The sequence below is a fragment of the Synechococcus sp. R5-15 genome, assembly GCF_047462035.1.
Classification (GTDB): Bacteria; Cyanobacteriota; Cyanobacteriia; order Thermostichales; family Thermostichaceae; genus Thermostichus.
The window spans coordinates 1-57,671 of the sequence record NZ_JANSIK010000099.1; the positions used below are offsets into that span (position 1 = coordinate 1).

General features: G+C 59.4%; 46 protein-coding genes, 2 tRNA genes and 1 pseudogene (1 of these 49 running past the window's edge). 25 read left to right on the plus strand and 24 right to left on the minus strand.

What is annotated here, in order from left to right; all coding sequences use genetic code 11:
* Positions 1–66: 66 nt before the first annotated feature.
* The 5 genes from NW839_RS09160 to NW839_RS09180 all read right to left on the minus strand — a co-directional run bounded on the left by NW839_RS09160 (position 67) and on the right by NW839_RS09180 (position 5,197).
* Complete coding sequence (locus NW839_RS09160) at positions 67–1,491, minus strand: 1-acyl-sn-glycerol-3-phosphate acyltransferase (protein ID WP_414329878.1); 1,425 nt, start codon at positions 1,489–1,491, stop codon at positions 67–69.
* A 340-nt stretch (positions 1,492–1,831) separates the two neighbouring features.
* Positions 1,832–3,424 (minus strand): Hsp70 family protein, encoded by a 1,593-nt coding sequence (locus NW839_RS09165; RefSeq protein WP_414351909.1) that lies wholly within the window; start codon positions 3,422–3,424, stop codon positions 1,832–1,834.
* Positions 3,424–3,987: a hypothetical protein gene (locus NW839_RS09170; RefSeq protein WP_414351907.1), complete on the minus strand. Its 564-nt coding sequence runs from the start codon at positions 3,985–3,987 to the stop codon at positions 3,424–3,426. Before NW839_RS09170 ends, NW839_RS09165 begins: the two co-directional genes overlap by 1 nt.
* Positions 3,988–4,035: 48 nt before the next feature.
* A complete protein-coding gene (locus tag NW839_RS09175; protein ID WP_414351906.1) occupies positions 4,036–4,578 on the minus strand; it encodes a hypothetical protein in 543 nt (180 codons plus the stop codon).
* Positions 4,579–4,837: 259 nt separating this feature from the next.
* Positions 4,838–5,197, minus strand: a complete 360-nt coding sequence (locus NW839_RS09180; RefSeq protein WP_011433121.1) for a hypothetical protein — start codon at positions 5,195–5,197, stop codon at positions 4,838–4,840.
* 180 nt (positions 5,198–5,377) lie between these two features.
* Between NW839_RS09180 and trpB the strand changes: the two genes are divergently transcribed.
* The 7 genes from trpB (at position 5,378) to lysS (ending at position 13,595) form a co-directional block, all read left to right on the plus strand.
* Positions 5,378–6,631 (plus strand): tryptophan synthase subunit beta, encoded by a 1,254-nt coding sequence (trpB, locus tag NW839_RS09185; protein ID WP_414351912.1) that lies wholly within the window; start codon positions 5,378–5,380, stop codon positions 6,629–6,631.
* Between the two features lie 37 nt (positions 6,632–6,668).
* On the plus strand, positions 6,669–7,451 hold the full coding sequence (locus NW839_RS09190) for an AMMECR1 domain-containing protein (RefSeq protein ID WP_414351904.1): 783 nt from the start codon (positions 6,669–6,671) through the stop codon (positions 7,449–7,451).
* Positions 7,441–8,205: a pantothenate kinase gene (locus NW839_RS09195; RefSeq protein ID WP_414351903.1), complete on the plus strand. Its 765-nt coding sequence runs from the start codon at positions 7,441–7,443 to the stop codon at positions 8,203–8,205. Before NW839_RS09190 ends, NW839_RS09195 begins: the two co-directional genes overlap by 11 nt.
* A 53-nt stretch (positions 8,206–8,258) precedes the next feature.
* Entirely contained in the window at positions 8,259–9,395 is a 1,137-nt protein-coding gene (gene aroC / locus NW839_RS09200; RefSeq protein ID WP_414351901.1) for a chorismate synthase, read from the plus strand.
* A 12-nt stretch (positions 9,396–9,407) separates the two neighbouring features.
* Positions 9,408–10,802 (plus strand): DNA repair protein RadA, encoded by a 1,395-nt coding sequence (gene radA / locus NW839_RS09205; RefSeq protein WP_414351899.1) that lies wholly within the window; start codon positions 9,408–9,410, stop codon positions 10,800–10,802.
* 290 nt (positions 10,803–11,092) lie between these two features.
* Entirely contained in the window at positions 11,093–12,025 is a 933-nt protein-coding gene (locus NW839_RS09210) for a Uma2 family endonuclease (RefSeq protein WP_414351898.1), read from the plus strand.
* Positions 12,026–12,059: 34 nt separating this feature from the next.
* Positions 12,060–13,595: a lysine--tRNA ligase gene (gene lysS / locus NW839_RS09215; RefSeq protein ID WP_414351896.1), complete on the plus strand. Its 1,536-nt coding sequence runs from the start codon at positions 12,060–12,062 to the stop codon at positions 13,593–13,595.
* Positions 13,596–13,688: 93 nt separating this feature from the next.
* Here the strand turns inward: lysS and NW839_RS09220 are convergent, their stop codons facing one another.
* The 5 genes from NW839_RS09220 to NW839_RS09240 all read right to left on the minus strand — a co-directional run bounded on the left by NW839_RS09220 (position 13,689) and on the right by NW839_RS09240 (position 20,661).
* The gene (locus NW839_RS09220; RefSeq protein ID WP_414351895.1) at positions 13,689–17,588 is read right to left on the minus strand and encodes a tetratricopeptide repeat protein; all 3,900 of its coding nucleotides are present in this window, start codon (positions 17,586–17,588) and stop codon (positions 13,689–13,691) included.
* 74 nt (positions 17,589–17,662) lie between these two features.
* On the minus strand, positions 17,663–19,306 hold the full coding sequence (locus NW839_RS09225; RefSeq protein ID WP_414351893.1) for a copper resistance CopC/CopD family protein: 1,644 nt from the start codon (positions 19,304–19,306) through the stop codon (positions 17,663–17,665).
* Between the two features lie 17 nt (positions 19,307–19,323).
* On the minus strand, positions 19,324–19,917 hold the full coding sequence (locus NW839_RS09230; RefSeq protein ID WP_414351892.1) for a YcnI family protein: 594 nt from the start codon (positions 19,915–19,917) through the stop codon (positions 19,324–19,326).
* Between the two features lie 55 nt (positions 19,918–19,972).
* Complete coding sequence (locus NW839_RS09235) at positions 19,973–20,272, minus strand: hypothetical protein (RefSeq protein ID WP_414351890.1); 300 nt, start codon at positions 20,270–20,272, stop codon at positions 19,973–19,975.
* A 47-nt stretch (positions 20,273–20,319) separates the two neighbouring features.
* Positions 20,320–20,661 carry a c-type cytochrome gene (locus NW839_RS09240; protein WP_011433133.1) on the minus strand — a complete coding sequence of 114 codons (342 nt, stop codon included), beginning with the start codon at positions 20,659–20,661 and terminating at the stop codon, positions 20,320–20,322.
* 135 nt (positions 20,662–20,796) lie between these two features.
* On the opposite strand from NW839_RS09240, the gene dnaG reads away from it, so the two are divergent.
* Positions 20,797–22,737, plus strand: a complete 1,941-nt coding sequence (gene dnaG, locus NW839_RS09245; protein WP_414351889.1) for a DNA primase — start codon at positions 20,797–20,799, stop codon at positions 22,735–22,737.
* A gap of 156 nt (positions 22,738–22,893) precedes the next feature.
* Here the strand turns inward: dnaG and alaS are convergent, their stop codons facing one another.
* Entirely contained in the window at positions 22,894–25,548 is a 2,655-nt protein-coding gene (gene alaS / locus NW839_RS09250) for an alanine--tRNA ligase (RefSeq protein WP_414351887.1), read from the minus strand.
* Positions 25,549–25,832: 284 nt separating this feature from the next.
* Between alaS and NW839_RS09255 the strand changes: the two genes are divergently transcribed.
* A complete protein-coding gene (locus NW839_RS09255) occupies positions 25,833–27,494 on the plus strand; it encodes a protein kinase domain-containing protein (RefSeq protein ID WP_414351885.1) in 1,662 nt (553 codons plus the stop codon).
* A gap of 255 nt (positions 27,495–27,749) precedes the next feature.
* Here the strand turns inward: NW839_RS09255 and NW839_RS09260 are convergent, their stop codons facing one another.
* Positions 27,750–28,253 carry a hypothetical protein gene (locus tag NW839_RS09260; protein ID WP_414342275.1) on the minus strand — a complete coding sequence of 168 codons (504 nt, stop codon included), beginning with the start codon at positions 28,251–28,253 and terminating at the stop codon, positions 27,750–27,752.
* A gap of 49 nt (positions 28,254–28,302) precedes the next feature.
* Here NW839_RS09260 and NW839_RS09265 point away from each other — a divergent pair.
* The 4 genes from NW839_RS09265 to NW839_RS09280 all read left to right on the plus strand — a co-directional run bounded on the left by NW839_RS09265 (position 28,303) and on the right by NW839_RS09280 (position 30,371).
* A tRNA-Asp gene (locus NW839_RS09265) sits at positions 28,303–28,376 on the plus strand.
* 158 nt (positions 28,377–28,534) lie between these two features.
* A complete protein-coding gene (locus tag NW839_RS09270) occupies positions 28,535–29,716 on the plus strand; it encodes an aldo/keto reductase (RefSeq protein WP_414351883.1) in 1,182 nt (393 codons plus the stop codon).
* A 134-nt stretch (positions 29,717–29,850) separates the two neighbouring features.
* Positions 29,851–30,120 (plus strand): DUF4258 domain-containing protein, encoded by a 270-nt coding sequence (locus tag NW839_RS09275; protein WP_011433139.1) that lies wholly within the window; start codon positions 29,851–29,853, stop codon positions 30,118–30,120.
* Positions 30,117–30,371 carry a DUF2283 domain-containing protein gene (locus NW839_RS09280; RefSeq protein WP_011433140.1) on the plus strand — a complete coding sequence of 85 codons (255 nt, stop codon included), beginning with the start codon at positions 30,117–30,119 and terminating at the stop codon, positions 30,369–30,371. The genes NW839_RS09275 and NW839_RS09280 overlap by 4 nt, the downstream gene beginning before the upstream one ends.
* Positions 30,372–30,669: 298 nt before the next feature.
* On the opposite strand, the gene NW839_RS09285 is transcribed toward NW839_RS09280, so the two are convergent.
* Entirely contained in the window at positions 30,670–31,128 is a 459-nt protein-coding gene (locus NW839_RS09285; protein WP_414342279.1) for a gamma-glutamylcyclotransferase family protein, read from the minus strand.
* A gap of 89 nt (positions 31,129–31,217) precedes the next feature.
* On the opposite strand from NW839_RS09285, the gene NW839_RS09290 reads away from it, so the two are divergent.
* Entirely contained in the window at positions 31,218–33,566 is a 2,349-nt protein-coding gene (locus NW839_RS09290) for an AAA family ATPase (protein ID WP_414351881.1), read from the plus strand.
* 227 nt (positions 33,567–33,793) lie between these two features.
* Here the strand turns inward: NW839_RS09290 and NW839_RS09295 are convergent.
* Positions 33,794–33,867, minus strand: a tRNA-Pro gene (locus NW839_RS09295).
* 290 nt (positions 33,868–34,157) lie between these two features.
* Between NW839_RS09295 and rpsB the strand changes: the two genes are divergently transcribed.
* The 5 genes and pseudogenes from rpsB (at position 34,158) to NW839_RS09320 (ending at position 38,760) form a co-directional block, all read left to right on the plus strand.
* Positions 34,158–34,952 (plus strand): 30S ribosomal protein S2, encoded by a 795-nt coding sequence (gene rpsB, locus NW839_RS09300; protein WP_414351880.1) that lies wholly within the window; start codon positions 34,158–34,160, stop codon positions 34,950–34,952.
* A gap of 159 nt (positions 34,953–35,111) precedes the next feature.
* A pseudogene (gene tsf, locus NW839_RS09305) lies at positions 35,112–35,756 on the plus strand (translation elongation factor Ts); the annotation flags it as partial.
* A 354-nt stretch (positions 35,757–36,110) separates the two neighbouring features.
* The gene (locus tag NW839_RS09310) at positions 36,111–37,526 is read left to right on the plus strand and encodes an amidohydrolase (protein WP_414351878.1); all 1,416 of its coding nucleotides are present in this window, start codon (positions 36,111–36,113) and stop codon (positions 37,524–37,526) included.
* A gap of 2 nt (positions 37,527–37,528) precedes the next feature.
* A complete protein-coding gene (gene queG, locus NW839_RS09315) occupies positions 37,529–38,542 on the plus strand; it encodes a tRNA epoxyqueuosine(34) reductase QueG (protein WP_414351876.1) in 1,014 nt (337 codons plus the stop codon).
* Positions 38,543–38,568: 26 nt separating this feature from the next.
* Positions 38,569–38,760 carry a hypothetical protein gene (locus tag NW839_RS09320; RefSeq protein ID WP_414380595.1) on the plus strand — a complete coding sequence of 64 codons (192 nt, stop codon included), beginning with the start codon at positions 38,569–38,571 and terminating at the stop codon, positions 38,758–38,760.
* A gap of 219 nt (positions 38,761–38,979) precedes the next feature.
* Here NW839_RS09320 and dnaN read toward each other — a convergent pair whose 3' ends face one another.
* The 4 genes from dnaN to pyk all read right to left on the minus strand — a co-directional run bounded on the left by dnaN (position 38,980) and on the right by pyk (position 45,759).
* Positions 38,980–40,380 (minus strand): DNA polymerase III subunit beta, encoded by a 1,401-nt coding sequence (gene dnaN, locus NW839_RS09325; RefSeq protein WP_414351874.1) that lies wholly within the window; start codon positions 40,378–40,380, stop codon positions 38,980–38,982.
* A 716-nt stretch (positions 40,381–41,096) separates the two neighbouring features.
* A complete protein-coding gene (locus NW839_RS09330; protein WP_414351872.1) occupies positions 41,097–43,379 on the minus strand; it encodes a RelA/SpoT family protein in 2,283 nt (760 codons plus the stop codon).
* A 151-nt stretch (positions 43,380–43,530) separates the two neighbouring features.
* Entirely contained in the window at positions 43,531–43,761 is a 231-nt protein-coding gene (locus NW839_RS09335; RefSeq protein WP_414342658.1) for a DUF4327 family protein, read from the minus strand.
* Between the two features lie 138 nt (positions 43,762–43,899).
* The gene (pyk, locus tag NW839_RS09340; protein ID WP_414342660.1) at positions 43,900–45,759 is read right to left on the minus strand and encodes a pyruvate kinase; all 1,860 of its coding nucleotides are present in this window, start codon (positions 45,757–45,759) and stop codon (positions 43,900–43,902) included.
* 170 nt (positions 45,760–45,929) lie between these two features.
* On the opposite strand from pyk, the gene NW839_RS09345 reads away from it, so the two are divergent.
* Complete coding sequence (locus tag NW839_RS09345; protein ID WP_414351871.1) at positions 45,930–46,172, plus strand: hypothetical protein; 243 nt, start codon at positions 45,930–45,932, stop codon at positions 46,170–46,172.
* An 88-nt stretch (positions 46,173–46,260) separates the two neighbouring features.
* On the opposite strand, the gene NW839_RS09350 is transcribed toward NW839_RS09345, so the two are convergent.
* From NW839_RS09350 to NW839_RS09360, 3 genes are all read right to left on the minus strand, one after another.
* A complete protein-coding gene (locus NW839_RS09350) occupies positions 46,261–46,923 on the minus strand; it encodes a hypothetical protein (RefSeq protein ID WP_414351869.1) in 663 nt (220 codons plus the stop codon).
* A 143-nt stretch (positions 46,924–47,066) separates the two neighbouring features.
* Positions 47,067–47,813 (minus strand): GvpL/GvpF family gas vesicle protein, encoded by a 747-nt coding sequence (locus tag NW839_RS09355; RefSeq protein ID WP_414342665.1) that lies wholly within the window; start codon positions 47,811–47,813, stop codon positions 47,067–47,069.
* Positions 47,791–48,912, minus strand: a complete 1,122-nt coding sequence (locus NW839_RS09360; RefSeq protein ID WP_414329069.1) for a sugar phosphate nucleotidyltransferase — start codon at positions 48,910–48,912, stop codon at positions 47,791–47,793. The genes NW839_RS09355 and NW839_RS09360 overlap by 23 nt, the downstream gene beginning before the upstream one ends.
* 322 nt (positions 48,913–49,234) lie before the next feature.
* On the opposite strand from NW839_RS09360, the gene hisG reads away from it, so the two are divergent.
* From hisG to NW839_RS09380, 4 genes are all read left to right on the plus strand, one after another.
* Positions 49,235–49,942: an ATP phosphoribosyltransferase gene (hisG, locus tag NW839_RS09365; protein ID WP_011433162.1), complete on the plus strand. Its 708-nt coding sequence runs from the start codon at positions 49,235–49,237 to the stop codon at positions 49,940–49,942.
* Positions 49,943–50,050: 108 nt separating this feature from the next.
* Positions 50,051–50,845: a photosystem II manganese-stabilizing polypeptide gene (locus NW839_RS09370; protein ID WP_414351867.1), complete on the plus strand. Its 795-nt coding sequence runs from the start codon at positions 50,051–50,053 to the stop codon at positions 50,843–50,845.
* A 371-nt stretch (positions 50,846–51,216) separates the two neighbouring features.
* Positions 51,217–52,401: an NAD(P)/FAD-dependent oxidoreductase gene (locus NW839_RS09375; RefSeq protein WP_414351866.1), complete on the plus strand. Its 1,185-nt coding sequence runs from the start codon at positions 51,217–51,219 to the stop codon at positions 52,399–52,401.
* 97 nt (positions 52,402–52,498) lie between these two features.
* Entirely contained in the window at positions 52,499–53,470 is a 972-nt protein-coding gene (locus tag NW839_RS09380) for a GDP-L-fucose synthase family protein (RefSeq protein ID WP_041436472.1), read from the plus strand.
* Here the strand turns inward: NW839_RS09380 and NW839_RS09385 are convergent.
* From NW839_RS09385 to NW839_RS09395, 3 genes are all read right to left on the minus strand, one after another.
* A complete protein-coding gene (locus NW839_RS09385; protein WP_414351864.1) occupies positions 53,467–54,204 on the minus strand; it encodes a DevA family ABC transporter ATP-binding protein in 738 nt (245 codons plus the stop codon). The two genes, NW839_RS09380 and NW839_RS09385, sit on opposite strands and share 4 nt — an antisense overlap.
* Positions 54,205–54,429: 225 nt before the next feature.
* Positions 54,430–55,614: an ABC transporter permease DevC gene (gene devC, locus NW839_RS09390; RefSeq protein WP_011433169.1), complete on the minus strand. Its 1,185-nt coding sequence runs from the start codon at positions 55,612–55,614 to the stop codon at positions 54,430–54,432.
* A gap of 9 nt (positions 55,615–55,623) precedes the next feature.
* Positions 55,624–56,775 carry an ABC exporter membrane fusion protein gene (locus tag NW839_RS09395; protein ID WP_414329074.1) on the minus strand — a complete coding sequence of 384 codons (1,152 nt, stop codon included), beginning with the start codon at positions 56,773–56,775 and terminating at the stop codon, positions 55,624–55,626.
* Positions 56,776–57,108: 333 nt separating this feature from the next.
* On the opposite strand from NW839_RS09395, the gene murC reads away from it, so the two are divergent.
* Positions 57,109–57,671: the start of a UDP-N-acetylmuramate--L-alanine ligase gene (murC, locus tag NW839_RS09400; RefSeq protein ID WP_414351911.1), read on the plus strand. Its footprint extends 874 nt past the window's final position; 563 of the gene's 1,437 nt are visible here — the first part of the coding sequence; the start codon lies at positions 57,109–57,111; its stop codon lies off the right edge, out of view.

Below are 57,671 nucleotides of genomic sequence, written 5' to 3' on the forward strand. Positions count from 1 at the left end.
GAACTTCTTGAGTTTTCTCTATCTCGTCAGTGCTCTCTTTTGGCTCAAATGAAAGATCAACACAACCTAGAAATTGGAAAAAGAAAGAAATTGGAAAGAAAAAACATCCTGAGTTAGCTCGGTCACCGCCTGTTTGGCTTCCTGGCGGCCTCGGCAATACCGCTCTAACCGCTCGCTAACGGAGATGGGATCCCCGACGGTCACGTGAACCCCCCGCCAGCCTAGGCGAGGGCGGGCTGGGTAGGATTCCCCTCGAAGGCGGGCCAGCACATCAAATAGAATGAGGGCAGTTTCTGCCAGCCGCTCAAAAGAGGGTTTGCTCAGCAAATACTCTTCCTGGACGGCTACACAGCTTTCCACCAAGCGCATGTGCTGCAGGTAGAGCGTTGCCTGGTGGGCTTTCCAGTCGAGCAACCCCCGCTGCAGGGGAGACAGGGATCCAGGATGCCGCAATTCTTCTCGGTAAATCTGGATCCAGGCGACTTCTTCAATGCGGCGGCAGCGGCTGTTCCAATCCCCCTGGGGAGATAGGCCAAAGTAGGTCTCTGCGGTTTCCAGGGCTCTGTGGAGCAGCCGCTCCAGGCGAGCGTTAAAGTGGCCAGGGGCTAGCCTCTGCTCTATCCGTGGTTCTTCTTCATCTCTCCCAGAGATGAAGGGAGGTAGGTCGTAGAAAGCTTCCAGTTGTCCCAGGAGATGCTGGGCTAGGCGGCAGATCCGCTGGGTGTAGCGAAGGTTGGGGCTCCTGGAGGATCTTGGCTCTGGCTTCGGAGGCGTCAACCCACTCAGGTGCTCAAGGCGCGCCAGCAGGCGCTCCAGCTTCGTCCAGGAGGGATCCGTGTAGTAGTACCGAATGCCAATGGGCAGCAAAATGACGGTCTCTGAGCGACCAGCTTTGGCCAGGTCCTCGGCGCACCAAAAGCACAGCTGAGCCATTCCCGGTTCCAGGGGATTGATCCGTTCGCTGTGGCCGTTGGTGGCTCCTTCTGGGGCGATTGCAAAGGGAAATTGCCCATCCAGGAGCAGTTGCCGGGCCGCCTTTAGCGCCACCCGATCCACCCTCCGACCGCGGCGTATAGGGATCCCGCCCAGGCGAGACAACAGCCACCCCAGCCATTCCCCTCCCCAGAGGGGCATGCCCCGGTCGTAGAGAAAATGGGCGTGAAGGGGTTCTCGAAGGCGGATCCCTTGTCGACGGGCGGCTTCGGGCACCAGGCGAGATAGAACGTACAGGCCCACCAGCGGGTCATCCACCTCCACATGTCGGAAAGCCAGGACTAGGCGAATTTGACCCTCCTGGAACTGGTGGTAGAGCCGCGCCAAGATCTCCGCCCCTGTGGCCTCGATTTTGGCAATGCCGGAAGGAAGCCAGCGCCGCACCCTCACCCGCAAGAGCAGGGGCAGGATCCCGTGGACGAGCCGTAGCACCCAGGCGCTATAGGCGGGCGGAATAAAGTCGAGGGGAGGACGGGCAAAATGGGGCGGTGGTGACAAGAGCAAGATTTGTTCCCAAGGTAGCTCAAGAGAAGAAGTGTAGTTAAACGCAAATCAGATTCATATCCCATCGCTCAGATTATTCATCAAGTCGCTACAGAGATCACTGGATATGCAGCCATTCTCAATCAATAATCAATATCAACAATATCAATGATTGAGATCCTTCCCCTGAGACCCCACGCCGTCGGCGCAACCGCTCTCTACTCTCCTCAAGCCCCCGACCCCTCTCTCACAAGGGGAGATGAGAGTTGGGAATCGTGGCCATGTCGTGCCCTTTACATTGCTTTCTTTGTCTTCCGTTGCAGTGAAGACGCTCTCTTCTCTCTACTTTCGTCTCTTAACTCAAGGTGGCTACAGGCTGGGCCTCTGCCAAGAGCGCCTGAGTTTGCAGGTCGGTGATGGTGACCAACAAGCGCCGCGAGCTATCAATGGCAAATTCGACGCGAAGGCGATCCTCTCCCACGCGGCCAGGGGGCTGCAAACGGGCCAGACAAACCGGTAAGGACTCCGTCTCGCTGAGGCGAATGGGCAGGGATCCAAGAGGAGCTAGGGATCGGAAATCGGTTTGCCGGGTGAGCTGCCGGCTGCTCATCCGCCCCAGCTCGTCGTAAACCACTTCCGACTGGACTACCTGGGCCACTTCTCCCACCTCTAGGCGAATCTCCGTTTGTCCGTCGTTGGCCACTTGCAGGATCAAGGGCTCAGCCCGTCGGCAGGGATAGGGGCTGCCCTGTTCGAAGAGGGGGTAGTAGATGTAGCTTTTCTGCAAGGGATCCCAGAGGCGGAGGGCATAGCTGTGGTGCAGGCGATCCTCCAGCTTCACCTGGCGGCCCACCTGCAGGGCGCCCAGGGCCACAGCATCGAAGGGGCGTTCGCAGCGCACTTTCTTTTTGCCGAAGTAGGAGCGCAGCAGCTCTTGAACTGCTGGCAGTTGGGAGCTGCCTCCTACCAAGAGCACCTGCTCAATTTGGTTCTTGCCCAATCCCCTCGCCTGGGCGGTGAGGAGAACGTCGTCTAGGCACTGGCGGATTTGATCCAAAAGCTGACGAGCTTCCAGGATCTCTTCCAGCTCCTGCCGGCTTAACTTCAACTCATGGGCAGTGAGGGCTTCGTCGTCAAACCAACTGCCCACCGCTTCCATCTGAGTGGAAAGGGCGATCTTGAGCTGTTCCGCCTGCTCCAGGAGGTTGAGCCAGCCCAGAGCTCCAATTTGCTGTCGGCTTAGCCCCAGTTGCTGCAGTAGGTAGTCGGCAATCCAAATGTCGATGTCCACCCCGCCCACATAGGCATCGGCCTTGGCGATCACCTCCGCTTTGAGGACAGGGCTACCCGCTTGGGGAGCGAGGGTGCGCACCAAGCTGAGATCCAAGGTACCGCCGCCGAAATCCACCACCAGCACTAGGGATCCCGGCTGGCCAACCGCATAGCCCAGGGCTGCTGCCGTGGCTTCATCGACAATTTGAACGGGATCCCAGCCACAGGCACTGGCCACTCCCCGCAACCAATTGAGGTAGCGCTCAAAAGAGCCGACAGGGGCGGTGAACACCAGCTGTTGCGGCTGCAGGTGTTCTTTCGGGACAGCTTCTATCACCGTCTGCAAAAAAGCTTGGGCCACCCTCTCGGCGTCGTAGCGCTCTCCATCTAGAACTCGCGGCGGAGGGACAAACTCCGCCACCAAGTCCCGCTTAAACCCCTGAAACAGCCGTTGCGGATCCACTGCCCCCCACCGACCGGCGCGCACGGTTTCCCCCACCAGGAGCTGGCCTTTTCCCTTCACGTAGACCAAGCTGGGAATAGCCGAGTGGTCTGGGCGAGAGAGGCCGGGAAGAGTGAGGAGACGGGGCACTGCTTGGGCGGGATCCCAAACTGCCACCACCGTGTTGCTGGTGCCAAAATCAATGGCTAGGGTCGCTTTGGGGGCAGGTGCCATCAGCTCAATCCTCCAGGCAGGGAACGGCTGACTTTGGCTGGGCAGAGGATGTGGTCACCGCGGCGGTAGCCGACAAAGCGAATGTAAACGGGATCCCCCTTTTGAATATCCAGCTGATCCGGTTGATGCAGTTGCGGATCAAAGGGGACGGACTCCAGGGGGTTGCCGATGGGCTCATACCCCCAGCGCTGCAGCAGAGCGTCTAAGGAGCGAAACAGAGCTGTCACGTTTTGGGCCGGCCAATCGGGCTTGCGCTGGGCAATCTGGCGGACAGTGGGGTAGCTGGTCAGCAGCGGCTGCAGCAGAGAGAAGAGGACTTCTGATGAATCGGTGGATTCCATTTTGTCATTCCCGTTGAGGCGCAGCAGGGATCCCAAGTCCCACTGCAGGGCGGCAGCCAGCTTTTGGAGCTGCTCCAGGCGCAGGGATCCCCACTTCCCTCGGCGCACCTGATCAAGGGCGCGGCGGCTGATCCCGGCCTGGGCCTGTAAAGCCCGCCAAGAAGACAGGCCAACAACCCGCATGCGTTCCTGCAGCCAACTATCCAGCGGTCTCTCGGCCATTGGGTTTTGCCAGGGATCCCTACGATCATGCCCCAACTTGGGTCTAGCTCAGGGATCGGCAAGGCGCAGGGAACGGGCTATAGCTTCCACATCTCGGTCATAGCGCTCGCGCCGGCTGGCCGGGTACACGAACTCAAAGCCAGCTTGCAGCGAAGGGCGGACAACTGTTTTGAGATAGAAAATCCGCTGGCCAAAGGGCTCCGCACCGCTGACACGAACGGGCTCGTAGCCGGAGACCACAAAGAAATCCCGGCCAACAGCTTGGTAAGTAACCTGGCGCTGGTTTTCCCGGCTGCGGCGAAGTTCTTCCTGCAGGGCGCTGGCGGGCGTTGCTTGAAAAATGTTGTACCCACCCCAAACGCGCAGCTCAGCCCCGTCTTGACCGAGAAACACTTGGCCATCGCCGTTGTCCGATTCCCCTTGCGGAATGAAGTCTGCCGGGTAGTCGATGCGGTAGCCGAAACGGGCATTGAGATAGGGCCGGAAACCGGCTTGGGCAACGGGAAGGGCAGGGGCGGGAGCAATGACGGGGATCCCCGCTCCTAGGATCAGTCCGGCAAGCAGACAAGCTAGGCGAGCAGCAGACTTCATGGTTTTGATTGCTCTAATCTGTAGCTATCCTAAGCTCTCTCACCTCCAGCCCCTCTCCTAGGGGGACAGAATTTGGTTTGTCCAAGCTCTTTCCCAAAAGACAAAGGGAATAGGAATCCAAGTTTCACTGCCGTTGAGAATGGGTCGGTTGCGCCGCTTGTATCTGGGTGCCACTTGAAATAGTAGGTATAGCATCTTTTTCGAGAGTTTGAAATAAAATACCGATTTTTGGGCCACTATTTTGTTTTGTCGACCAAGTTTAAGTTTGCCGATCAACATCAGGGTTTTGGCCGGAGCGCAGCCGTTCAATTTCTTCTCTTGCCCGCTGGATAGCGCTGCAATTGTCTACCGCTGCCCAGGTGGAGGCCAGAAACAGTCCGGGTAGGGAAACCTCTCCCTCGTCGTCGCTAAACAACACGCCAAGGAAGAAACACCAGCCCAGAAAAACCATCAAAGCTTTCCACCGCCGCGTGTAGAGGTAGGCTCCGAAGGCAAGCAGAATAGACAGAAGGATCACCATCCCCTCGGACTTTTGAGAAAGGGCATAGGTGCGCCGCACCTCTTCATCTCTGCGCTTTTGATCTTCTTGCTGGAGCAACTCTTGCAGATGCTTGTCCATAAGGCCGCCTCAAAATCGGACGGCCTTATCTTAAAAATCCTGGGAAGACCCTTGTTCAAAACAACTTTTCGGGATCCCACGGCAGAAGAAGAGAGGCGAGACTGGTCATCGCCCCTTCCTTCTGTAGAATGGGAAAGCCTCTCTCTAGTTGCAGGCTACAAGGCCCGGACGGACTCTGCCATGACCTCAGCTTCTTTTGCTTTTTCCCCTCGTGTTTTGGATCCCCTTGACCCGCAGGTGCGTCCGGATCCCCAGGGGCGGTTTGGGCCGTTTGGGGGTCGGTTTGTGCCGGAAACCCTGATGAGCGCCCTAACGGAGCTGGAGGAAGCCTTTGAGCATCACTGGCGGGATCCCGACTTTCGCGCCGAGTTTCACAACCTGTTGCGGGATTTTGTTGGGCGGCCCAGCCCCCTCTACTTTGCCCAGCGGCTAACCGAATACTACGGCGGCCCGCAGATCTACCTCAAACGGGAAGATCTCAACCACACCGGCGCCCACAAGATCAACAACGCCCTTGGCCAAGTGCTGCTGGCGGTGCGCATGGGCAAGCGGCGGATCATTGCCGAGACTGGCGCCGGCCAACATGGGGTGGCCACGGCAACCGTGTGCGCCCGCTTTGGCCTAGAATGCGTCATCTACATGGGGGCGCTGGATATGGAGCGGCAGGCCCCCAATGTGCAGCGGATGCGCCTTTTGGGCGCTGAGGTGCGGGGAGTGGAATCGGGCACGCGCACCCTCAAAGACGCCCTCTCCGAGGCCATCCGCGACTGGGTAACCAACGTGGAGACCACCCACTACATCATCGGCACGGTGGCGGGGCCCCACCCTTACCCGAAGCTGGTGCGGGCCTTTCACGATGTCATTGGCCAGGAGACGCGGCAGCAGTGCCAGGAAAAATGGGGAGGGCTGCCGGATGTGTTGCTGGCCTGTGTGGGGGGTGGATCCAACGCGCTGGGGCTGTTCAACGAGTTTGTCCGGGATCCCCAGGTGCGGCTGATCGGCATTGAAGCTGCCGGAGAAGGGCTGCACACGCCCCGCCACGCCGCTACCCTCAACCGCGGTCGCATCGGGGTCTTGCACGGGGCGATGAGCTACCTGCTGCAGGATGAAGAAGGTCAGGTGCAGGAGGCCCACTCCATCAGCGCTGGCTTGGATTATCCTGGCGTGGGGCCAGAGCACAGCTACCTAAAAGAAATCGGGCGGGCCGAGTACTACGCGGTTACTGACGACGAAGCGGTGGAAGCGCTGCTGCTGCTGTCGCGCCTGGAGGGGATCATCCCCGCGCTGGAGACGGCCCATGCGCTGGCCTACCTGAAAACTTTGGCCCCACAGCTCGGATCCCAGCAACGGGTAGTGGTCAACTGTTCTGGGCGCGGCGACAAGGATTTGAACACCGTTTTCAAGTATTTGCAGCAGAGAGGGCGTAGCTTTTAGAGTACGGTTGTTGTGACCACCAACGGGATTCTCTTGGGTGTTCACCTGCCGAGTTCACTTCACGGTTCGATTGCTGGGTCTTCAAGGACTCCGTCCCGCTAACGCGATCGGCCTGCTCCTGGCTGCGGGGCTGGGCTTGTGGACGGGATCCCTGCCGCAGCCTTCTGAGACAACTGCCCCTGTTCCTCCGCCGGAGTCCATGGGTGCCTCGCACCGCTTACGGGATCGCACTGGCGGGACGGAGTCCGATTCAGAAGGGATCCCCTCTCCCAGCCGGCGACAACCTCTCCCTGACACCCTGCCGGCGCTGGCGCGTCAGGCCATTGCCTACTACTTCGCCACCGGCCAGGTGCTGCCACCTCCAGAGGAGATCCCGCCCCACTGGCGGCGCTCTGCGGGGGTTTTTGTAACGGTGAGTACAGAGGGTCGGCCCCGTGGCTGCTGGGGCAGCTTGGATCCCAGCGGCGAGGACCTGGTCAGGGCCACCATCCGGGCGGCGGTGGGGGCAGTCACCCGCGATTGGCGCTACGTACCTCTGCAACCCGGGGAGCTGGAGTCGGCCTCCATTCAGGTAGCCATTGTGCGGCGGGTGGTGCCCATTGCGTCGGCGGGACGGAGTCCTTTTGCCGCTGTGGAGCAGGTGGATCCCACCCGCATGGGCCTATTTGTCCGCTCTGGAACCCGGGGAGCGGTGTTGCTGCCGGGAGAGGCTTTGACGACAGAATGGCAGCTTGCTACCGCTAAGAGGTTGGCCGGGATCCCTGCCGACCAGCCGGTGGAGCTGTTTCGCGTGGAGGCAGAGCTGTTGCATGAGTTTTGAGGAGGGGGCAGATCTCAACGCTTCGCACTGTTGTCGTGAGTGGCTGGCAGCCGTGCTGGGCAACACTCACGTGCGCTGGGGTTGGTTTGTGGAGGAGACCCTGGTGAAGGTGGAGCGGTTTCCTGCTCACCAGCCCTTGTCCTGGCCGCAGCAGACAGAGCTGTGGCTGGCTCCTGTGGGCTCTGCCCCCCTGCCGCCAGCATCGCCCTGGGTGCATCAGTTGGAGCTGTCGCAGGTGCCGCTGCGGGATCCCTACCCGGGGTTGGGGCTGGATCGGGCTTTGGCCCTGTGGGCTGCTGGGATCCACTACGGCTGGCCCTGTTTGGTCATCGACGCGGGTACTGCCCTGACCCTCACAGGAGCTGACTCTGAAGGATCCCTGGTGGGAGGGGCCATCTTGCCCGGCCTGGGGTTGCAGGCGCAGGCGTTGGCTGATCACACAGCCCTGCTGCCCAAAGTGCAGTGGGATCCGCAGGATCCCTTGCCCCCTCGCTGGGCCAACGACACCGTGGCTGCCATCTGCAGCGGCATCCTCCACACCCTCTTGGCTGGCTTGCGCGAGTTCATTGCCGACTGGCGTCGCCGCTTTCCCCAAGGCCCCCTGCTGCTGACCGGCGGGGATGGGAAGTGGCTCCACCCTCACTTGGGCCCGCTTGACCCAGAGCTGCGCTGGGATCCCCACCTGGTGTTGCGGGGAATTGCCGGCTGCCGCCAGCTGCACCGCACTGCCCGCCACTCCCCTAGTGCAGAATAGAAAACAGTCTCTCCCAGCCGCCTGCGAGTAACGGCTTCTTGCTTGGGGATCCCATGGCCAACGGCAACTCCTTCGGTGTCCTGTTTTGCGTGACCACCTATGGCGAGTCCCACGGGGGGGCGGTGGGGGTGGTGGTGGATGGCTGCCCGCCGCGGCTGCCCTTGAGCGAGGCCGACATTCAGGCAGAGCTGGATCGGCGGCGTCCTGGCCAGAGCCCCATCACGACGCCCCGCCAGGAAGCGGATCGCTGCCAGATCCTCTCCGGGGTTTTTCAGGGCTTTACGCTGGGCACCCCCATCCACATCCTGGTGCGCAACCAGGATGCCCGCCCCCAGGACTACCAGGAGATGGCCACCACCTTCCGCCCTTCCCATGCCGATGCCACCTACCAGGCCAAGTACGGCATCCGCAACTGGCAGGGGGGCGGACGGGCCTCAGCGCGAGAAACCATTGGCCGGGTGGCTGCCGGGGCCATTGCCAAGAAGATCCTGCGCCTAGCGGCAGGGGTGGAGATCCTGGCCTACGTGCAGCGGGTAAAAGACGTGGAAGCCCAGGTGGATCCCAGCTCGGTAACTGCAGAGCAGGTGGAGGCCAACATCGTCCGCTGCCCCGATCCCCAGGCGGCGGCGGCCATGATCCAAAAAATTGAGGAGGCGGCGCGGGAAGGGGATTCGCTGGGGGGAGTGGTGGAGTGTGTAGCCCGCCGGGTGCCGCGCGGGCTGGGATCCCCGGTGTTCGACAAGCTGGAGGCCGACTTGGCCAAGGCGGTGATGTCCCTGCCGGCCAGCAAGGGGTTTGAGATTGGCTCTGGGTTTGCCGGCACCTACCTGACGGGCAAGCAGCACAACGACGAGTTTTACATGACCCCCGGCGGCTGGCGCACCCGCAGCAACCGCTCCGGCGGCATCCAGGGGGGCATCAGCAACGGCGAAGACATCGTCCTGCGGGTAGCCTTTAAGCCCACTGCCACCATTCGCCAGCCTCAAAACACCGTCACCCTCAATGGGCAAGAGACGGTTTTGGCGGCGCGGGGACGCCACGATCCCTGTGTCTTGCCGCGGGCAGTGCCGATGGTGGAGGCGATGGTGGCCCTGGTCCTCTGCGACCATCTGCTGCGCCACCACGCCCAGTGCGGATCCCTGGTCTTGCCGGAGGTGCCCCTCCCTGTCGCCGCTGCTCCCCAGGCCTAGGAGTCCCCGGCTATGGCCAAGGCCAAAACCGTCTGGGAGTGCAGCCAGTGCGGCGAGCGCTATGCCAAGTTTTTGGGCCGCTGCGACCATTGCGGCGCCTGGAACACCCTGACGGAAGTGGTCGTCGCCCCAGCGGCCAAGTCCCCACGGGCCCAAGCCCTCGCTCCTAGGTCCAACCGCGCCAATGGGATCCCCCGGTCGGCCCTCCCCCTCTCCCAGGTCTCCTCAGATCGCCACCCTCGCCTCTCCTCCGGCTATGGCGAGTTTGACCGGGTGTTGGGAGGTGGCATTGTGCCGGGATCCCTGGTGTTGATTGGCGGGGATCCGGGCATTGGCAAGAGCACCCTGCTGCTGCAGAGCGCTGCCCACCTGGCCAAGAGCGGGCCCATCTTATACGTGTCGGGGGAAGAATCAGCCCAGCAGATCAAGCTACGCGCCGAGCGGCTGGGGGTGGAAAGCGAGCAGCTCTACCTCTTGGCCGAGACCGACCTGGAGGCCATCGTGGCGGAGATCCAGGCTCTGCAACCGCAGGTGGCGGTGATCGACAGCATTCAAGCCATCTTCTGGGGGCAACTCACCTCGGCGCCGGGATCCGTTTCCCAGGTGCGGGAATGCACCGGCCTGTTAATGCGGCTGGCCAAAAAACTGGGGGTGGCTCTGCTCATTGTGGGCCATGTCACCAAAGATGGATCCCTGGCCGGGCCGAAGGTGCTGGAGCATTTGGTGGACACGGTCTTGTACTTTGAGGGGGATCGCTTCCAAAGCCACCGCCTATTGCGCGCCGTCAAAAATCGCTTTGGGGCCGCTCAGGAAATTGGGGTTTTCGAGATGGCCGCATCCGGCTTGGTGGAGGTGGAGAACCCCTCGCAGCTTTTCTTGAGCAGCCGGGATCAGGCCATGCCCGGAACGGCCACCATCGTCGCCTGTGAGGGCACCCGTCCTCTGGTGGTGGAAGTGCAGGCCCTGGTCAGCCCCACCAGCTACAGCTCCCCCCGCCGCACCTCCACCGGCATTGAAATCAACCGCTTTTTGCAGATCTTGGCTGTGCTGGAAAAACGGGTGGGGATCCCGCTTTCCAAATACGATGCTTACATCGCCTCTGCCGGCGGCATTCAGGTAGCCGAGCCAGCTGCCGACTTGGGGGTAGCAGTGGCCGTGGCCGCCAGCTTCCGGGATCGCCAAGTGGATCCTTTTACAGTCCTGATTGGCGAGGTGGGACTGGGGGGGCAGGTGCGCCCGGTGGCCCAGTTGGAGCAGCGCTTGAAAGAAGCCAGCAAACTGGGGTTTCGCCACGCCATCATCCCCAACAGCCCTGTGTTGTCGGATCACGGCCTGCGCCTGAGTCGGGTGCAGCGGGTGTTGGAAGCCCTGCTGGTGGCTGTGCCCGGTTCCCAGAGCGCAGAGTGAACATCCCCTTGCCTTCCACCCGTCGCCGGCTGCTGGGCTCTGCTGCGCCTATCTCCAAAGGCCAAGCAAGGACTCCGTCCCGCTAACGCGATTGGACTCCGTCCCGCTAACGCGATTGGACTCCGTCCCGCTAACGCGATCGGCATCCGCTGCTTCGGTGGCATGTCCATCATGTTCCCGAAAACTTTTGTTACCCTCGAAAAAGGCTACGCCTGCTGGGCAAACAGCTCAGCAGCCTTAGCTGAGCCCTAGTCCGTAGTTAGCAACACCAGCAAGGGATCCCGGTGAGCATGGTTTCCGCACCCTCCAGCCCAGTCCAGCCCTCGATGCCAGAGACGGCATTTCCTCCGCCACCGGATAAAGGCTACACCCGCTGCGCGAACAGCGACCTGGTCATCGAGGATGATGAGCCCGCAGACAGCATTCTCTCCAAAAAGCTGCAGCGCCTGCTCACCAGCGCTCTCTACGCCTCCTTCCAGCCCAAGGCCGAAGACACGGGGGAGCTGATCCCCTTTTTGGCCACAGCCAATATTGGCCTGTTCTCTGCCCTCAAACTGCCCCCCCTGATGCCCGATGTGACGCTCAGCCTGGAGGTGGCTCCCCCCGCCAGCTTTGAGCGCAAGGAAGATCGCACCTACCTGGTCTGGGAGATGGGTAAGCCGCCGGATGTGGTCATTGAGATTGTCTCCAAGCGCAAAGGGGAAGAGCTGGGCCGCAAACGCAAAGACTATGCCCGCGCCGGCGTCAGCTACTACGCGGTCTACGATCGCACAGCGGGCGTAGCCTCTCCCTTGCGGCAACTAAGGGAACTGCAGGGATCCCCTCTGGCCCTTTTTCAGCGGCGGGGGGGTGAGTTTGTCCCCTTCGCGTCCACCTGGCTGGAGGACAAAGGACTCCGTCCCGCTAACGCGAAAAGACTCCGTCCCGCTAACGCGAAAAGACTCCGTCCCGCTAACGCGATCGGGCTGGGCTTAACCCTCTGGCAGCGATCCTTTGAGGTCGTGAATACCGAATGGCTACGCTGGCCGAATGGCTACGCTGGTGTGATCGGGAGGGGCAGGTTTTGCCCACCGGCGAAGAAAAGGCTGCTCTGGAACAACAGCGCGCTGAGGCAGAACGCCAACGGGCCGAAGCCCTTTTGGAGCTGCTGGGTTCCCACGGCAAAGGACTCCGTCCCGCTAACGCGATCGCACCGCCGGCAGCCTGAAAAATCCCGTCCCTAACGGGGCTTCCATTGTCCATTGCCTATCCACCGCCATGTCTACCCTCCCCAGCAGCAGCGAAGCCGCCCAACGGGCCGCCCGCCTGGAAAAAGCCCAACACCTGCGGGAACAAGGGATCCCGCCCTATGCATATTCTTTTCCTGTTACCCATCTGGCTGCCGAGCTGCAGGAGCAATTTGCCGACCTAGAGCCCGGCGGCGAGCGGGAGGATGTGCAGGTGGCGGTGGCCGGGCGGATCCGGGCGCGGCGGGTCATGGGCAAGCTGGCTTTCTTTACCCTTCAGGATCGCTCCGGCACCATCCAGCTTTACCTGGAGAAGCAACGGCTGACGGAGCATATGGGGGAGTTGGCCTTCAAGAACTTGGACAAGCTCATCGACGTGGGCGATTGGCTGGGGGCCAAGGGCTGCCTCAAGCGCACCGAAAAAGGGGAATTGTCGGTGCGGGTGGACGAGTACCAGGTGCTAACCAAGGCGCTGTTGCCGCTGCCGGACAAGTGGCACGGCCTGCGGGATGTGGAGAAACGCTACCGCCAGCGCTACGTCGATCTCATCGTCAACCCTGAGGTCAAGCAGACCTTGCTCGACCGCGCCCAGATCATCCGCTCCCTGCGGCAGACTCTGGAAGAGCGAGGTTTTGTGGAAATTGAGACGCCAGTGTTGCAGGTGATCCCCGGCGGGGCGGAGGCGCGGCCTTTTGTTACCCACCACAACGCCCTGGATCTGGATCTCTACTTGCGCATTGCCACCGAGCTGCACCTGAAGCGGCTGGTGGTGGGCGGGATCGAGCGAGTCTATGAAATTGGGCGGGTCTTTCGCAACGAAGGCATCTCCACCCGCCACAACCCGGAGTTCACCTCTCTAGAGGCCTATCAAGCCTTCGCCGACTACCACACCATGATGGAGCTGACGGAAACCCTGGTCTGCAACGCCGCCCTGGCGGTGCGGGGATCCCTGCAGTTGACTTATCAGGGGGAAACCATTGACCTCACGCCCCCCTGGCGGCGGGTGACCCTGCAGGAGTTGGTGGAGGAGACAACCGGGATCTCCATCGATGTGGAAACGGGATCCACCGCCGAGCTGTTGCCCGCCTTGGCAGAACGGGGGATCCCCGATCTCTCCCCCCAGGACTCCCCCGGCCAGTTGCTGGTCAAAGCCTTTGAGCACTGCTGCGAGAGCCGCCTGCGCCAGCCCACCTTTGTTCTGGACTACCCCCTGGATGTGTGTCCCCTCACCAAGCCCCACCGCAGCAAACCGGGGTTGGCCGAGCGCTTCGAGCTGTTCATCGTTGGGCGGGAGACGGCCAACGCCTACTCCGAGCTCACCGATCCGGTGGATCAGCGGCAGCGGCTGGAGGCCCAGGCAGCCCTGAAGGCAGCCGGAGATGAGGAGGCCCACTTTCTGGATGAAGACTTCCTCACGGCCTTGGAATATGGCCTGCCCCCCACCGGCGGCCTGGGCGTGGGGATCGACCGCTTGACAATGCTGCTGTGTGATGTCCCCAGCATTCGCGATGTCATTGCCTTTCCGCTGCTGCGGCCCGAGACGGGAGAAGTGGCGGAGGAGGCTTGAGCCGATCCCTCTAACTGTCCATTCAAATCCCATCGATTTCTAAGAGAGGTTGGAGGTGGCCGCGGCGACGGCGCGGAGCCTTTGGGAAGTGTCTCAACCTATTTTGAAATAACTAGCGATAACGTCTTCCAAAAGCCGACCTTCGTACCCTTGCATCTGGAGGGCAGCCTGGAAATCCTGGCAGGCTCTCTGCCAATCCCCAAGGGCAGTCCGGGCCAGGGCGCGGTTGAGGTGGGCCTTGAGGTGGCAGGGATCCCCCTCCTTCGCGTCAGCAGTGCAGAGTGTTATGGCTTGGTCGTAGTCGCGGATGGCCGCCGAAAAATCCCCCTGTTGGGCGTAGGCCCAGCCGCGGTTGTTCAAAACCCAGACCCGCTCCTGGGGATCCAGCTCCAGTTGCAGCAGTCGGGTGTAGTCTTCTATCGCTTTGTCCGTCTGTCCCGCGCGATCCCACAAGAGAGCTCGGCAGAGCAAAGCAGGGCGCTCCTGAGGGTTCAAGGCTAGGGCCCGCGTGTAGTCGGCAATGGCCAGCTCAGGGCGATTGGCCTGCCGGTGCAGATCCCCCCGTTGACGGTAGGCCAGGGCAGCATCGGCCACCCCCCAGTTCTGGTCGAGGCTCAGAGCTTGGTTGAGATCCGCCAGTGCCATCTCTTGATCCCCCGAAGCCAGATGCACCGTTGCCCGCAAGGCAAAAGCCTGAGAAGCCTGCGGTTGCTGCTGGATCAGCGCCGTGAAATCGGCCAACGCCCCAGCCAGATCCCCCCTCTCTTGGCGACACAAGCCCCGATACAACAGGGCTTCGGTGACCAGCACTTCTGGATCCCCTGGGCTGGCCAGCTCCAAGACCCGATCCCAATCGGCTATTGCCCCCTCCAGGTTGTGGCGCAGGCGGCGGACTTGGGCCCGCTTCAGGTGGGCCTCCAGATAGAGCTGCCGGGACTGTTCCCCGTCTTGGGCCTCTTCCTGGATGACTTGGTCGAAGTCGGATTCAGCCTGCGCGTAGTACCCCAGCTCTAAGGACTCCGTCCCGCTGACGCGATCCTGCTCCGCACGGTTGGTAGGGCCATCGGTGCCGCGCACCGCCAACGCCAACAACAGAGAGCCGCGGGCCAAGCGGGCCATCCTGTGTTGGGGATCCTGCTGCAGCAAGCGGTTGAGATCTTGCAAGGCCGCTAAGGACTCCCTCCCGCTTTCGCCAACGGTCTGGCCCAACTGTTGCAGGGCCTGTGCGCGGTGCCACAGCGCTTCCCTGTGGTCAGGATCCTGCTGCAAAACCCGGCTGAGATCCTGAATGGCGGAATCCCAGTTGCCCACCTGTCCATGGGCCATGCCCCGTCCCAGCCAAGCCGTCCAGTCCTGAGGATCCTGCCGCAACACCTCGTCGTAGTCGGCAATGGCCTCTGGCCACCGGCCCAGCTGTCGGCACAACTCAGCTCGCTCTTGGCGCAGATCCCGCCGTTCCGGCTGCAAGCGCACCGCCTCGTTCAACTGCTCCAAGGCCGCCTGCAGATCTCCCGTCTGGATTTGGGCCCGCGCCAGATCTCGGCGGATATCCGCCTCGGCCACTGCCACCCCCAGCGCCAAAGCCTGGTGGTAATCCTGGATGGCCCCCAGCCCATCTCCCAGAGCAGCCCGCACTTGGCCGCGATGGAAATAAGCCAAGCCCGACTGAGGATCCCCTTGCAGAGCTTGGTCGAAATCGGCCAACGCCCCCTGCCAATCCCCCAGCCGTTGCCGTGCCATGCCACGGCATAGATGGGCATTCAACAGCAGCTCCGGCCCGCGTGGGATCCCAGGCCTCGCCGCCCACTGCAACACCTGCGAGAAGTCCTCACAGGCTGCCGGCCAATCTTCCCGCTCAACATGGAGTTGGCCGCGGTTGAGGTAAAGCTGAGGGTTCTGCGGATCCCGCTCCAGGGCAGCTGTATAATCCCGCAGAGCCGCTAGGGGATCCCCCAACAGCCAATGGATTCGCCCGCGGCTGCTGTAGGCACTGGCATCTTGGGGATCCAGAGCGATGGCCTGGCTCAAGTCCGACAAAGCCGCTTCGATGTTGCCCAAGTCCAGGTGGGCAATGCCTCGGTTGAGGTAGGCTTTGGCCATTTGGGGATCCAGCTCCAGGGCGCGGTTGAAGTCTGCCAGAGCGCCGCCGGGATCCCCCAGCCCCTGGCGAGCCAAGCCCCGGCAGAGATAGGCCCGCGACAGCTTAGGATCCAGGCGGAGAGCCTGTTCACAATCGGCCAGCGCCGACTCCAGGGCGTTGCTGCTCAGGTAGGCCATGGCCCGCTGCAAGTAGAGATCCGCCTGGGCTGCCGCCTCTGCCTCAGGTAGCTCAGTGGCCTCAGCAGACCGTAGGGATAGGGCCTGAGAAAAATCTTCAACGGCCCCTTGGGGATCCCCCAACGCTTGTCGGGCCAGGCCCCGGTGGTAATAGGCTTTGCCGTGGCGAGGATCCAACTGCAGCGCTTGGGTGTAGTCCTCGACGGCCCCTTGCAAATCTGACAACTGGACCCGCGCCACTCCCCGGTTGAAGTAGGCTTCCCCGTCCTGAGGGTCCCGCTTGATCACCTCGGAAAAATCGGCTGCTGCCCCCTGCGCATCTCCCAGATGGCCGCGCACCACGCCGCGGTTGAAATAGGCCCGCACATCTTCCGGGTTGAGCTCAATGGCCCGCGAATAGTCTTCGATGGCCTGCTGCTGCTGATTGAGTTGCCGGTAAGCATTGCCACGGTTGTAGTAGGCCACCGCCCATTGTGGGTTGAGGCCGAGAGCCTGGGTGTAGTCGGCAACAGCTCCCTCGTAGTCCTCCAGCCGGTAGCGGGCAATGCCGCGGTTGAAATAGGCGCGGGCGTCCCCTGCCAGTTGAATGACTTGGGTGTAATCTGCGATGGCCCCTGCCAAGTCCCCACTTTTGTAGCGGGCGCTGCCCCGCTGGCTGTAGGCGCGGCTATTTTGGGGATCCAATTGGATGGCCAACGTACAGTCGGCAATCGCCCCCTGGAAATCCCCTTGGCGGGCTTTCTCCTGTCCGCGGGCCAACAGGCGCGTCACCAAAACCTGATCCACCGAAACATCGCCGAGCGTCGCCTCTTGGGGAAAAGGCAACAGGGGCCGCAGCGCCTCCAACACTTCAGCAGCGGACTGGAAGCGCTCTTGCCAGTGGGGGCAGATCAGGCGATCCAAAATCTCGGCCAGCTCCTCGCTGACCTGAACCAAATCCCGCCAGAGCAGTTGGCCGGTGCGGGGATCATCCCGGATCTTATGGGGAGGACGACCGGTGAGGGCTTGGATGGCCAGCACCCCTACGGAGTACAGGTCGCTGCAGGGCTGGGGCTTGCCGTTGAGCTGTTCGGGCGCCATGTAGCCAACCGAGCCAATCACCGTCGCCAACTGAGTTTGGCCGGGGGCATGGCTGACCAACCGCCCCACTTCCTTGACTGCCCCAAAGTCGATCAACACCAACTTGCCATCGGCATCGCGGCGCATCAGGTTGGCCGGCTTGATATCCCGATGGACGATCTGGTGGGCGTGTACATGGCGCAGGATCTCCAAAATATCCCACAACAGTTTCAAAACCTCGGCCTCGCTCAGCAGCTTGCCCGGGATCAGCTCCTGGCTGAGATCATGCCCGGCAACAAACTCTTGCACCAAGTAAAAATCCTGATCCTGCTCGAAGTGGGCCAAAAGGCGGGGCACTTGGTCGAAGTGGTTGAGCCGGTTGAGAACCTTGGCTTCCCGTTCAAAGAGCTTGCGAGCCGTGGCCAACGTATAGGGATCCGTGGAGAGGGGGCGAAGGCGCTTGACGACGCAAGGGCTATCGAAGGTGTCTTGATCCACCGCCTTGTAGGTTACGCCAAACCCTCCTTCCCCGAGGGGATGGAGAATGCGATAGCGTCCCCTGAGCACACTTCCCGCTCTGATCTTGTCTTCCATAGCCAAGCCAGTCGCCTGAGCGGCGCAGCCTTTTGCCACTGCAAGCTGGCTCGATTCTGCCACAGGCGGACGCCCTTGGGCGGAGCAACCCACAGCTCCTATCCAGGGTCTTTTTCAGCTTTTTCTGTTGGCGATCTTCAATGACTTGAACGATTGGGTCGGAGAGAAACTGCAATCTGACCTCGCCGCTCTGCAAAATCGCTGATCAGCAGTCTCACCTCGATCTGCCATTCCCCCGCCAGGGCCAGAGGCACATTTTCCACCACAAATTGGCCAGGCCCATCCGGCGCTACAGTGCGGCGTAGAGGGGGGATCCCCTGTTCTGGCAGGGAAAACCCAAGGGTCAATTCCTGAGCCGGGACTCCCTTCACCTCAGCCCGAATTTGATTTTCCCCAGGACGACAGGGCAGAATCTTCAGGTGCAGGCTGCCTTCCGGCCAGTTCAAGCGCTCTTCACAACTGGTCTGCAAGCCCGACTCCAGTGGGGCTCCCATGCCGTGCCTTCCATTACTGGGAGGAGCCTGGGCCACCAGGAAGCTGGTCAAGGCCAGCACCAGAATCAGCCCCACCAACTCCAGGCGGACGATCCGGCGCAGCGACCGGCCCACCGTCTGCCCACCCTGTTGCAATGCCGGCACCAGCCGAAACTTGTTGTGGGCGCCCAGCCCCACCATCATCAGCACCAGCAGCAGCTTGGCCCAGAGATACTGCCCATACGGATGATCCCAGTCCCAGCCGCGGTGGATCCCACCCATTCCCACCCCTGCCAGGATCAGTCCGGGCACTGCCCAGGTGGCCACGTCAGAAAACCGTTGGATGATGCCTACAGATGGGTAGGGAGCAGATTCCTTGCCCAGCAGGCGCTCCAGCCCCCACAACCCTCCCAACCAGAAAGCTGAACCGGCCAGATGCAGCCCCAGCAGCGCCATTGTCCCCATCGGATGCTCACTGGTGAGAGCATGGCCAATGGGCAAAAAGGAGCCGAGCACCAACACCGACCCCATACCGCTGGCCCAGACGGCACCTCCCTCACAGGCCCAGATCAGGATCCCCAGCCCCACCAGCCGCAGCCCTGTACCCCAACCATAGGGAGAGAGCACCACACCCAGCAGCTCTCGCCCATTGAAGTGGGGGTAAAGCTGGGCCAAATGCAAACCGAAGGCCACCGCGGTCAAGCTGAGGGTGATCCAAGCTGTCGCAAAAGCCCAAGATAAGGGCTCCGCCCCGCTGACGCGATCAGAATCGGCGAAACTGCTCCGCTGCCCCCGCAACAGTCGCCACCAGCCCAGCACCCCCACCACAAAAAGGCTGCCCAAGTAGATCCCCCAGCGTACCCCCACCAGCGGCCAGTACAAGGGATCCCTTCCTTGAAGCTGGGTCGCCCTCACCGTCTGAACTCGCTCCGGATCCGCTCCCACCAGGAAAACAAACGAACCGCTTACCGGATGAGAATCGGCAGAAATGGCCCGCCAACTGACGATGTAAACTCCCTCGGGGATCCCCTGCGGCAAATCCCCCTGCGGTGCCTCACCCCTGGTCACCCGATTTTCCAAGGGCAGAGCTCGTCCGTTGCTGTCTAAAACCTGGAGCTGTGTGATCTGCACCGGCTCATTGAAAACAAGCCGCACCTGGGCCGGAGCTTCCTGCAACACTGCCCCATCCTCCGGGAAGGTGGATAGCAAGCTGGCATGGGCAAAAACGGGCTGGATCCCGGCCACCCACAGCAAGGCGCAGAGGATCCCAGACCAAATCCAAGCAAAACCCCTTTTGGGATGAAACATGCTCCTAAGCAGACCGCTTAGCGGGTACCGTGACCATGCCCATGTCCATGCCCGTGGCCGTGCCCATGTCCACTGTCTCCACCTGTCAGCTTCAGCAGCGGAGCCGGCTCCGGCAAACTGTTGGGATCCTCGCCAGGCTGAGCCACCTGAATCCAGCGGTACATGCCCTGCTCGCACTCCTGAATCACTGGGATGGGGATGACCTCACCGGGGCGATTCGGCAGCTTGAGGCTGATGCTGAACTCATCCATGAACTCATCGGGCAGCGAGCCGCCGCTCCAGATCACCTCGGCAACCGTTTCGGTAATCATCTTCCCATGCGACTCATAAGGGGTCTGCAGCGGCCTTTTCACCGTCTCGATTTTCCACAGGGGATGCACCATCGGCTTCACAGAGACGAATCCCTCTGGGATCTGCACCCGCAGGCGAACGGTCGGGGATCCATCACATCCATGGGGCACGCGAAAGGTGAGCTTAGCATAGCTGCCCGCCGGGGCTTCTTTGGGATGGACGGTGACATGAGCCCAAGCGGAAGAAAGAGGCAAAAAGCTCATGCCCAAAGCCAGCAGAGATTTCTTGGCCAGGGTCAAGTAACTTTGCAGACTGAACATTGCCAATGCTCCTTACAAAACTGTGCAGAAAATGCAGAGCCATTCGCCAAGACCTCTAAGGATGGCGATGGGATCCGTGGGATTCCGTTAGGCTCATGCTGTGCTGTCCCCAACTGGAGAGGCCCATCGATACCAGGCCGGCGCTGGCCAAGCCCATCGATACCAGCCCGAACGAGAGCGCTCCCATAGCCACCAGGCCAATGGAGAGGATGCCGTGAGTCACCACGCCGATGGCCACCACCCCATGGGCGGAAATGCCCACCGCCACCAAGCCATGTGCTCCCACGCCAACCGACAAGATTTTGCGGCGGGATCCCTGTCCTTCACATCCCTGCTCGTGAGGCAGCCGCTCCACTGGTCTCCCCTGGAGCAGGGCTGGATCTTGAGTCCTCTCTTTGGACACTAGCCTCTACTCCAGTTGTGCTCAGCGCGATCCAAAACGTAGGCCGCCACTGCCTCGATCTCCTCCGGCTTGAGGATCTTGGCAAAAGCCGGCATGGCTCCTTTGCCGTTTCTCACCTGGGCCTGGATCAGCTCAGGGGTATCCACGTGGTACTCATGAAGAGCCGCCAGAGAAAGGTTTTTCGCTGCCACCAAAGTGTTGCGCCCGTTCAAGTGACAACCCACACATTTGGCCTGAAAGACCTTGGCTCCCAAGGCCAAATCAGGCTCAGCAGAAGCCATTTGCGGGCCTAAAAAGAGGGCAAATACTGCCACCAAAAGCCCGATAAAAAGGTTGATCATTCGCATTTTCATCTCAGGGACTGACCGAAAACTAGCCTTTAAGGCCCGCCCATTATCCCAAGCCCGTTGGGCCAGGTCAAAAGACAGCCTGTCGAGCTTCCCCCGGCTACCATAAGGTCAGGATCCCCCGAAGCCATGAGCGGTCTGCCCCCCGATTTCATTCAGTTGGTGCGCCAAAAGGCCGACCTCGTGGAAGTGGTGGCCGAAAAAGTGGTGCTGCGCAAGCAGGGAAAGAATTTCGTTGGGCTCTGCCCTTTCCACAACGACCACAAACCCAGTTTTCAGGTCAGCCCCAGCAAGCAGATCTACAAGTGCTTCTCCTGCGGGGCAGGGGGAGATGTGCTGCGCTTTGTCATGCAGACCGAGCATCTCTCCTTTGCTGAGGCCGTGCGCCACTTGGCGCGGCGATACCACATCCCTCTGCCCACTCGCCACACCGAGACACAGCCCTTGGGATCCCTTGATGAGCGGGAGCTCTCCCACCGGGAAAAGCTGCTGGAGATTTTGGCCATGGCTGCCGATTTTTATCGGCATGCCCTCCGATCCCAGCTAGGATCCGCCGCCCGCCAGTACCTGCACAGCCGCCACCTGAGCGAAGAAACTTTGCAAAAATTTCAAATCGGCTTTGCTCCCCCCGGCTGGCAATCTCTCTACGAATACTTGGTCAACCACAAGCGCCAACCGGTCAAACTTTTAGAAGAGGCTGGATTGCTGGTTCCCCGCCAGCAGGGATCCGGCCACTACGACCGCTTTCGCAACCGGATCATGCTGCCCATTTTCGATGTGCAGGGGCGGGTGATCGGGTTTGCCGGCAGAGCCTTGGGGGAGTCAGGACAGCCCAAGTACCTCAACTCTCCAGAAACAGAGCTCTTCAACAAAAGCCAGGTGGTCTATGGCCTCAACTTTGCCCGCGATGCCATTGCCAAGGCCGATCAAGTCTTGGTGGTGGAAGGCTATTTCGATGTCATCGCCCTGCATCAGGCGGGGGTTGCCTATGCCGTAGCCGCTATGGGCACCGCTTTGACGCCCCACCAGGTGAAGATCCTGCTGCGCTACACCCAATCGAAGCGACTGATTCTCAATTTTGATGCGGATCGGGCCGGTTTGAACGCCGCCAACCGAGCCATTGAAGCCGTTGAAGAACAAGCGCGGCGCGGAGAAATTGAGCTGCGCATTCTCACCCTTCCTGAGGGCAAAGATGCCGACGAGTTTTTGCGGGAGTACAAGAGCTCGGCCCCGCCGACGCGAGCGGTTTCTGAACTGCAAACCCTGATCGAGCAAGCTCCCCTGTGGCTGGATTGGCGAATTGAACAGGTGTTGGCCGGTCGGGATCTGAGCCGGGCCACCGATTTTCAGCAGGCCCGTCAAGCCCTTGTGCAACTGCTGGCCGGTTTGGGTGGACAATGGCGCTCTTTGTATTTGCACAAAGTGGCAGAATTGCTCAGCCGCGGCAACGGTCGCCTCAGTCGAGATTTGGAAGAAGACCTGCGCCGAGCCGTGCGGCAGTACCGCTGGGCCAAACCCCGGCAACCTTCCCTCAATAAGGGAGCCAAACTCTTGCAATCTGAGTCCCATCTTTTGCAGATCTTTCTGCATTTTGGCGAGTATCGCCGCGAAATTCGGCAAACTTTGCTGGAGCGGGAGCTGCAATTTAGCTTTCGCCCCCACCGCGAGTTGTGGCAGCGGATCTTGGAGCTGATCTCGGCTCAGCCGGAGCTGGAAGAGCAAGAAGAGACGTTGCTGACGGCTTTGCGCACCCTCTGTGCCCAAGATGAGCAGCTCAACGAGCGCCTCAGCCATCTGCTTTGGCTGGACGAAAACACCCGCGTAGCTCTGATGCGTCCGCAGATGGTGGTGCGGGCCGCCATTGCCAACATGGAGCTGGAAATTCGCCAGAAACGCTACCGCTATTGGACCCAACTGTGGGATCAAGCCTTTTCCGAGGGCAACACCGCCCTGGCTGCCCAGTACCAGGCCAGCATCCAGCAGGAATACCAGGCGATTCAGGCGCTGCAGCGGCAGGTGCAACTGAGCTTGGAAGACCTGTCGGAAACTGCACTGGCCGAAGATCTATAGTCATTTCGATTTAAACCTAAACCCATAACCCAATACGGGGCCAGAAGGCTTCCCTCAATAGCCCAGGCGTCTCACCCTAAACTGAACAGCACTCTAAACTGAACGACTGTAGTGGCTGATGGACGGCCTGTTGGTGCTCAAAAGGGCTTCGCTCCCCTAGCGCGAGATCAGCTCCGCTTGCAACCGCTCCCGGGCCACCTGCAAAGCCTCTGCCAATTTCTCCGGCTGTTTGCCCCCAGCTTGGGCCAAGTTGGGCCGTCCGCCGCCGCCCCCTCCGGTGAGTTTGGCAATCTCGCCGATGAAGGATCCCGCCTTCAGGCCAAGTTGCTGCACAGCAGGGCTAAAGGCAGCCACCAGGCTGACCTTGCCGGCTTCCGGCACCGATCCCAGCACCACTGCCCCTTCCCCCAGCTTGTGGAGCAGATGCTCGGCAGCGGTTTTGAGGGCCTCAGGGGTGGTGGATCCCAGCTCGGCCACCAGCACCTTGAGATCTCCGACGGCAACCGCCTGGGCCAGCAGACCTTCGGCCTGTAGCAAGGCCAACTGGCTGCGCACCTCTTCCAGTTCCTTCTGGGCAGCTTTCAGCTCCGCCTGTAGGGCGGCAACCCGCTCCGGCAGTTCCTGGGGCTTGGCTTTAAATTGAGCGCTCAGCTCCCGCACCACCCTGTCCCGTTCGTTCAGGTATTCCAGCACAGCCGGCCCGGCCACGGCCTCGATGCGGCGGATCCCAGCAGCCACTCCCGTCTCGGCGATGATCTTGAACAGGCCGATCTCGGCGGTGTTGTTGACATGGGTGCCGCCACACAGCTCCATCGACACCCCCGGAAAGTCGATCACCCGCACCTCGGCGCCGTATTTTTCCCCGAACATGGCCACGGCACCTCTGGCTTTGGCTTCGGCCAGGGGCATGATCGCCACTTGAGCAGCATGGGCCTCGGCAATCCAGGTGTTCACCAAGTTCTCGATCTGTTCCAGCTCCTCAGGGGTGACTGGCCGGGATAGGGTGAAATCAAAGCGCAGCCGGTCAAAAGCCACCAGGGATCCCGCCTGACCAATCGAGGGATCGACAATTCTTTTCAGGGCCGCCTGCAGCAGGTGGGTGGCGGTGTGGTGGGCTTGGGCGCGCCGCCGACAGGCCAGGTCGATTTGGGCTTGGACGGGATCCCCCACCCGCAGGATCCCGCGTTCCACACGGCCAAAGTGAACGAACAGATCCCCTTGCTTTTGCACATCTTCAATCCGCACCAGCAGGCCGTCCCCAGAAAGGTAGCCCCGGTCGCCAATTTGCCCGCCGGACTCGGCGTAGAAGGGCGTGCGATCCAAAACGACCTGCACTGCCTGCCCTGCCTCCACTTGGGGCACCGATTTTCCCCCGACCAGCAGGGCCTCGACCACGCCGCGGGCAGAAGATTGGCTGTACCCCAAAAACTCCGTTTGGCTGAGGAAATCCGCCAGCTCGTCCAGGGATCCCTGGGCTGTGAGGTCGATGGTTTGGTGGGCGGCGCGGGCCCGCTGCCGCTGTTTCTCCATTTCTTGTTCAAAGCCCTCCAGATCCACACTGAAGCCGTGTTCCTGGGCGATTTCTTGGGTCAGCTCCAGCGGAAAACCGTAGGTATCGAAGAGCTTGAAGGCGTCGGCGCCGGAGATCTGCTTTGGCGAGCCGCTGTCGCGACGGGAAGATTCGACGGCAGTAAACAAATCCAGCAGCAGCCGTTCCCCCCGCTCCAGGGTTTTGAGAAATTGCTCCTCCTCCCGTTGCAGCTCGGTCTTGATCAGGGTTTCTCGCTCCCGCACCTGAGGATAGGCAGCCTCGGCCAACTGAATCGCGGTCTCGATCACCGGGATGGTGAAGGGCTCGCCGATCCCCAGCAATCGCCCGTGGCGCACCATTCGCCGGATCAGCCGCCGCAGCACATAGCCCCGATCCACATTGGAAGGAAGCACCCCATCGGCAATCAAATGCATCACTGCCCGCGCGTGATCCCCGATCACCTTCAGGGAGATTTGCTGCTCCGGGTCGGCCTTGGAGTAGTTCAGCCCGGCGATCCCAGCCGCCGTTTGAATGATGGGAAAGATCAAGTCTGTCTCGTAGTTGTTGGGCACCCCCTGCAACACCTGGGCCAACCGCTCCAACCCCAGGCCGGTGTCGATGTTTTGCTTGGCCAGCGGCATCAGGTGACCTTCGCTATCCCGGTTCAGCTCCATGAACACCAGGTTGTAGATCTCCAGAAAGCGGGAGTCATCCTCCAAGTCGATCCGCTCATCCCCCAGCTCCGGCTTGAAGTCGTAGTAAATCTCAGAACAAGGGCCACAGGGGCCGGTGGGGCCGGCAGCCCAGAAATTATCCGCCTCTCCCATGCGCTGGATGCGGTGGGCCGGGATCCCTATCTCATCTCGCCAGAGGGCAAAAGCCTCCTCATCTTCGCGAAAGACGCTCACCACCAGCCGTTCCGGGGGCAGGCCGAACACCTCCGTCACCAGCTCCCAGGCCCAGGCAATGGCCTCTTTTTTGAAGTAGTCGCCAAAGCTGAAGTTGCCCAGCATCTCGAAGAAGGTGTGGTGGCGCGCCGTTCGGCCCACGTTCTCGATGTCGTTGGTGCGCACACATTTCTGGGCCGTTGTAACCCGTGGGTACTCCGGATCCCGTTGCCCCAGGAAAATGGGCTTAAAGGGCAACATGCCGGCAATGGTCAGCAGCACCGTCGGATCTTCCGGCACCAAGGAGGCGCTGGGCAACACCTGGTGGCCCCGCTGAGCGTAGAAGTCCAGAAAAGTTTGCCGAATGGCGGCACCGGAAAGCGCTGGAAACATGACAGGCGAAGATGGCTGTATTCATCAATTCTAAGTTTTCCCTCTGCAGGGCAGTCCAGCCCTTGTTGTTCTCCTCTGTTCCACCAAACCCCATCCGCCGAAAACCTAAGCGATTTGTCCGATTAACCTCAGGGCGGGCAGACGCTAAGATCAGCCTATCTGAGGCAGTTGTGCAAGATTTGTTTCTTCTTGGTCTAACCTGTATGTATCTCTCACAACTTGCCTGCCGACTTCTTGGCTCCGTCTCGGTTGTCCGGATCGCCAGCCGGTAACCCCAAACTGGTATGCCCACTTGCTACTGCCTTAACCCTGCCTGTTTGCACCCGGAAAACCCGGCGGATGCCTCTACCTGTGCCTCTTGTGGCCATCCCCTGCTGCTGCGCAATCGCTACCGGGCCTTCAAGCGCATCGGCCAGGGGGGATTTGGCTCTACCTTTTTGGCGCGGGATGAGGACATGCCCTCCAAACCTTGGCGGGTGATCAAGCAGTTGCGCCCGGTCGAGGGATCCCCGCAACTGGCCAAGCTGGCGGAGGAGCTCTTCAATCGCGAGGCCCAAGTGTTGGAGCGCCTGGGCGAGCATTCGCAGATCCCCAAGCTCTACGCCCACTTTCAGGAAGGCGGCAAGTTCTACTTGGTGCAGGAATTTATCCAGGGCACCACCCTCTCGCAAGAAATGCGTCGCAATGGGCCCTTTTCCGAAGAACAAACCCGGCAGGTGATGCAGGAGGTGCTGCTGATCCTCAGCTATGTCCACAGCCAAAACACGGTTCACCGAGACATTAAACCTGCCAACCTGATTCGTCGCAAAGAAGATGGTCGATTGGTGCTGATCGACTTTGGGGCCGTCAAGCAGCTCGGCCCGGGCCAGGATTCGGCAGAAGAGGCGACGGCCATTCGCTCGCTGGGCTTTTCTCCCCCAGAGCAAGTAGCCGGCCAGGCGGTCGGTCCCTCTAGCGATCTCTATGCCTTGGCTGCCACCTGCATCAACTTGATGACGTTGGAATCTCCGGCCAAGTTTTATAACCATGAAACGGGGCAGTGGGATTGGTCGGATTGCCTGCAGCTCAGCCCGGAATTCGACGCCATTCTGCACCGCATGTTGCAGCCGGCCATCAATCAGCGCTTTGCCACCGCCACCGAGGTCTTGCGGGCGTTGCAAGGGATCCCGGTGGAAGAGGCAGGCGGCCCGATCTCTCAGCCGATTGTGTTGCCCAGCTCTCCCCTGTCTGCCAATCCCAGCACATCGGTGATCTCCGGCTACTGGGCCAAGCGCCGCTCAGGCGGTTTCTCGCCCACACCCCTACCTCAGTTCACTGCAGGGGGAATGACAGCCAGCAGCCCGCTATCCATCCCCTCTGAGTGGGGGAGCACCACCGGTTTTACCCAACTGGGCCGAGCCAGCAGCATCACAGGCAGCGGACGGATCAAGCCGGCTACCCCACCGCGGATCCCTTCCATGGCGGGGGCCGATCTACGGGGCAAGTCCTTTGCCAACCAAAACTTGGCCGGCTATGATTTGCGCCAGGCCGATCTGCGGGGGGCCGATTTCTCAGGGGCCAACTTGCAGGGGGCGGATCTGCGCGGCATCCTCTTCAACACCCCTCAACCCTACTGGCTGCGGGTTTTGATCCAACTGTCTGGATCGGCCAAGACGTTGGGAGGGATCCTGACAGGCTTGGGGGGGCTGCTGGGCTCAGGGATCCTGGCCTTTTTGCTTGTCCGCCTGACCACGGGCAATTTGGTTTATGCGTTAGGAGCGGCCGGGATCGCCTTGGTGGTGGCCAGCTCGGTGATCTGGTCGATGGGCGGTGGGGTTCGTTTGGCTCGATACCCAGAAGAAAAGAGCAAGCGCTTTACCAACTTTTGCAAAGCGGATCTACGGGGGGCGCGGATGGACGAGAAGCTACGGAAGTTTGCCCGTCGGCAGGGAGCCATTTTAAGCTGACGCAGGGCGGATTGCGGATCTGGCGGATCTGGAATTTTGCGTTGCGATCTTTAACTTTATAGATCTTTAATAGTTCTATAGTTGTTTCAGGTTAGGATGAGACGTCTGGGCTACTGCTCGCGCCAGCGGGACGGAGTCCTATCGCGCCGGCGGGACGGAGTCCTTAGAAAAGCCTTCTGGCCCTCCGCATTCAACGCTTTGTCCTAGTTTGAATCGAAATGACCACAAAACCATAAAAGAGAAAAGTTCAAGAGCTCAAGCCATTGAAGGGGGTGGAGAGGCCCATCTGCGAAGCGATTGATTGACCTGTTCCATCAAAGCTCGGCAGGCTACGGTTTTGCCCTGTTGCCGATCCCCAGCTTGGTCGTAAAAGACAATACCATCGGCACGAGAAAGGCCCAACGCCAAGAACAACAGCTCCAAGACCCCAAAAGAAGCGGTCTCCAGCTCCGGCGCTCGATCCTTAAGCTCTGCCAGCGTGGTGTGGGCATCTTCCAGGTGGCCGAAGGCCGGGATCCACAGATGGGTCGTCGGCTGGGATCCCTCTGAGGATGAGTCGCCAGCAGCAGGATCCTCGACCACCCGCACCGTCAGCCAGCCGCCATCGGGGTAGCGCAAGGTGGTGTATTGCAGGTGATCCAGGTGTTGAGCCACCTGGGTGAGCACATCCGCCACCTGTTGCATTGCCGCCGTCGGGATCCCGTTTTGGGGAGCAGTATCCACAAGGGTTGCGGCCTGTGCTGCCAAACTAACCACCATGATTGACAACAATCCTCATTCACATCCAGAATAGATATTCGCAGCGATTGGGGCTGTAGTTCAATTGGTTAGAGCACCGCCCTGTCACGGCGGAAGTTGCGGGTTCGAGCCCCGTCAGCCCCGTACTCCTAAAACACTCTAGCTTAGTCGCTCCCCTGCAGCCTCATATCTCCAGACTGATCTGATTTCTGATGGAGACTGCTGCGCAACGCGGTCGGCCTGGGGTTTAAGCTTCGGCGGTGGGGCCACTCTAAAATGGGGCTTAGTCCAGGGGAAAAACCATGCAGTATCGCAGATTTGGGCGTACCGAGCTGCCTATGCCCGTGCTGAGCTGTGGTGGCATGCGCTATCAACACAGCTGGCAAGATACTCCTTGGTCAGGGATCCCAGCGGCAAGCCAGCAGAACCTGGAGGCGACGATTCGCCGGGCCTTGGAGGTGGGCATCAACCACATCGAAACTGCCCGCGGCTATGGCACTTCTGAAATGCAGTTGGGCCGCATTTTGCCGCTCTTTCCCCGGCAAGATCTGATTGTGCAGACGAAAATTGGCCCCAGCGCCGACCCGCAGCAGTTCCTGGCCAAGTTCGAGCAATCGATGAGCTACTTGAACCTCGATTATGTGGATCTGCTGGCCATCCACGGGTTGAACACCTGGGAAGACTTGGAACACAGCCTGCGTCCAGGGGGGTGTCTGGAGGTGTGTCAGCGCCTGGTACGGCAGGGGCGGGTGCGTTTTGTCGGCTTCTCCACCCATGGGCCGACGGAGTTGATCGTGGAAGCCATACGGTCAGGGGGCTTCGATTACGTCAACCTGCACTGGTATTTTGTCAACCAGACCAACTGGCCTGCCATTGAGGCCGCCGCTCAGCAGGATATGGGGGTATTCATCATCAGTCCCTCGGATAAGGGGGGCAAGCTTTACGATCCGCCCGCCAAGCTGGTGCAGTTGTGCCAACCCCTCAGCCCGATGGTCTTCAACGACCTGTTCTGTCTGTCCCATCCCCAGGTTCACACCCTCAGCATTGGGGCGGCCCGACCCAGCGATTTTGATGAGCACCTGCAGGCGGTGGAGTTATTGGATCGGGCTGATGAGCTGTTGCCGCCGATCCTGGCCCGCCTAGAGCAAGCTTTGATCGAGCAGGTGGGGGAACACTACGCCAAAACTTGGCACCAGGGCCTGCCTCGCTACGACCAAACCCCCGGACAAGTGAATATCCCGTTCATTCTGCTGCTGCGCAATTTGGTCTTGGCCTATGACTTGGTGGACTATGCCAAGAGCCGTTACAACCTGTTGGGCAATGCCGGCAGTTGGCTCCCCGGCCAGCGGGCAGACAAAGTGGATGCCGAAGCCCTGCGACCTTATCTTATCCACAGCCCCCACCGCGACCGGATCCCGGCTTTGTTGCAAGAAGCCCATCGCCTGCTCTCTGGAGCTGAGGTGAAGCGCCTATCTCAGAGCTAGCTTGCTCAGGGATCCCCCCGTTTGACGGTCGAGATCCGGTGGAGAAGATGATATGGCAAGGTTTACTCTTTAACCGCAGGAAAAAAAGAGTTGTCAGCTCCCGCCAGCGGCTCCTTATCTCATTTGGGTAGCTCGTGTTAGAGTCTGAGCACTTTCGGCTATCTGAGCATGCGTTGAGACGGCTGCAGCAGCGACAAGAGATCGCAAGCCAGTGGATCGAGAGAGTTCTGAGCTGCCCTGACTACGTACAAGTGGATCCCAAAGATCCTCAGCTCAAGCAAGCCTATGGTCGAATTCCGGAGTACGGCAATCGCCTCCTGAAGATTGTTTACGATGAATCAACGGATCCTTGGACAGTGGTGACTATCTTTTTTGATCGAACAATGGGGAAAAAGCTGCCATGAGACCTTTCATCGAGTTTGATCCTGATGTGGATGCTGGATATATTCGTTTGACAACAGCTCAAGTCCAAAGCTCAGAGGAGATTGCCCCTGGGGTTGTTTTGGATTTCGACAAGGAAAATCAACTGGTTGGAGTTGAGGTTCTCTCTGTTCATCGACAAATGGATAGCGACATTAAAATGCTTCCGCAAGAGATTCAAGACTACATCGTTTTATTGAGAAACTCCGTGTTGCAAGAACAGTTACTGAGTTAGATGAGAGTCTGGCAACACTAGCCCCACCGCATCTGTAGACGCAAGAGGAGTACCATTGCGATGGCCAGCCTTTTACTGTGGCCTGTTTGGCATGGTTGTAGGTGATTGAGATAACAGTCGCCGACCTTTCGGATTGCCAACGGATGTGCCGTCACTTTTATCGGATAGGCCGCACTCTCTTGGATCTGGACGCTGCCAAAACCGTTCGGGATCAACCCACCTGGTTTGAGGCTCCATCTTAAGGTCAGGGGCAGGAACCTGTTTGCCAGCAGCCTCAATCCCCTTGGACAGAGTGCTCTCAGCCACCCAACCCCATCGCTTCAATTTGATGAATGTAGTCGGGGGGAAGCCCATGCTCTCGTGCCCCCTTCAAGATTCCTTGAAGATATCCCTCGCTTGGGATCAATGAATCATCAATGAATGAATCTCCCGCCACGTAAGTCATTGCTTCGATCACTTCACCCTCATCGCTTCGAACCTGAACCTGCTGGCGACGGTAATGACCTCCCGGAATTCCTTCATACCGATCCATCCTCTCCAGCCTATCCGAGCTGCACAGATAGGCAACTCCCCACACAACCCCAGAGGGATCCCGGACAATGTTGGCCTTGCCGGTTCCATCGTTGCCGCGCTTGTTGAACGTCAGGCGGTATCCCTGCAAACGAGCACGCCTAGCTTCCTTGAAATCAACAGCACGGTGTCCCATCTGCTGGGCATCTAGGTTACTTCCGTATGCAAAATACCACTGCTCACTCATCTCTAGTTCCCTTGGTGTCGGGTGAACCCGCCTACCCAGAGTTACACTGAGATATTGAGCACATTAGCATCACGGGATCCCGCCCTTCCATGAGCTACTTGGTTATCGACACCGAGGGCAACCCCAACCTCAAAGAAATCGCCCTTATCGACAGCAGCGGCCAGCTCATCTACCACGCCTACACCCAAGAATACTCGCCCCACCACCCCCAGCCCAAACCTTTGGCCCAAATCGTTGCTGACCTGCGGCGCTTGGCACAAGGCAAGACTCTTGTTTTCCACCATGCAGATCACGACCTAAAAATCCTTAAACAAGCCTTTGACCAAGTTAACCAAGATTGGCTTCCTAACCCCGTTTTTTGCACTTGGCTAGCTGCCAAGGAATGTTTCCCCAACCTCCCCAGCTACAGTCTAGAGTATCTTAGCAAACATCTTAGTATCCAACTGGAGAGCGGCTATTTCAACTCCAAACTGGCCCACGACGCCAGCTACGATGCCCTCTTTACCTACCACCTCTATCGCCACCTCACCCACGCTCAGCTCAAAGCCCAGAATGTTCCCAATCCTTTCGCCAACAGCAGAGTTGACAATCCCTTTCAGCATTATCCCGACGAGACCACCATCTATCAGCCTCAGTACCAGCAGCTCACTGCCACCCTACAGGACATCCAACGGGATCCCAACCACCAGAGCCGAGGGGTTGTCTTACTGGGAGAACCTGGATCCGGCAAGACCCACCTGATCATGCGGGTGGCCCAAAACCTCCTGCGCCACAACCGTCTCCTGTTTATCCCTCAGCCCACCCATCCCGACAACATCTACCACCACATCTACAGCCACACCCTGGAATCCCTGCGCGAACGGGTAGATGCCCATCACCACACCCAGCTCGACTACTTGATTGCCAAGAGCTTTGTGGAAATCTTGAAAACTTCCCACCAAACTTCAAAAAATGAGGAGCTTCTCTCTATTCTCACTGCGGATCCCCTTAATCTCTTTCATCGCCTAGGAGCAGAAGGCAGCGAGCGTCGTCGTCAGCAATGGCAAGCCATTGAAAAACTGGTTCTGCGCTGGTGGGCAGAGCAAAACTTCCTTACCGGTTCCACCGAAAACATTCTCAAGGGCATCATCAAATACTGCAGCTACAGGGATCCCAACCGCCGTCACCAGATCATCCGCTGGCTCAGCGGTACCGACCTGGATCCTGAAGAAACCAACTTGATTGGGTTGCCCCCTTGGAGTGCAGATCTGGATCGCAACACCTTTGCCCTAGAAGGGATAAAAGTCATCGGCAGGCTCTCGCTGCTTGACCGACCTCTCATTATTGTCTTTGACCAATTGGAAGCTTTGGGCCGAGAGGAAAATCGAGATATCCTTCTCAACTTTGGCGATGCCCTGAAAGAGCTTTTTACCCGTATTCCCAACAGTCTGTTTGTCCTTAATTTGTTTCCTGATCGTTGGCAACATTTCCAAACCCAATTTGACCGGGCTACCGTCGATCGCCTCTCCCAAACCGTCCTCTCCCTAGATCTCCCCTCTCTTCCCCAGCTTCAAGCCCTTCTCCAGAGCCGCCTGCCTTCAGGGATCCACCTCCAAGCTCTCTTTACCGCCGATGACCTAAGCGATATCCTCAGCCAACCCTCCATCCGCGCCATTCTCAACCGAGCCTCAGCCTACTACCGCCACTACATCAACGGGATCCCTCTCCCCCCACGGGTACAAGCTCTGCCCACTGCCAGCGACCTGCCCGCCCGCGTCCAGCGCCTCGAGACTGAGCTGCAAACCCTCAAACAACTGCTCATCCCCCTTCTTCCTGCCCAGAGTCTCCTTGCTGTAGCTCCGCCTCTCCAGCCACCCAGCCTCTCTGAGGATCCTGCCGAAGTCTTGGAACCCTACCTCCGTGATACCGAGGCCCAGCTTCGTGCCAGCTACCCCCAAGAGGCGATCATCGACAGCACAGCCGATATCGGCAAATTGCGCACCATCGGCAATGCCCTACAAGGGATCCATCCTGTCCCCATGAGCACCCTGAAGCTGGGCAAACGCAAACTTCCAGATCACCTCTATTTCTCCGCCCAGAAGCGGGTGATCGCCTTTATCCAAGTGGGTCCCAGCAGCATGTATGGACAGCTCAATAACTTCAACCAATTGGTGATTGCTCACCCTGAGCTTCAGTTTCTTTTGCTACGGGATGCCCGCCTTAAGCCTCCTTCCAAAACGGCTACCGCCACCCAAGCGGCCTTGGCCGCCCTCAACAACAGCCCCAATGGCAAGTATGCTCTGCTCACCCAAGACGACCGCATCCATCTGGAGCTTATGCACAGGATGATCACCGACATCCAAAACCGCGACCTGGAAATCGACCTGACCCAAGCCGTTCGGTATTATCTTGACCACAGGGATCCCCCCCTTATTGCCTGGATCCTGGGCCGTGATTAAGCGCTCCAGATCCGTCGAAACCCCATGTTGTTCAAGGTCGGCTCCGCATCGGGATCCAGCACCGTAAAACCGGGATCCCATATTGTCCGGCCAAGCTTGTGACCTGATTCTTAAGGCTGCCGATCAACGGAGCCAATGGCAAGGGATTGACAGCGGAGCCAAAGTACCTCAAAGTTTCCGGCATAGTGGGCTTTGTCCGGCTCAAGCCCTCCCCTGATTACTCAGTATCGGAGCGGCGGGATTTGAACCCACGACCCCCACTACCCCAAAGTGGTGCGCTACCAAGCTGCGCTACGCCCCGACGCACTTACGGGTAGAAGCCCATGAAGTGCCTAGCTAGTCTAGCATCGGATCGCGGCCAGAGTTAACCCCAAGCTGCGGGATCCCGTGGAAAACATGCTAGCTTAGTTAAGCCGTTAAGAAATCGCACGCCTGAACCACCGGGTGTCCTTACAGCCCTTTCGCGGTTTGCTGCAACAGCTCCTGAGTTCCTTGCCAATGGGGGTAGAGCGCTCTGTGCAGGTAACCGGCGGGAAGGCCGTAACTGGGATCCGTTCGGGCGGAGGCTAACCCGTAGGAGAGGAAAAACTCATGAGCGTAGTCAGTTTGCCTCAACTGTTGGAGGCAGGGGTTCACTTCGGCCACAAGGCCAGCCGCTGGAACCCGAAAATGCGGCCCTACATCTTTACCGAGCGGAACGGCATCCACATTATCGATTTGGTGCAGACGGCCCGCTATCTAAACGAAGCCTACGAGTATGTGCGGGATGCTGCTGACAGGGGTTGGCGCTTCCTGTTTGTGGGCACCAAACGGCAAGCTGCCGGGATCATCGCTCAAGAGGCTCGTCGCTGTGGCAGCTACTATGTCAACCAGCGCTGGTTGGGGGGTATGCTCACCAACTGGGCCACCATCAAAACCCGCATCGACCGCCTCAAAGAAATTGAGGAGATGGAGAGCAGTGGTCTTCTGGATCGCCTGCCCAAACAAGAGGCCAGCCGTCTGCGGCGAGAGTTGGCCAGGTTGGAAAAGTACTTAGGCGGCATTAAAACGATGCGCAAGCTCCCCGATGCGGTGATCATCGTCGATCAGCGGCGGGAGGCCAACGCCGTTCAGGAATGTATCAAGCTGAACATCCCGATCATCTCACTGCTGGACACCAACTGCGACCCCGATCTCAGCGATATCTTCATTCCCTCTAACGACGATGCCATTCGAGCGATTAAGCTGATTGTAGGCAAGTTGGCGGATGCCATCTACGAAGGGCGGCATGGGCAGCTCGACACCGTTGAAGAGGATGAGTACGACTACGAAGGGGCCATGGATCTGGACGACGACATGCTGGAGGATATGGAGGACGAAGAAGAAGGAGAAGCCGACGAAGGCTAGAGCAAGGGCAGGGATCCCGTGCAATCCGGGCACTTCCCTGCCTGTTCCCTATCCAGAGGCGTGTATTCTTGAAATCTAGGTTTACAATTCTACCGAAGCCCGCTCATTCTCACTCATATCCCGCCACATTCTTCCCGTTCTTTCATTCGAGGAGCCCTCATGAGCATTGATGCCAAACTGGTCAAAGAGCTGCGCGAAAAGACGGGCGCAGGCATGATGGACTGCAAAAAAGCCCTGGAAGATTCCGGTGGCGATATGGAGAAAGCCATCACCTGGCTGCGACAGAAAGGGTTGGCAGGGGCAGCCAAAAAGGCCAGTCGCGTCGCGGCAGAGGGGGCAGTTGACAGCTACATCCACTTCGGCAATCGAATTGGGGTGTTGGTGGAAGTGAACTGCGAGACGGACTTCGTGGCCCGCAACGAAGATTTCAAGAAATTGGTGCAAGACATCGCCAAGCAGATTGCCGCCTGCCAAAACGTAGAATACGTCAGCGTTGACCAGATCCCTGCTGAAGTGGTGGAGCGGGAAAAAGCCATTGAAATGGGCAAAGAAGATCTGGCCAATAAGCCGGAGAACATACGCGAGAAGATCGTGCAAGGTCGCATCGAAAAGCGCCTGAAAGAGTTATCCCTGTTGGATCAACCCTTTATTAAAGATTCCTCGATCACGGTGGAGGAATTGGTCAAGCAGCACATTGCCAAACTGGGGGAAAACATTCGGGTGCGGCGGTTTGTGCGCTTTGTCCTGGGAGAGGGGATCGAGAAAGAAGAAGTGGATTTTGCTGCTGAGGTTGCCGCTCAAGCCGGTCTCAAGCCGGCAGAGGCCCCCAAAGTGGAAGAGACTCCACCCGCTCCTCCTGAAGAACCTGCCCCAGAACCGGCCCCTGCTGCCGAGAGCAAGCCGGCCAAAAAAGGCTCCGCCAAGAAAAAGAAATAGCCGGTCAAGGCTGAGCTGTAGGGCCATGTCGGCGGTGCAGAGGCGTTGAAACTGCGTTATGGAGAGTGTGGGCACCTCTATGTCGGCAGTTCTATAACCACTACGCTTGGGTATCCCTTAGGGGAAAGGCTAGGTTATGCATGCAAATGTTCTGATCCTCCCGCCTTGGCAGGGTTAACTCCAGCACGCTAAGGTAGCAGACGGCCTTTTTGGATCCCGGGCATGAGTTTTATCTTGCGCAATGCGTTAATTCCCACCGCCACCGGCTACGAAACCGCAGATGTGCGAATCGAGGGGGAACGGATTGCTGCCATAGGCAGAGGGTTACCCGCAACGGGCGCAGACAGCCTGGAACTGGATGCCAGTAACCAACTCTTGCTGCCGGGCTTTGTCAATGCCCACACCCATTCTTCCGAAATGTGGCAACGAGGGATCATACCGCCCTATCCGCTGGAGCTGTGGCTGGCACAACTGCACGAGTATGCGCCGCCGGATCCGGAAAAAATCTATCTCAGCGCGCTGGGGACGGCGGTGGAAACCCTGCTGACGGGGGGCACCTCGGTGGTGGATCATCTGGTGCTGATCCCTGGCCAAGAGTTGGCCACCATTGAGGCGGCGGTACGGGCCTACCGAGAAGTCGGGATCCGCGCCTTCGTGGGCCCCTTGATCCAGGATCAGGCTCTCTCTCGGGGGTTGCCCAGCAGCTCCTCTTGGGATCGGGAGCCGGAAACCTATCCCCTCTCCACAGCAGAGGTGCTGGCCATTGTGGAAGAGGCGGTGCAGCGCTTTCACCGGCCAGAAGAGGGCATTACCCTCATGGTGGCTCCCACAGGGATCCAACTGTGCTCAGACGAGCTGTTCAAGGGCTGTGCGGAGTTAAGCCAGAAGTATGACCTACCCCGCCACGCCCACCTGTTGGAAACCCGCGCCCAGCAGATGTTGGCCCAGGAAAAGTACGGCTGTAGTGCTGTGGAGCATCTGGAGCGCTTGGGCTACCTAGACCGGAAAACTTCCTTGGCCCACTGCGTCTGGCTCAGCGATGCCGATATTGAAATCCTGGCCCGTACCGGCTCTACGGTTGTTCACAACCCCTTGAGCAACCTGCGCCTAGGCAGCGGCATTGCCCCCATCTTGAAATACCGCCGGGCAGGGGTGAACGTGGCCTTTGGCTGCGATGGATCCGCCAGCAACGATTCGCAGGATTTGCTAGAGGCCATCAAAATCGGCACCATCCTTCACAACATCACGGATCCCGACTACCGCCACTGGATTTCTCCCCGCGAGAGCATCGAGATGGCAGCCCGAGGTGGGGCAATCGGCTTGGGCCTGGGGGATCAGATGGGATCCCTGGAAGTGGGCAAGCAAGCGGATCTGGTGCTGTACGATCTCACCCAACTGTCGCTGTTGCCCCGTACCGATCCCATTGGGCTGCTGGTGTTGGGCCGGCCTACCCAGGCAGTGCATAGCGTTTGGGTGCGAGGAAAACAGGTGGTGTCCGGCGGAGCCGTGACGACGGTGGATGTGGCCAAGCTGCGGCAGGATCTGTTTGCCCACAGCACCTGGGATCCCTCCCGCCGATCCCAGCAGGTGGCACAGCTGGAGGCCCGCTACCGCCGCGTGATGGGTTTGCCGGCATAGCCATGGCAGGGATCCCTGCGGGTTCAGAGGTCGACTGGTCCAGAGCCACTGCGCAGGTGAAACGACAGGCCCTGGCCCTGGGTTTTGACAAAGTCGGCATTGCCAGCATAGAGGATCCCCCCGACTTGCGGGGCCTGCAAGCTTGGCTGGCTGCGGGCATGGCCGCCGACATGGCCGCCGACATGGCCTGGATGGCGGATCCTAGGCGAATGGATCCAAAGCAAGTGCTGCCGGGGGTGCAGTCGTTGGTCTGTGTGGCTTTGAATTACTACACCCCCATCCGCCACAGCCAGGATCCCGGCAAGGGCAAGATCTCCCGCTACGCCTGGGGGCGAGATTATCACCGCGTGTTGGGACGGCGGCTGAAGCAGCTCCACCTCTGGATGCAAGCGCAATTTCCGAACTACCGCGGTCGATGCTATGTCGATACCGGCCCGGTTGCGGAAAAGCCCTGGGCCATGCAGGCGGGCTTGGGTTGGATCGGCAAAAACAGCCTGTTGCTCACCCGCGAGTACGGCTCCTGGATTTTTCTGGGGGTCATCCTGACCACCCTTAAGCTGGTTCCTGACCAGCCCCACGCCACCCACTGCGGCACCTGCACCCGCTGCCTAGAGGCTTGCCCCACTCAGGCCATCGTCAGTCCGGGGGTGGTGGATTCCCGCCGCTGCATCGCCTATCACACCCTAGAAAGCCACGCTGAGCGGATCCCTGCAGAAATTGCCCAAAACCTGCACAACTGGGTGGCTGGCTGCGACATTTGCCAAGAGGTCTGCCCTTGGAACCAACGCTTTGCCCAACCCAGCCGGATCCCGGATTTTCAGCCTTACCCTTGGAACGTTGCCCCCGATCTCCAAGAACTGGCCCAGATGGAAGATGGGGAATTCGACCAGAAGTTTCCCGCCTCTGCCTTGCGCCGGCTCAAGGCCCACCGCCTGCGCCGCAACGCCCAAGCAGCCCTGGAAGGCAATTCCAGCTCTGCAGCTGGCAGCAACGATTTGGAAGCCCCCTCTACTTAACTTGGATACGCTTTCCTAGCAGGATCTTGCGGCCTCGAGGCCGGCGCCAGAAAATGGTGGGGCTATTGTCTCTGGGCCAGGGACGCAAGCTAACATACATGCCCTACCCTCTTTCTGAGGCCACAGTGCTGGGCCGCCATGGTCTTGCTCTCGTAGGAGCGGTTTTGCGCAAAGGACGTGTGGACTTGGTGCAGGAGTTTACCCACCGCTTTGTTTGAGCTGGATCGACTCAAACACAGTAGCCCCACCTAAAACACGGTCATTTCAAGCTAGATTAGGACACTCCCTGAACGCTCGGCGCCGCTTCCGCGACCATCCCTGGCTCCTTTCCCTCTGGGAGAGGGGACAATGCAAACAACTGTAGATTTGTACTGATAGATTTGTACTGAGATGACCTTGAGAGTTTTGGACTAGAGCTGGGTGGAGCTCTCCTAAGACTAGGTAGCCCGTAGCTGCACCGGCATAACCAAATAACAGAGCCGCATTGCCCCAAGGGGCTTCCAGATGGCCGGCTGCGTGGCGCCGTTTAGCTCCAGGCTCACCTGCTGCGTATGAAACACCCTGAGGGCATCCAGCAGGTAACGCACATTGAAGGCCAGCTCCAGGTCAGGACCAGACATCTGCACCGGCAAAGATTCCTCGCCACTGCCCACATCGGGCGCCTCGGTGCTGATGCGCAGGGTTTGGGTTGCGGCAGAAAGATTGAACTTGACGATGTCGTTTCTTTGGGCAGCAAGTACTCCCACCCGTTCCAGCGACTCAATCAAAGGCCGACGCTCCAGGGTTATCTGCCGCTCAAATTGCCTGGGAATCAGGCGGTTGTAGTCGGGATATTGGCCCTCCAAAAGGCGGCTGGTGATCCGCTGTTGGCACTGCGTTTTGCTGGCGCGAGGAGGCAGCACAAACTGCACCTGGGATCGGTCAAACCGCAATTCCACCGTAGAGGCCGCGGTCTGGGTGCCGAGGATGCGCTCCACCTCTCGCAAAGTGCGAGCGGGAATGGTGAAATCCAACCCTATTTCCCCATGAGCCGAAGCAACCGGGATCCCTTCGGCCTCCACCTGCACCATCGCCAGACGGTGCCCATCGGTGGCTGCAAACTCCAGGCAAGGGGGATCCCCCGCCAAGAGCTTGACATGCACCCCTGTGAGCACCTGCTTGGTCTCATCTCCAGAGGCCGCAAAAAGGGTTTGGCCGATCCCTTGCAACAGGCTCTCGATGGGCAGCTCCAGGGCCTGAGCTGTTGGGCTTTCCTCCCCCACAAAATCGCCATCTGCGTCGGCGGTGCAGAGCAGTATTTCCGGTAGGGTGGGGTACTCTTCAGCCGACATGCTGCGCACTTGGTACTGGCCGGCTGCCGACATGAGAATCACAGGGGCACTCTCCTGGGCTTGGCTGCTCGCGTCAAGAGTCACTGGGCCGCTGGGCAGACGGCTGACGATGTCGCTGAGCAGCTTGGCCGGCAGGGTGGTGCGACCGGATCCCCTGACCTGAGCCTCGAACTCGCTGCGAATGCACAAGTTCAAGTCAAAGGCAGTGAGGGCAACCCGTTGAGTTTCCGCATCGACCTCTACCAACACGTTGGCCAAAACGGGCAGGGCGGGGCGGCTGGCCACAGCCCGTCCAACGGAAGTGAGGTGGTGGCTGAGATCGGCTTGCTCGCAGGTGAAGCTAAAACCCTCCAGCGGCGCGTCAACAGCTTCGTTAAAGCGGCTCTCCCCACGATAGGGAGCTGCAGTCTTGCTGCTGCGCAACACCGGCGCGAACGACTCGGTTTCCGATTCTCGATCCACAGGACGCTGAGCTTGCACCATCAGGGGCACTTGAGGGCTGAACATGCACATCCTACACCGGCTGCCCCGACTGGATCCCTCCCCTTGCGGTCGAGTTTTGGAAAATTTGCCTCGCGCGTAGGACAGATCTGAAATTTCGATCCCTGCCTAATTTAATTTTTTGATCTAGTAGTAGTAGGGGCTGTGGAAACTGTGGAAAGTGATCGTCAACACCTTGCGCCATGAGCTTTTGAGCTTATTCCCCACCTGTGGAAAAACTGTGGATAACTTGGCCACTTTTCCACAGAGTATTTATACCTGTTAATAACTTGGGGGGTTTTTCCACAGGTTTTCCACAAATTTTTCAGGTTTTTCCACAGGTTTTCCACAGGCTAATGTTGTGATTTCCTGACAAATTCATAAAAATTAACACACAGTCAGTGTAGGATCCCGTAATGTAGTGAGTCCTCCCCCTAGATATGGCCAGGAACTCCATCGGAGCTTGGGCGGGCTTCGCTGGATTTCCCCAGGTTTTCCACAGGCTGTCGAAGAAAGCCTGGGATATTGCTCTGGGCTTGTCGGCCTTGCCTGGCCACCTGTGAGCTGACACGGGATTTTTGGCAAGACCCCAGAGGAGCGGGAAAGCGCTCTGCGCACCAGAAGCGGCAAAGGAGGTCAGGATGAGGATGGGACAGCGCCTGACCCAAAATTGGGCTGCTGCAGGAGCGAGTCGCAATAGGGATGCGGTCTAGAGTCCGTACCCGCGAAGGGCCAGGCGTAGGTCAACGGGATCCGTTTTGGTGATGGCGGGAGCGCAGCACGATCACGTCAGAAAGCTGGCGCAGTTGACTTTGAACCTGGGTGAGCTGTTTCTTATCACGTACATCGATACAGAGATCGATCAGGGCGGTGCGGTTGGCAAAAGTTTGTACCTTAGCATTGCGAACATTAATGCCTTGATCCGATAGACGGGAAAGAATGTCCCGCAGCACCCCAACGCGGTCGATAACCTCCAGATGCAGTTCTACCGGGTAGATCTGGGCGCTCTGCCGCAGTTGCTCTTCGTTCCATCGTACCGGCACCAGCCGTTCCCCCGAAACCTGAGCCACCCGTGGACAGTCCTGATGGTGGATACTAATACCCTTAAAGCGGGTGACCACACCCAAGATCGGATCCCCCGGCAGCGGATTACAACACTTGGCCAACTGGTGTTTCAGACCCTCCACCCCCAGAATGGGAGATTGGGATTTGATAGAACTGGGAGCCGCAGAAGCCCGTGGCAACAACAGCTTGGATCCCTCAAGCGATTCCTCCTCTGTGGGAGCAGATACTGCCGGCCTGCTGACCTCCTGCAGCCGATGGATCACCAGCGTGGGGGTTGTCTCACCATAACCCAGAGCGGCTAACAAATCCTCTACACTGGCGTAGTTGAGCTTTTCGGCCACCTTCTGCATCCGCTCTGATTTGAGCAGGGCATCAAAGCCCGTTTTGCCCAGCTCCCGCTCCAGCAAATGCCGGCCCCGCGCGATGTTTTGCTCACGATTTGAGCGCTTAAACCATTGGCGAATGCGATTGCGGGCAGAGCTGGTGGCAACGAAATTGATCCAGTCCAGGCTGGGATGGGCATTCTTGTGGGTAATGATCTGCACAATGTCGCCGTTGCGCAGGCGGGTATCCAGGGGCACGATCTTGTTGTTCACCCGCGCCCCCGCACAGTGATCCCCAACTTCGGAGTGGATGCGATAGGCGAAGTCCACCGGACAGGATCCCTGGGGCAGAGCCAGCAAGTCCCCCTTGGGCGTAAAGACGTAAACCTCGCTCTCAAACAGGTTCTCGCGAAGGGTGTCCAGATACTCCTTGTCATCTTTGAGGTCGTTTTGCCACTCCAACAGCTGTCGCAGCCAGGTGAAGCGCTCCTCGTCGGGCTTGACAGTGGTGCTGCCGGCCTCCTTGTACTTCCAGTGGGCGGCGATCCCGTACTCAGCCACGCGGTGCATCTCTTCGGTACGAATCTGCACCTCCACCGGTCGTCCCTGTAGGCCGATCACTGCCGTATGCAAAGATTGGTAACGATTGGCCTTGGGCAAGCCAATGTAGTCTTTGAAACGCCCAGGGATGGGGCGAAAGCAGTTGTGAACGACTGCCAGCACCCGATAGCACTCGCTGTTGGTATGCACGATTACCCGCACTGCCGAGAGATCGTAAATCTCGTGAAATTCTTTGTGCTGCTGCTGCATCTTGCGATAGATGCTGTACAAATGTTTGGGCCGTCCGCTGATCTCAAAGCGTTCTAGTCCCGCTTGAAGAAGGTTCTGCCGCAGCTCTTCGATAAAAGCTTGGATCTCGGCCTCTCGCTCGGCGCGCTTGGCGTTGACCAATTCCTGAATCTTCCGGTAAGCCTCGTAGTCCAGATACTTAAAAGCCAAGTCTTCCAGTTCCCATTTGAAATGCCAGATCCCCAGCCGGTTGGCCAAAGGGGCGAAAATTTCCATGGTTTCGGCTGCAATTTGCCGTTGCTTACTGGGGGAGAGATACTGCAGCGTGCGCATGTTGTGTAAGCGATCCGCCAGCTTGACCACGATGACTCGAATATCTTTGGCCATGGCCACAAACATGCGGCGGAAATTTTCCGCTTGCTGCTCGGTTTTGCTGGAGAAATTGAACTTAGAGAGTTTGGTAACTCCTTCTACCAGTAGGCGAACTTCAGAGCCGAATTCAGCTTCCAGGGCTTCTGGGGTAACTTCTGTATCCTCAATAACATCGTGCAAAAGGCCCGCTGCCACCGTCACCGCATCTCCCCCCAGCTCCCGCAGGAGAGTGGCCACGGCTACCGGATGGGCAATGTAGGGATCCCCCGATTTGCGTTTTTGGCCCTGATGCAAACAGTAAGAAAACTCAAAGGCACGGCGCAGCAGATCGGCTTCTTCAGCCGTGTAGGGCCGCAACCCATCGCCGGGATCCTCGGCACCGGAAAGCAGAGCACGCAGCCACCCTGGCACCTCAAAACCGAGGCTATTCAGGTCGAGACCTCTATCTGAGGTGGCAATGACAGCCGTCTGACCCATGCGAACCCGGCGAAAAGGGATGTTTAATTACTGACTATAGTTCATCCAGCTTAGCCGCCGACAGATTAGAGGAGGAAAAAACGGCTGGAATAAAAAGAGGCATTGGCTGTCTGCCAACGCCGACCGCTTGCCATCCTCGGCAGATCGAGGCTTAGTCTTCGCTCCACTCCTCGCAGTTGCCGATCAAATCGCAGAGGGGATCCGAGGGGCAGTAGTCTTGCAACTCCAGCTCTTGGGCAATCGCCTGCCACTCCCGCTGCGGGAAAAAGGGTTGCAGGTGGGCAATGGCTGCAGAGCGGCGTAAGACCCCCTGCTGAATGAGGCGACGAGCTTCCTCCTGGATGGCCTCAACCGCATAGTGGGTGGCTTGTAAAGTGGGCATAGCTTAACCTACACGTGGAATGGATGGGACGCACCGAAGGGTCAGGGAAAATCTTGCCTCGCTACCCCCATCATAGAACTGGGTCTCGTTTCGTAGCAAGAGATACAAGTTTGTATTGCAGGCAACCTTAAGGCCCGCTTAAAAGCCCAAGCCATCGGCTCCTGCGGTCACTATGCCTTTTTCTGGGTTCAGAGTGACGATAGATCCATCCCGGATTAAGCGGGTAGCATCCTTGACCCCCACCAGCACCGGCACCCCCAGCCGCAGGCCAATGACCGCCGCATGAGAGGAGGCTCCCTCTTCTTCGGTAATCACGCCGGCTGCCTGTTTGATGGCCTCCACATAGTTGGCGTCGGTGGATTGGGCAACCAAAATGTCTCCGGCGGTGATTTTGCCGGCATCGAGGCTGGATCTCAAGATGCGGGCCGGGCCGCTGACAATGCCTTTGCCAAACCCTTTGCCTTGAGCCACCACCGCTTTCACCACATCCACCTTGATCAGATCGGTGGATCCCGCAACGCCTGGCAGGGTTCCTGCACTGAGCACCACCAAGTCGCCATCCTTGAGCAAGCCATCTTCCTGAGCCAAGCTGATGGCCGCTTGAAAGGTCTGGCGGGTGGTGGCCAAATCCATAACCAACAGCGGATGTACCCCCCAAACCAACTGCAGCCGCCGTGCCACTTCCACATGGGGGGTTACGGCTAGGATGGGAGTGCGGGGGCGAAACTTAGAGACATTGCGAGCAGTAGCCCCTGTTTTGGTCAGGGTCATCACGGCTACAGCATCCAACTCTTGGGCGATCTCCCCCACGGCGCGGCTGATCGAGTCGGTGATCAGGGTTTTGGGCCGCATTCCAGCAGGACTGTTGCCGTTGTTTTGGCTCAGCTCCTGCATGGCAAGGGCGCGAAGGCGTTGTCGTCGGTCGGCGGAGGTCAGGTCAAAGTAATCGCGCTCGGTGCGCACGGCAATGCGGGCCATGGTGGCAACGGCCTCGACAGGGTATTTGCCCACAGCCGTCTCGTTGGAGAGCATGACGGCATCGGTGCCATCCAAAATGGCGTTGGCCACATCGGAGATCTCGGCACGGGTGGGTCGGGGGCTGTGCACCATGCTGTCCAGCATTTGGGTGGCCGTAATTACCGGGATCCCCAGGGAGTTGGCCAGGGCGATCACCCGCTTCTGCAGGATCGGCACCTCTTCCGCAGGCAGCTCTACCCCCAGATCTCCCCGCGCCACCATCACACCGTCGCTGAGGGCCAAAATCTGGGGCAGCTGTTCAATGGCCTCGTGTTTCTCGATCTTGACGATGATGGGTACCCGCTTGTCGGCTGAGCCCGAAGAAGGCCGTTTGGCAGAGGCGATGAGCTCCCGCAGCTCCAGCACATCAGAGGGATCCCGCACAAAGCTGAGGGCCACCCAATCCACCCCTTGGTTGAGGCCGAAGTAGAGATCTTCTTTATCCTTTGGGGTCACGGCGCGGATGCTCAGGCGCACACCGGGGAAATTGACCCCCTTGTTGTTGGAGAGGGTACCCCCGACAATGGTGCGGCAGAAGAGTTCGCCCGCTTCCGGATCCACGGCTTCCACCCGCATCTCCACTCGACCGTCGTCGATGAGGATCGTCGCTCCTTCGGGCACTTCTTGGGCCAGCTTGTCGTAGGTGACCCAGCTGCGCTCTTGGGATCCCAAGACAGGTTTGCTGGTCAACACAAAGGGATCCCCTGCCTTGAGGGTGATCGAGCCTTCGGCGAACTTGCCCAGGCGGATTTTGGGCCCCTGCAGGTCTTGCAAAATGGCGACCTGGATGCCCAGATCCATCGCGGTTTGGCGGATCAGGCGAATGCTGCGGCGGTGTAGCTCGTGATCCCCATGGGAGAAGTTCAGGCGAAGGGTGGTTGCCCCTTGCAGGATCATCTCCCTGAGAATGGCTGGATTTGAGCTGGCAGGGCCGATGGTGGCAACAATTTTGGTGCGTCGAAAAGAATCCCTCAAATGCATGTCCACTGTTCCCAAGGGAGAGCAGCCCAGATCCTTCCCCCACATAGGGATCTCTCTGATTACGATAACCCGTTATGTCTTTTTTGAGGCACCGCTTTTTTAAAATCCCCAGCGAGAGAGGATGGGAAAATAGGCAAAGCAGAGTGTAGAGATCCATCTGGAGTCGAGCGATGCCGGTTGCCCCCGAATACGCCTTCCCCTTCGAGCACCATCAGAAGTTCTCTCTCGACAACCCCACCATCTCCAGCCCAGGGGTTTCCAAGCGGGAATACATAGCCAGCAGAGTACTGCAGGGTATCGTGAGCAATCCCCAGACTCCTGTTGGCGATTTGTCTCCTGAGCAACGACAGGCTTTGGTCTATACGGCGGTGTTGTTGGCAGATGATTTGTTGGCGGCCCTCGGCGCTCAGTAGAGAGGTTCTTGAGATTGCAGCGCACCCTCTTGGGGTGAGGTTTAGGCCGAGGTTGACCGTTCGCGGCGGGGGGCCGTAGGCTCTGCTACTACATACGCCGCAGCCGTTGAGTCAACTCTTCCCCCAAGCGCATCCATTTTGCTATCTCTTCGGGATTCACCTGTCGGTCATTCTGCCAGAGAATGAGGTGGGCGCCAGCTCCTTCGGCGCAATAGTTGGGATGCTGCTCCCAAAAACCAAGGACGCCAGGATGGAACCGCAGCCGAACTTGGGCTTCATTCTCTCCTCGCAAGAGATAGCTCCGGGAGAACTTAGGGTGGCTCTCGAAATTGATATCTTGCATGCCAAAAGCTTTGGCGATGCCATGGAAAAGGGCATTTTCGGGGTGCAGCCGAAAACGGGGCAGATGAAGATCCTCGTGATAGGCGTAGAAGACGGACTGGCGATAAGTGCTAGAACTCTTGCCCCTGCCGCGGGTGTATTGGTAATCAAAAACGGTAATCTCAGTGCCATCGATCAGCCGCTTGGACATCGAATTATAGAAACGCCGCCCATGGCCTCGTTCAAACAGTCCAAAGCCTGCTTGCAACAAGCGAGATCGAATCTCTTCAGGCAACTGGGCAGAAAAGCGCATTCCTAGCTGTGCAGCTACCCGCTCCAGAGCTTCTCGACGTTTCTTGTCTTGATAAAAGGCCAGGGCTAACATCCCGACCGCCAGAGCTAAAAACAGGATAAAAATAAGCCACTCCATACCGTCTCCCTCGGCTTAGCCACTGCAGTGCCCATCCCCACAATACCTGAGCAGATTTCCAAAAGGATCCCTGCCTTCGACCATTCAGCCGAGCGGTCTCCTCTTGTCTTTTGTAGAGAAGTGACCCAATACAGCTGAGTGTGTCAAAGTTTGACGAAATTGTAGGGAGCGGTGAAGTTGTTGTAGCGAATGCGCAGCCGCCCCTGGAAGGTCTGGTCTAGCTCCTCTACTTTTTGGGCAAAAACCGGCTCATCTTCCCAATTGATCAAAAACGAGCCGTTGTAGGCCATGTTTTCGGTGAGCAGATCTCCTTCTACGCGGTCGCTGGCCAAGGGGCTGAGGGCTGCTGTAAAGGTCTGGGCAATGCGCTGACGTCGCTCCTCTAAGAGCTGCTCCAGAGCCCGTCCGATCTCGACTACCGCGTCCAGCCCCAGAGGAGCGCCGGCCATTTCGTCTCGCCGAGCTTTGAGGGCAGGGTTTTCCTCTAGCCCCAGCTTGAGCTCCTGCTCGGGATCCCAGAAGACTTTGACTCCCACCTCCCGCTTGCCCTCCAGGCGCTCCAGCAGAGCCAGCAGATCCGCCAAGCGGGGCTGCACCAAGTCCCGTTCCACCTGCTCCCAGCCGCTCACCACCAGGCCAAATTGCAGAGGCAGCAGAGCCCGGTGTCCCTCGTTCATCACTTTTTCCAGCACGGCCTCATGGGCGAGCAAGTTGGCCCGGCTGGCCAGGTAGCGCTCCTGTCGAGCCTGGGAGTACAAGAAGGCCAGGGATCCCAGCCCATGAACCTGCACCGGCTGCTTGTCCAGCCCCACCACACTCAGATGACGCGGGCCAGGGGCAGCGACGATCCCGTAGAGGTAGAGGGCGCTATGGGGATTTGCCGTTGGCATTGCTGCGGGCATCTCCGATCAGCCACGTGAGGTTGGACTCTTCGGTGTCGATGGCATTGCCATCCGAGGAAATGCAGTAGCGACCCATCACCATCTGGTGGCGTAGGGTCACGCCTGCCGCAATCTGGGTGTAGTTAAAAATCAAGCTGCCATCCAGCGTACACCCTTCATTCAACACACATCCGTAGCCAATTGCCGTGGGGCCGATGAGTTTGACCCCGTCCGCCAAATAGCTGCTGGCCCCGATGTAGACCGGTGGCTCGATGTGGATGCGATCCCAGTTGGCGCGGATGTTGATCCCCGTCCATACGCCGGGTTGAATCTGGATCCCGGGCACCTTGACTCCCTTGATCTCGCCGCGCAGCACTTTTTGCACCGCCAGCCAGTAGTCGTGGGTGCGGCCAATGTCCACCCACTGAAAGTCAGCCGTGATCCCATAAAAGGGGGCACCCGCTTTCACCAAGGCCGGGAAGAGATCGCTGCCGATGTCGTAGGGGCAGCCAGGGGGAATGTAGTCGAACACTTCCGGCTCGAAAACATAGATGCCGGTGTTGATGGTGTGGCCGAGGGCCTCTTCCCGCCTAGGCTTTTCTTGGAAAGCAGTGATGCGACCCGTCTCGTCGGTGACTACCACCCCATAGCTGGAGACCTGGCTGGGATCCACCTGCCGCAGGACCACAGTGGCCAGCGCTCCCTTGGATTTGTGGAAGTTGACGATCTGCGTGAGGTTCAGGTCGATCAGGGCATCCCCACAGAGCACCACAAAGGTGCTGTCGAAAAATCCGGAGAAATCCTGGATCTTGCGCATACCGCCAGCGGAGCCCAGAGGTTCGGCCACCGGCTGGCCGTTCTCAAAATGGCCTTCGAAGGAAAAGCCGATGTGAACCCCCCATTGCTGCCCATCTCGAAAGTAGTCTTCGATTTGGTGGGCCAAGTGGCTGGTGTTGACCATGATCTGGTCGAAGCCGTGTTCCCGCAGCAGCTCCACCAAAAATTCCATGACAGGCTTGTGCAAAATGGGGATCATCGGCTTCGGCATCATGTAGGTGATGGGCCGTACCCGCGTGCCTTTGCCTGCTGCCAGGATCATGGCTTTCATGCCGTCGTCACTCCTCCGGGCTAACCGTGCTCTGACTTTATCATCCCAGGATCGGCATTCCAGAGAACCGGCGGGGCTTTCAAGAGGCTGGGGAATCGCTGCTGGGATTCCGATCCCCTACAATCGAGGGGGTCTGCTCTTCTGGGAGAACCCGCCCGCCTCTGGGCATTTCGCCAAGGGTTTCCCCTGAGCCCCTCGTTTTGCCCCGTCTCTCCTGAGAGTTCCACCCGGCAGACGGGGATCCCAGCATTCTTACATTGATTGCTCCTGGCCCAAGATTCAGACGGATGTATCAGAACAAATGTAGTAGATCCTGAAAAAGATGCTGGATGGCCGTCCCGACAGCCCACCCATCACGATTGCCCTGGCCAAGGGGGCCTTGCTGCCTGAGGCCATTCAATGCCTGCAGCAGGTGGGGATCGATTTCAGCCGTTTTTTGGATCCCGGCAATCGCCTGCTGCGGATTGAATCCCCCACCCGGCTGAACGGACAACGCTACGAAGCGCTGCTGGTGCGCACTCACGATGTGCCGGTGTACGTGGAGTACGGGCAGGCGCAGTTGGGCATTGTCGGCTACGACGTCTTGCGGGAGCGCTATGCCGGCACCGAAGCGCGGGTGGCCCACCTGTTGGATCTCCAATTTGGCCACTGTCGCATGTCGGTGGCCCTTCCCCAAGATAGCCCCTACCACTCGGCAGCTCAGTTGCCTGCTCATGCCCGCGTGGCTTCTAAGTTTGTCGGCTGCGCCCGGGAGTATTTTGACCGCCTGGATTTGCCGGTGGAGCTTATCTCTCTCTATGGTTCGGTGGAGTTGGCCCCCCTCACCGGCATGGCCGATGCCATCGTCGACTTGGTAGCCACAGGGCGCACCCTGAGGGAAAACGGCCTGATTGAGCGAGACTGCCTATTCGAGAGTACAGCTCGCCTGATTGCCCATCCCATCAGCTACCGTGTCAACCAACAGCCTATCCGCGAGTTGATCACCCAGATTCGGGAACGCTGGCTGGGATCCCTGTTGGTGGGTGGCTAATTTTGAGGCACTTCCTCTGAGGGGGATCACGATTGCGTACAATGGGGGCATTCGGGCTTATTTCCCCCAGCAGCGTTCAGATTCAAAAAAGGTTTTTCGAGGTTGATTATGCGGTACCGTCCACTGCTCGCCATCCTGTTGGCGCTTTGTTTGAGCGTCTTTGCTGTTCCGGCTAAGGCTGCCAAGGCGCCGCTGACCTATGACCAGATCCGCAACACCGGCAAGGCCGCCATTTGCCCTTCGGTCTCGGACAACGCCCGGGGCCGTATCGAAGTGCCTAGGGGGGGATCCCTGAAGCTGACGGATGTCTGCTTCCAGCCGGTGCAAATTGAGGTGGAAGAGGAAAAGCGGAACGGCGAGAAAGAGTTCATCAAGGCCAAAAACATCATGATCTCAGCGGCCACTCTGGGGCCGATTAAAGCTGAGGTGACTCCCAAAGACGGTGCGCTGGAGCTCAAAGTGGTGGATGGGATCACCTTTCAGCCGACCACCGGCCAAATGCCCCGCCGCGAGCTGGTGCCGTTTCTGTTTAGCGTGAAAGACTTGGTCGCCACTGCCCAGGGCTCCGCCATTGACCCTTCGACCGATTTTGAAGGGGAGTTCTTGGTGCCCGGCTATCACAGCAGCACCTTCCTCGACCCGCGCGGGCGGGGATCCAACACCGGCTACGACACTGCGGTAGGTCTACAGGCTGCCAAAGATGATTTTGCCACCAACCGCAAGGTGGACGAGGTTTCCCAGGGGAAAATGTCCCTGCGGATTGCTCGCGTGGATCCCAGCACTGGCGAAATGGCGGGATCCTTTGTTAGCATTCAGCCTTCCAGCACCGAGCAAGGGGCGATGAAACCCCACACTGTTCGCATTCAAGGCCTGTTTTACGCCCGCCTGGCGGGAGAGTCTTGAAAGCGCCTGAGGGCAGAGAATAACCCGCCTCAAACCAGGATGGGCAGGGATCCCGGAGATCTCCGCCCGTTTCTGTTGGCTATGTTCTCTGTCCAGGTTGGCCCCTTTTGCCTGTTGGGGAAGTGTGCAGCGATAAAGTCTGGGCCAGATGCCGCCACAGGTTCATTTGCAGATGGCCGATGGATGCCACTAACCTGCCTTTTATGTTGACTCTGGACCCAAGGGGACTCTCAATCTGGACTCAAGGAAGCCCTTTGTGAGTTCCGCTTCAGCCAGTACCGCCACCAGTGCGGATCCGAGTTCTGCTGCGCTCGCTACCCCAAACTGAGCCACTTTGCCGCAAGATGAGGTTCAGGGCAAAGAGGGAAGTGATGGCCAACTACGACTGGATTCTGATCGGCGGTGGGATTACCGGGGCAGCCCTAAGCTATGAACTGGCCCGCCAGGGGGGATCCGTTCTGCTGATGGAGAAAGATGGAGTGCTGAACGGAGCAACCCGCTACAGCTACGGGGGCTTGGCCCATTGGGCGGGCAAAACGCCGCTGCTCAAAGCTCTGGGGGAAGAAGGGATCCAACGCTACCGCACCCTGTCAGAAGAGCTGGAGGCAGATATTCAATTTCGCGAGCTGGATCTGCTCATGCCCATTGCCCCCGGCTACGATGCAGAGGCCGTTGAGGCGGATCTGGCCGACTGTCGCATCCCACCCCGGCGGATTTCGGTGGCGGCAGCCTGCGAGCTGGAGCCGCTGCTGGATCCGGCCGCTCTGGAAGTAGTCCTCTGGGCTCGGCATGGCCACATCAACCCCTTGTTGACGGCGCTGGCCTTTCAAAAAGCCTTTCAACGATTGGGGGGATCCCTCTTGATCGCAACAGCAACGGCCCTGCGGCGGCAGGGAGCGCGCATCACGGGCGTAGAGTCCGGAGCCGACTGCTACGGAGCAGGCCAGGTGGTGGTGTGCGCCGGCGGCTGGACACGGGCTCTGTTGCGCCAAGCGGGAATCCGGGTGCCCATCTACTACACCCATGCCGAATCCCTGGAGCTGGAGCCCTCGGATTTGCAATTGAAAGCGTTGGTGATGAGCGTGCCCGTGCAACGCTTGGAACTGGAACGACAAGCCGCCCATCCCGATCGGGATCCCCTTTGGGACGAGCCAGGGCACGAGCTTTGCCCGCCGATTCTGGATGCCGGGATCCTGCAATTTGTAGATGGCAGCATTCGCATGGGCCAGATCAGCCGGGTATTGACGGATCCCCATGCCGAGGTGGATGCAGCCGCCAGCGAAGCCCAGATCCGGGCACAAGCCGGTCGCTACCTGCCCAAGTTGGCCCACCTGCCTGGACGGTGGTATCACTGCTTGGTGGCCTTCAGCGCTGATCACCAGCCTCTGGTGGGATCCCTGCCCGGCTGGGAAGGCTTACAACTGTTTTCCGGCTTCAGCAATCCCCTGCCCATCCTGCCCGCTTTGGCCCGTCGCTTCGCCCAACAAGCCTATGGACAAGCGGATGAATGGATCCCTGCTCTGTCGCCGGCGCGGTTTGCCCAGGTTTTGAGTTGATGCCTTGCCTATTCTCGATGACCATCGCCAACAAGTCTGGAATACGGCTATCCCGTCTGCAGCATAATGAAAGCCGGAAGTTCTCTGCGTCGGATCTATGCCCAACAGCTTGCCCAGCTCCGTCGATCTCAGCCAGAAGCGCATTTTGCTCACAGGGGGCAGCGGCTTTTTGGGCAAACATGTGCTGCAACAGTTGCAGGTGCTGGGGGTAAAGCCGGAGCAGGTGCGCATCCCGCGCTCCCGCACCCAGGATCTGCGCCGTTGGGAAGTCTGCCAAGAGGTGGTGCAAGGGCAAGATATCGTCATCCATTTGGCCGCCCACGTGGGTGGCATCGGCCTCAACCAAGCCAAGCCGGCAGAACTCTTCTACGACAACCTCATCATGGGATCCCAGCTCATCCACGCCGCCTACCTGGCCGGGGTGGAGAAGTTTGTCTGCGTGGGCACCATCTGCGCCTATCCCAAGTTCACCCCCGTTCCCTTCAAGGAAGAGGATCTCTGGAACGGCTACCCAGAGGAGACCAACGCCCCCTACGGCATCGCCAAGAAAGCCCTGCTGGTGCAGCTGCAGGCCTACCGGCAGCAGTACGGCTTCAACGGCATCTACCTCCTGCCGGTGAACCTCTACGGCCCCATGGACAACTTCGACCCCGAAAGCTCCCACGTCATCCCAGCCTTGATCCGCAAAGTGCACGAAGCGCAGCAACGGGGCCAAAACTACGTCGAAGTGTGGGGGGATGGCAGCCCCACCCGCGAGTTTTTCTACGCTGAAGATGCGGCCCGCGGCATTGTCATGGCCACCCAGCTTTACGACGGGGCGGATCCCTTGAACCTGGGCACCGGTGAAGAGATCTCCATCCGGGATCTGATTGCCCTCATCTGCGAGCTGATGGAGTTCCGGGGAGAGATCCGCTGGCAAACGGACAAGCCCAATGGCCAACCCCGCCGCTGTCTGGATGTCTCCAAGGCCCGAGAGAGGATGGGTTTTGTGGCCAAAGTCGGCTTGCGGGAAGGGCTGCAGCGCACCATCGACTGGTACCGCCGCCACGCCTGCTCTGGGCAAAGCTAGGCAACCCCTTGGCTCTCCAGCCGGCCATCCTCCATGTGCAGCACCCGATCCGCGATGTCCAGGATGCGGTTGTCGTGGGTCACCATGAGGATGGTGCAGCCCTGCTCCCGCGCCAGCTTCTCCATCAGGGTCACCACCTCGCGGCCCGACTTACTATCTAGGGCTGCCGTGGGCTCGTCCGCCAGCACCAGCTTGGGATGGCTAACCAAGGCGCGGGCAATGGCCACCCGCTGCTTTTGTCCGCCGGAAAGCTGTTCCGGGTAGTAGTGGACGCGACCCCCCAGGCCCACCGCCGCCAGCATTGCTTCCGCTCGCTGCTGGGCTTCCTGAGGAGAGAGGCCGTTGTGCAGCTCCAGGGCCATGCGCACGTTTTGGGCTGCCGTCAGGGATCGCAGCAGGTTATGGGCCTGGAAAATGTACCCGACCTGGCGGCGGATTTGAATGAGAGTACTGGGCTGAGCTCCCCGCAGCTCCTGTCCCAACACCCGCAAGCTGCCCTCCTGCACCGAGCGCAAGGCCCCCAGCAGCGTCAGCAGGGTGGTTTTGCCGGAGCCGGAAGGGCCAGTCAGCAGCACGATCTCCCCTGGCTGCAGGGCAAAGCTAATGTCGAAGAGAATCTGCTTGCGCAGGGATCCCTCGCCGAAATAGTGGTTTACACCTTCGGCTTTCACCACTGGCTCAACGGCATTCTGGGCAGAAGCAAGGGCAGCTTGATCGAGAAGAGGAGTCAGCATAGGAAACTCAAAATCTCAAAACTTTGCGTTGACAACTCATTGACCACTTAGGCCGTCATTTGGAGCGTTGAGATGAGACCATTTAGAAACCTTTGGCCGGAGAGCGTTGATGAGGATCCCAGAAGTTTTTAGACAGCCTAGCTCAAACCCTTCACCATCCATCCGATCCCCTTTGGCAGACTATTGACTTACCAACGCCCCGGCGCCCTGCCCACAGCCAAAACTCTAGAAAATGTCGGCAGGATCGGCTGCCCGCAGCCGTCGCACGGCAATCGCTCCTGAGATGAAACACATGCTCACCGCCAGCCCCAGCACCAGCACTGCCCGGTTGAAGGTCATGGCAATAGGCAGCAACGTGGCATTGGCCGTCAAATCGTAGAGCAAAACCGACAGGGCAAAGGCAGGAATGTACCCCAAGCCGGCCAGCAGGAGCGCCTCCTGAAATACCACCCCCAGCAGGTAGGTATCGGTATAGCCCATGGCTTTGAGAGTGGCATATTCCGCCAGGTGATCCGACACATCGGTGTAGAGAATTTGATAGACAATCACAATGCCGACAATAAAGCCCATGCCCACCCCCAGGCCGAAAATAAAGCCGATGGCTGTGCCCTCTTCCCAGTAGGTTTGCTCCATATCGATAAACTCCGCCCGTGAGAGCACCCGCACATCTTCCGGCAGCAAAGCCCGCATCTGCCGCACCAAGGGATCCGGATCCACACCCGGCTGGAGTTGCACCACGCCGATATCCACTAGGCCGCGCCCCCGCTGCGGAAAAATGCGCAGGAAATTGAGATCGCTGGTGAGAATGGTGCCGTCGGCTCCAAAGGTGGCCCCCATCTCAAACAGGCCCCCCACCTGGACGCGGCGGTTTCCCACCTCAGTAACCACCTCTCGCCCGGACTCAAACCACTCTGGGATGGGGCCAAACTCGCTGCGGGAGCGGCGGTCAAAAAGCACCACGTCCGCCTTTTTGATCTCTTCCAGCTTGTCCGGCGTCAGTTCCGGCAAGTCCAACAGATCAGCCGAGGGATCCACTCCTACCACAAAAATGCTGCGGGTACGGCGGGTCTCTGGGTTTTTCCAGAGGGCAAAGCCCACATAGACAGGCGAGATGGCCCGCACCCCCTCAAAGCCCAAAGCCTGATAGAGTCGCCGCTGGGAGAAGGTGTTCATGGCAATCAGGGCGTTGGACTGAGGGCTGACCAGGAAGATCTCTCCCTTCAGGGCCACGTGGAAGCGGATGGCACTTTCCAGCAGGCTGTCTTGGAAGCCCAACTGCATGAACATCAAGATGCAAGCAAAGGCAATGCCCGCCAGGGCCACCAGCAGGCGGATCTTCTCCCGCGTCAACTGCAGCCAGGCCAACGGGATCCGATGGGCGATAAAAGCCACACTGAACAGGCTGTACATGGGCTGAGCCTACCCCTCGACATCGATGGCCACATTCACCTGCAGGTTGGTCAGGCCAGCCACGCGGGCGCTGCTCTCCGGATCCAGGCGGATATACACCTCTACTACACGGGCATCCACATCGGCAGCTGGGTCGGTGTTGAGCACATCTTTCTTGCCAATCTGCAGGCCTACCCGCTCCACTCGGCCCTGCAGGGTTTCTGGCAGAGCGCGGTTGCTAATGGTGGCCTGCTGGCCTGGCCGAACCCGCAAGATGTCTGTTTCGTAGACCTCGGCCACCACCATCATTTGGTCAGTGTTGCCCAGCTCGAGAATGCCCTCGCCGGCGGGGATGACCTCTCCAGGGCGGGTGTGGATCTTGAGCACCTGTCCAGCACGGGGAGCGCGGATGAGGGTGCGCTCTAGGCGAGCTTCTGCCAGTTCCAGATTGCGGGCCAGGGATCCCAGTTGGACTTGGGCTTGGGCCAGACTCAGTCCCGCCTCGGCAGCTTGGACTTGGGCTTGGGCATTGAGCAGATCCCGCTCACGGGCCAGGCGCAGTTGGCTCAGGGTGGCTTCGGCAGCCCGCAAGTCCTCCTGTCGTTGCCGCACCAGCAGCCGGCGTTGATCCAGCTCTTGTTGCGAGATTGCTCCTTCCTGCCAGAGCTCCTGAAAGCGGGCCAGATTGGCCTCGGCATCGGCCAGTTCTGCCCGGATACGTTCCACCACCGCTTCCTGGGAGCGGATTTGCATCTGTTGCGGCTCGTCCAGACGGCTGAGGCGGGTGCGTGCCTCTTGGATTTGGGCCTGACTGAAACGGGTCTCGGCCTGCAACCGGGCGCGGGCCTCTTGAAGTTGGGCGGCAGCGTACTCTCGCTCCGCCAACCGCTCGGCGTAGCTTTCCAAGCGGGCTAGCACTTGGCCTGCCACCACGCGATCCCCCTCGGCCACCAGCAGCTCTCCCAGCCGTTCTCCGGGGGAACCGGCAATGCGCAGCACTTCCCCCTCCGGCTCCAGGCGACCCAAAGCACCAACTTGCGGAGGCAGCCGCATTTCCACCGTTGCCTCTGCACTTCCCGATACCGACTGTGTGGCTCCCTGTTGGCTCAATCCCAGCCATGCCAGACCGGCACAACCAAGCAGCCCGACTCCTGCCAGCGACCAAAGCGCTCGTGGGTTCATGGCCTTTTACCCGCTGTGGCTTTGCAGACGACAAACGCCGCCTCTTTTTCTTAAATAAGTGTAAAGTTTTTGGGATGAAAATGTCCAGCTGTATTCTGTGTTGCTTGTGCTCACCGTATTTTCACCCCCTGTGGGTTCCCCAAGGTGCCGGCAGATCACGGCAACCGGTGGGGCGCAGCCTACCTAGCTCTGGGGATTCCTGATATGATGTGGCCTGTTCGAACCTGTTTGTAGTCAGCAGAACGCAGTCCTTTTTTTGGAGTGTGGCGGTTTTAGGAGTGGGGTGGAGTTGCGATGGTGGAAACAGTTGGAGGAGGGGATCCCATCCCGCCGTTGCCGGTTCGGTCTCAGCCTCCGCCCCTGCATTTGGATCCCCTAGATCCCTTGCTTTCCACCTATCACTTTGTGGGCATTGGTGGAGTGGGGATGTCGGCCCTGGCCTATATCCTGGCTAAACAAGGGTTTCGCGTTTCCGGATCCGACATTGTCGCCAATGGCCGTACCCGCCGCCTGGAAGCTTTGGGGGTGCGCTTCTTTCAGGGCCACAGCTTGGAGGGGTTGGTCGGGGATCCCCAGGTGGTCTATTCCAGCGCCATTCGCCCCACCAATCCAGAATTGGCCGCTGCCCTGGGCAAAGGATTGACGGTTTGGCACCGGGCAGACTTGTTGGCGGCTCTGTTTAACCGTCGCTCTGGCATTGGGGTGGCCGGCACTCACGGCAAAACCACCACCAGCAGCATGATCGGCTATGTGTTGCTCTCGGCGGGCTGGGATCCCACCTTGATTATCGGCGGGGAAGTGGATGCCTGGGATGGCAATGCCCGTCTGGGCAAGGGGGAGTATTGGGTGGCCGAGGTGGATGAGTCGGATGGATCCCTGGTGCGGCTCTATCCCAA

Coding starts and splice junctions, on each gene's coding strand:
- NW839_RS09230 (WP_414351892.1), bottom strand. CDS start 19,917: ATGTTCAGTCTGCAAAGTTACTTGACCCTGGCCAAGAAATCTCTGCTG.
- NW839_RS09375 (WP_414351866.1), top strand. CDS start 51,217: ATGGCCAACTACGACTGGATTCTGATCGGCGGTGGGATTACCGGGGCA.
- NW839_RS09225 (WP_414351893.1), bottom strand. CDS start 19,306: ATGTTTCATCCCAAAAGGGGTTTTGCTTGGATTTGGTCTGGGATCCTC.
- queG (WP_414351876.1), top strand. CDS start 37,529: ATGGCAGGGATCCCTGCGGGTTCAGAGGTCGACTGGTCCAGAGCCACT.
- radA (WP_414351899.1), top strand. CDS start 9,408: ATGGCCAAGGCCAAAACCGTCTGGGAGTGCAGCCAGTGCGGCGAGCGC.
- NW839_RS09290 (WP_414351881.1), top strand. CDS start 31,218: ATGAGCTACTTGGTTATCGACACCGAGGGCAACCCCAACCTCAAAGAA.
- trpB (WP_414351912.1), top strand. CDS start 5,378: ATGACCTCAGCTTCTTTTGCTTTTTCCCCTCGTGTTTTGGATCCCCTT.
- dnaG (WP_414351889.1), top strand. CDS start 20,797: ATGAGCGGTCTGCCCCCCGATTTCATTCAGTTGGTGCGCCAAAAGGCC.
- NW839_RS09370 (WP_414351867.1), top strand. CDS start 50,051: ATGCGGTACCGTCCACTGCTCGCCATCCTGTTGGCGCTTTGTTTGAGC.
- NW839_RS09210 (WP_414351898.1), top strand. CDS start 11,093: ATGGTTTCCGCACCCTCCAGCCCAGTCCAGCCCTCGATGCCAGAGACG.
- devC (WP_011433169.1), bottom strand. CDS start 55,614: ATGTACAGCCTGTTCAGTGTGGCTTTTATCGCCCATCGGATCCCGTTG.
- NW839_RS09270 (WP_414351883.1), top strand. CDS start 28,535: ATGCAGTATCGCAGATTTGGGCGTACCGAGCTGCCTATGCCCGTGCTG.
- NW839_RS09385 (WP_414351864.1), bottom strand. CDS start 54,204: ATGCTGACTCCTCTTCTCGATCAAGCTGCCCTTGCTTCTGCCCAGAAT.
- dnaN (WP_414351874.1), bottom strand. CDS start 40,380: ATGTTCAGCCCTCAAGTGCCCCTGATGGTGCAAGCTCAGCGTCCTGTG.
- NW839_RS09380 (WP_041436472.1), top strand. CDS start 52,499: ATGCCCAACAGCTTGCCCAGCTCCGTCGATCTCAGCCAGAAGCGCATT.
- NW839_RS09360 (WP_414329069.1), bottom strand. CDS start 48,912: ATGAAAGCCATGATCCTGGCAGCAGGCAAAGGCACGCGGGTACGGCCC.
- NW839_RS09175 (WP_414351906.1), bottom strand. CDS start 4,578: ATGAAGTCTGCTGCTCGCCTAGCTTGTCTGCTTGCCGGACTGATCCTA.
- NW839_RS09255 (WP_414351885.1), top strand. CDS start 25,833: ATGCCCACTTGCTACTGCCTTAACCCTGCCTGTTTGCACCCGGAAAAC.
- NW839_RS09350 (WP_414351869.1), bottom strand. CDS start 46,923: ATGGAGTGGCTTATTTTTATCCTGTTTTTAGCTCTGGCGGTCGGGATG.
- NW839_RS09180 (WP_011433121.1), bottom strand. CDS start 5,197: ATGGACAAGCATCTGCAAGAGTTGCTCCAGCAAGAAGATCAAAAGCGC.
- lysS (WP_414351896.1), top strand. CDS start 12,060: ATGTCTACCCTCCCCAGCAGCAGCGAAGCCGCCCAACGGGCCGCCCGC.
- alaS (WP_414351887.1), bottom strand. CDS start 25,548: ATGTTTCCAGCGCTTTCCGGTGCCGCCATTCGGCAAACTTTTCTGGAC.
- NW839_RS09260 (WP_414342275.1), bottom strand. CDS start 28,253: ATGGTGGTTAGTTTGGCAGCACAGGCCGCAACCCTTGTGGATACTGCT.
- pyk (WP_414342660.1), bottom strand. CDS start 45,759: ATGCATTTGAGGGATTCTTTTCGACGCACCAAAATTGTTGCCACCATC.
- NW839_RS09355 (WP_414342665.1), bottom strand. CDS start 47,813: ATGCCAACGGCAAATCCCCATAGCGCCCTCTACCTCTACGGGATCGTC.
- hisG (WP_011433162.1), top strand. CDS start 49,235: ATGCTGGATGGCCGTCCCGACAGCCCACCCATCACGATTGCCCTGGCC.
- NW839_RS09285 (WP_414342279.1), bottom strand. CDS start 31,128: ATGAGTGAGCAGTGGTATTTTGCATACGGAAGTAACCTAGATGCCCAG.
- NW839_RS09395 (WP_414329074.1), bottom strand. CDS start 56,775: ATGAACCCACGAGCGCTTTGGTCGCTGGCAGGAGTCGGGCTGCTTGGT.
- NW839_RS09310 (WP_414351878.1), top strand. CDS start 36,111: ATGAGTTTTATCTTGCGCAATGCGTTAATTCCCACCGCCACCGGCTAC.
- NW839_RS09345 (WP_414351871.1), top strand. CDS start 45,930: ATGCCGGTTGCCCCCGAATACGCCTTCCCCTTCGAGCACCATCAGAAG.
- NW839_RS09170 (WP_414351907.1), bottom strand. CDS start 3,987: ATGGCCGAGAGACCGCTGGATAGTTGGCTGCAGGAACGCATGCGGGTT.
- NW839_RS09195 (WP_414351903.1), top strand. CDS start 7,441: ATGAGTTTTGAGGAGGGGGCAGATCTCAACGCTTCGCACTGTTGTCGT.
- NW839_RS09330 (WP_414351872.1), bottom strand. CDS start 43,379: ATGGGTCAGACGGCTGTCATTGCCACCTCAGATAGAGGTCTCGACCTG.
- NW839_RS09165 (WP_414351909.1), bottom strand. CDS start 3,424: ATGGCACCTGCCCCCAAAGCGACCCTAGCCATTGATTTTGGCACCAGC.
- aroC (WP_414351901.1), top strand. CDS start 8,259: ATGGCCAACGGCAACTCCTTCGGTGTCCTGTTTTGCGTGACCACCTAT.
- rpsB (WP_414351880.1), top strand. CDS start 34,158: ATGAGCGTAGTCAGTTTGCCTCAACTGTTGGAGGCAGGGGTTCACTTC.
- NW839_RS09280 (WP_011433140.1), top strand. CDS start 30,117: ATGAGACCTTTCATCGAGTTTGATCCTGATGTGGATGCTGGATATATT.
- NW839_RS09335 (WP_414342658.1), bottom strand. CDS start 43,761: ATGCCCACTTTACAAGCCACCCACTATGCGGTTGAGGCCATCCAGGAG.
- NW839_RS09240 (WP_011433133.1), bottom strand. CDS start 20,661: ATGATCAACCTTTTTATCGGGCTTTTGGTGGCAGTATTTGCCCTCTTT.